The sequence below is a fragment of the Salmonella sp. SAL04214 genome (assembly GCF_046550615.1).
GTDB classification, from domain to species: domain Bacteria; phylum Pseudomonadota; class Gammaproteobacteria; order Enterobacterales; family Enterobacteriaceae; genus Salmonella; species Salmonella enterica.
On record NZ_JBGDXT010000011.1, the window covers coordinates 114,288 to 169,863 of the forward strand.

The window sequence follows — 55,576 nt, forward strand, 5'->3', positions numbered from 1 at the left end:
CCGTCATACCGCCTCCCTGCGAGAAAAGTCGAGGCCGGGGCTTAATGTCGCAGGCAACGTCAGTTCGGGAGATTCCAGACTGGCCATCGGCCAGGCGCAATAATCGGCGGCATACCAGGCGCTGGGCCGATGGTTGCCAGACGCGCCGATACCACCAAACGGCGCAGTACTCGCTGCCCCGGTGAGCGGTTTATTCCAGTTAACGATCCCTGCCCGCGCCTCCAGCAAGAGCTGTTCGAACTGCGCGCGATCCGTCGACACCAGCCCACACGACAGACCAAAACGGGTATTATTCGCCAGACGAATCGCCTCATCGAAATGCGCATAACGCCAGACGCTCAGCAGCGGACCAAACACCTCTTCATCCGGCACATCCGTGACGCCGGTCAGCTCAATGATGCCAGGCGTCAGCAGAGAGGTTCCCTCTTTGACCTTCCGCGGCGCCAGTAGCGTGCGACCGCCTAATGCCTCTCGTTGACGCCAGGCCTCCATCACATGCTGTGCCGCCTGCGCTGAAATCAGTCCGCCGATAAACGGCTGCGGATCGTCGTCCCATCTGCCGGGCTGCAGACGTCCGGCGACGTCAACCAGCCGTGCCAGAAATGCATCTCCCTGCGCACCCTGTTTTACCAGAAGGCGTCGCGCGCAGGTACAGCGCTGTCCGGCGGTAATAAACGCCGATTGCAGCGTCAGATGTACCGCCGCATCCATATTTGTCGCATCCTCAATAATGAGCGGGTTGTTTCCGCCCATTTCAAGGGCCAGGATTTTTTCCGGCTGGCCGGATAGCTGGCGATGAAGCTGATATCCGGTACTGGCGCTGCCGGTAAACAGCAGCCCATCGAGATCGTCGAGCGAACTTAGCGCTTGTCCGGTCTCCCGGCCGCCCTGCACCAGATTAAGAACGCCTGCCGGTAGCCCGGCCCGTTCCCAGAGTTTTATTACCGTTTCCCCGGTCCATGGCGTTAGCTCGCTAGGTTTGAAAATCAGCGTATTGCCTGCCAGCAACGCGGGCACAATATGGCCATTCGGTAAATGGCCGGGAAAGTTATAAGGGCCGAATACCGCCAGCACACCGTGAGGACGATGGCGCAACGTCGCGGCGCCATCGACAAGTTCGCTTTTTTGTTCGCCTGTTCTGGCGTGGTAAGCCTTAATCGAGATGGCAATCTTATTGATCATCGCCGTCACTTCCGTTGCCGCCTCCCAGCGCGGTTTACCGGTTTCACGCGCGATGACCTCCGTGAGATCGGCTTTATGCGCCTCCAGCAGGGCGGCAAATTTCTCTACGATAGCCTGTCGTGCGGCAAAAGGCTGTCTGGCCCAACGAGGAAATGCCGCGCGCGCCGCCTGACAGGCCTCGGCGACCTGTGCCGCATTAGCGTCATTCCCCTGCCAAAGTATCTCCGCGCTCACCGGGTTCGTTTTGCGGCGGCGTTCGCCCTGACCGGTTATCCAGTCGCCGTTTATCCATAGCGTCATACGGTTTTCTCCTCAGCGCAAAGGCGTACCAGCCGAACGTGGTCGCCCGCGCGACATTTCAGCGCATCCAACTGCGCGGCGGTCAGTACAAGTCGTGAAGTCTGCGGATCGGCACGCACCAGCGCGGCCCGAAAGTGGTGATAGTTTTCATTGGCGACCAGACATGCCGGATAGTCGCCAGGCGCGGGTTGCCCTTCCGCGACTTCCACCAGTCGGCTTTTACGAATAGCCCGCACGCGGTCAATATCACACTCCAGCGTCGGCCCGCCGTCGAAGATGTCGATATAGTGGCGATAGCGAAAACCTTCCTTTTCCAGCACCGCGCGGGCTGGCGCCGTTTGCGGGTGGACTTCGCCAATTACGGCCTGTGCCTCTTCAGATAAGAAGTGGGTATAAATAGGATGTTTGGGCATCAGCTCGGCGATAAACGCTTTTTGCCCGGTACCGCATAAAAAATCCGCCCGGCTGAAATCCATAGAAAAAAAGCGTTTGCCGAGACTTTGCCAGAAGGGAGAATAACCGTGCTCGTCAATGACGCCGCGCATTTCCGCCACCACTTTCTCATTGAATTTATCGCGAAACGCGGCCATAAACATAAAGCGCGATTTTGACAACAAGTAGCCGTTACCCTCTTTACGCCATTCGGGATCGAGAAACAGCGTGCAAAGCTCACTGCTGCCAGTGTGATCATTACTCAGGAATAATGTTGGCAACGCGTTATATACATTCAGCTCTTTGGAGGCATGAACCAGCGTACCGACACGATAGTTATACCAGGGGTCATTAAGGCCGACCGCGACCTCAATGGCGCAGATCCCGCCGACCTCACCCGTTTCACTGTCCTCGAGAACGAATACATACCCTTGTTCGCCTTTTGGCAGCTCGCCGGACCAGGTTTTTAGCGCGCGTTCAATGCGGGCCGCCAGCGTCGCTTCATTTGCCGGTAGCGAGGTTAAGCCGCCGCCCGTTTTGCCTGCAAGCTGCATCAGCGCGGCGATATCCGCATGTTCGACAGGACGAATCACCCGCATGATGCGCCTCCCGTCTGAAGGCGTTCGCACGCCAGGGCAAAACGATCAAGCCCGGTGGCTATCTCCTCGTCGCTCACATTTAACGCTGGCGCAAAACGCACCACGTCGCCACCGGCAATGAGCACCATCACGCCTGCTTTTGCCGCTTCCTGGGCGATGAGTTTGGCTTTTCCGGCAAACTCCGTCTGTAGCACACAACCAAGCAGTAGCCCCAGACCGCGAATTTCACTGAACATGCCAAAACGTACATTAATGGTATTTAGGCGCTCAATAAACGCATCGTGGCGCTGTCTGACGCCGTTTTGCATCTCCGGCGTATTGATGATATCCAGTACTTTTCCGGCAACTGCCGTTGCCAGCGGATTACCGCCGTAGGTGGTGCCATGCGTGCCTGGCGTCATGACGCTGGCATAGTCTTGCGTAGTCAGCATCGCGCCGATCGGGAAGCCGCCGCCCAACGCTTTAGCGGTCGTCAGGATATCGGGCGTAACGCCATAATGCATATATGCATACAGTTCGCCGGTACGTCCGACGCCCGTCTGCACCTCATCAAAAATCAGTAACGCCTGATGCCGGTCGCACAATTCACGCAGCCCCTGCAAAAAAGCTTTCGTGGCGGGGATCACGCCGCCCTCGCCCTGCACAGGCTCTACGATCACGGCGCAGGTATTGTCATCAATGAGCGCGCTGGCGGAGTTCAGATCGTTATAGGCTGCATGACGAATATCCGGCGGCAGCGGCGCAAAGTCCTGTGAATAGGTGGGTTGACCGCCAGCGCTGACGGTAAAGAGCGTGCGACCATGGAACGCGTTTTTAAAGGCCACAATGCCGCTTTTATGATTGCCGACACGATCGTGGGCATATTTGCGCGCCAGTTTTAATGCTGCTTCATTTGCTTCAGCGCCTGAATTACAAAAGAAAACGCGTTCGGCGAAGGTAGCGTCGATCAGTTTTTTCGCCAGTCGCAGCGCCGGTTCATTGGTGTAACCGTTTCCGGTATGCCAGAAGCGATTCGCCTGTTCATTTAACGCCTCGCGCAGCGCCGGATGCGCATGTCCCAATGCGTTGACCGCGATCCCGCCAGCAAAATCAATGTACTCTTTCCCCTGCTGATCCCACAGGCGTGAGCCTTCTCCGCGTACAGGAATAAAAGGCGCGGGAACGTATACCGGCACCATCCATTCATCAAAGTTCTCGCGCGTAACTGACAGAGACATAGCGACCTCTTTTGGTAAAAATAAAGTTATTTATATGTTAATTAATATGAGTGTTTGCGCTGTAAATGTAGATTGCAGCATTCGTGCCAGCCAGCGTTAACATTGCATAAACAGAAGTGATAAACGGTAAATCAATGGGTTACAGCGTAGCGATATTCACTTTTACTGCATGAAAAGTGAATATTCCCGCATAATCGGTGGCTAAAAAGAGGAAAAAGCGAAATATTATTCAGTTGCCAAATATAATTCTGGAATTGTGATCTTATACGAAATTTACTGGAAATTACCGCCCCGTTCTGGCGCATCTGCACGCAAACTGTGCCATTTTCGCGCTATAGAAAACACCATACGCTTCCATTGGCCGAATCTGACGATGAGTGGCAGTCACCCGGTAAAATTTCTGCTACCATCCCAACACGATTCACCTTGCAAAGTGGCAGTGACTATGAAATTTGTCTCTTTTAATATCAACGGCCTGCGCGCCCGTCCCCATCAGCTTGAAGCGATTGTCGAAAAACACCAGCCCGATGTGATCGGTCTACAGGAGACAAAAGTCCACGACGAAATGTTCCCGCTCGAAGAGGTCGCGAAGCTGGGCTATAACGTTTTCTATCATGGACAAAAAGGCCATTACGGCGTCGCGCTGCTAACAAAAGCCACGCCCATTTCCGTCAGACGCGGTTTCCCGGATGATGGCGAAGAGGCGCAACGCCGCATTATCATGGCGGAAATCCCCTCGCCGCTGGGTAATATTACCGTCATTAACGGCTATTTCCCGCAGGGGGAAAGCCGGGATCATCCGTTGAAGTTCCCCGCGAAAGCGCAGTTTTACCAGAACTTGCAAAACTATCTTGAAACGGAACTCAAGTGCGATAATCCGGTATTAATTATGGGCGACATGAATATCAGTCCGACCGATCTGGATATTGGCATCGGCGAAGAGAACCGCAAACGCTGGCTGCGTACCGGTAAATGCTCCTTCCTGCCGGAGGAGCGTGAATGGATGTCACGGTTACTGAAGTGGGGATTAGTGGACACGTTCCGTCAGGCGAATCCGCAAACGATGGATAAATTTTCGTGGTTTGATTACCGCTCAAAAGGTTTCGTGGATAATCGCGGACTGCGCATCGATCTCTTGCTGGCAAGCGCTCCGCTGGCGGAACGTTGCGCAGAAACCGGTATAGACTACGACATTCGCAGTATGGAAAAACCCTCCGACCATGCGCCGGTCTGGGCGACGTTTCGTGTTTGATTCCGCTTTCTGATTAACCGTAAGGCCGGGATAGCGCGACGCTTCCCGGCAGGAATAACGACCTTAACGACAATGATAAAAAAACTCGATGTTGTTGCCGCCATCATTGAACGCGACGGCAAAATTCTGCTGGCCCAGCGCCCAGCTCATGCGGATCAAGCCGGTTTATGGGAGTTTGCCGGCGGTAAAGTCGAACCCGGCGAAACCCAGCCGCAGGCGCTTGTCCGCGAGCTACGCGAAGAGTTAGGGATTGACGCCACGCCCGGCGTCTATATCGCCAGCCATCAACGCGACGTGTCTGGCCGACGAATTCATTTGCACGCCTGGCATGTGCCTGCGTTTAACGGTCTGATACGTGCGCTGGAACATCAGGCATTAGCCTGGTGTACGCCGGAAGAGGCGCTGGAGTACCCCCTCGCCCCGGCGGATATTCCGCTATTGCAGGCGTTTATGGCTTTACGCGACGCCAGACTAACGGATTCGTGCTGATGGTTTTTTCGTCACGCTGGCACTGGAGCAAGACGCCTTCCACTTTTATTACCGCACCTTCGGAGTAATTCTGATCCTGGTAAACGCAGCACTGAATGCAGGGCTGGGACGACTGACCGCGCGTGCTGAAAACTTCCGGCGGGACATTCACCTGAATATCAGGACGACTGTTCTGGTTTGCCAGCCCGACCATTGGCATTATCGCCATCACGGCGACCACGAGGCTTCGGCGCATAGGATTTCCTTATTTTTCTAAGCATGTTCTCAGTATAACGGTAAGCCGCCGTGAAAACTTTAATCCTCTTTTGTCATCGCTTTTAGTTATGACCCTCGCCCCGTTATGAATTTACTTAGCAGCGTCATTTTTTTCTTGCTTACCGTCACATTGCTGATGGTATAGTCGAAAACTGCAAATACATATTCTGATAAAACGCAAATACAACCACATTAATATATAAGAGGTTTTTATATCTATGGATCAGACATGTTCTCTGGAATCGTTCCTCAACCATGTACAAAAGCGCGACCCGCATCAAACCGAGTTCGCGCAAGCCGTCCGTGAAGTCATGACCACCCTGTGGCCGTTTCTTGAACAAAACCCCCGTTACCGCCACATGTCTTTACTGGAACGTTTGGTTGAACCAGAGCGCGTAATTCAGTTTCGCGTAGTGTGGCTGGACGACAAAAACCAGGTGCAGGTAAATCGCGCCTGGCGCGTGCAGTTCAACTCTGCTATCGGCCCCTATAAAGGCGGTATGCGCTTTCATCCTTCGGTAAACCTTTCCATCCTTAAGTTCCTCGGCTTTGAGCAAACCTTTAAAAATGCCCTCACCACGTTGCCGATGGGCGGCGGTAAAGGCGGCAGTGATTTCGATCCGAAAGGGAAAAGCGAAGGCGAAGTGATGCGTTTCTGCCAGGCGCTGATGACTGAACTGTATCGCCATTTAGGGCCGGATACCGACGTACCTGCCGGGGATATCGGCGTGGGCGGGCGCGAAGTGGGCTTTATGGCGGGAATGATGCGCAAGCTTTCCAATAACAGCGCCTGCGTCTTCACCGGCAAAGGGCTTTCCTTCGGCGGAAGCCTGATTCGCCCGGAGGCGACGGGCTATGGCCTGGTCTACTTCACTGAAGCGATGCTTAAACGTCATGGTCTTGGTTTCGAAGGGATGCGCGTCGCCGTGTCCGGCTCCGGCAACGTAGCGCAATACGCCATTGAGAAAGCGATGGCCTTTGGCGCGCGCGTGGTTACCGCGTCGGATTCGAGCGGGACAGTGGTCGATGAAAGTGGCTTCACGCCAGAGAAGCTGGCGCGTCTGTGTGAAATTAAAGCCAGCCGTGACGGTCGCGTCGCTGACTACGCCCGTGAGTTTGGCTTAACCTATCTGGAAGGCCAGCAGCCCTGGAGCGTACCGGTGGATATCGCCCTGCCATGCGCGACGCAGAACGAACTGGACGTTGACGCCGCGCGCGTACTGATTGCCAATGGCGTAAAAGCCGTGGCGGAAGGGGCAAATATGCCAACCACGATTGAAGCGACCGATCTCTTCCTTGAGGCAGGCGTACTGTTTGCGCCGGGTAAAGCCGCCAACGCGGGCGGCGTGGCGACATCGGGGCTGGAAATGGCGCAGAACGCCGCGCGGTTGAGCTGGAAAGCCGAGAAAGTGGACGCCCGTCTGCATCACATTATGCTGGATATCCACCACGCCTGTGTCGAGTACGGCGGCGATAATAAGCATACCAACTACGTTCAGGGCGCCAACATCGCCGGTTTCGTGAAAGTCGCCGACGCCATGCTGGCGCAGGGCGTCATTTAATCCCGTCGTCAGGCCAGATGGCTTTACGCTTATTCGGTCTGACGGCCTGTCTCCTCAGCAGGCGGGCTTTTTTTGCCCGCTCGCTTACGCGGCGCGCTCTTTTTCTTGTCTCCACCGCCTGGCGCGACTATCCCTCTGAAGCGCTTCACCGGCGTGCGCTTAGCCTGCTCGATCAGCTGATATAACGTGCCGACCAGCGGTTGCATAAAATCCTGGTAACGGCACTGTTTTTCGCTGATTTGCGTCAAAACAGATTCCCAGTGAGCGGTCATATCTGGACGGGCCGCCATTTCCGGCAGCGAATGTATTAACGCTTTGCCAGCATCGGTAGAATGAATATAGCGCCCTTTTTTGGTCAGAAAGCTACGTTTGAACAGCAGCTCGATAATCCCGGCGCGCGTGGCTTCCGTCCCCAGCCCATCGGTCGCGCGCAGAATCTTTTTCAGATCTTTATCCTGCACGAAGCGGGCAATTCCGGTCATCGCGGAAAGCAATGTCGCATCGGTGAAATGACGCGGCGGCTGGGTTTGGCGCTCGACCACTTCCCCCTTTTCACACAGCAACTCATCACCTTTGGCGACAACCGGCAGCGGCGTACCGTCGTTTTCCTCGTCGCGCTCTTTACTGCCCAGTAACGTCCGCCAACCGGCCTCCGCCAGAAAACGCGCTTTGGCGACAAATTTCCCTTTGGCGATTTCCAGTTCAATAACGCATTTACGAAACACCGCGTCCGGGCAGAACTGCATCAGATACTGACGCGCAATCAGGGTGTACACTTTCGCTTCGTTTTCCGTCAGATGGACAGAAGAACTGCGCGCCGTCGGGATAATCGCGTGGTGCGCATCCACTTTTTTGTCATCCCAGCAGCGATTGCGCGTATCAGGATTAACCACAGACTGCGGCAGTAAATCCGGGGCGTGGACGCTAATCGCGTTCATGACCGCCTGCCGTCCGGCAAAGTGTTCTTCCGGCAGATAACGGCAGTCGGAACGCGGATAGGTAATCAGTTTGTGGGTTTCATATAGCTTCTGACAAATATCAAGCACGTTTTGCGCGCTCAGGCCAAAGCGTTTAGCGGCTTCAATCTGTAGCGTCGAGAGCGAAAACGGCAGCGGCGCGGATTCTGATTCCCGTTTATCATTATAACTGGTTACCAGCGCGGGCTGACCGTTGATTCGGTTCACTACATGCTCCGCCAGCGGACGATGAAGCAAGCGCCCCTCTTCATCCTGATAAGGTTCGCACGCCTCGCTCGGCTGCCAGATAGCGGTAAAACGCTCCTCGGCAGGCGTAACGATGTGCGCCTTCACTTCAAAGAAGTCTTTGGCGACGAAGTTCTCAATCTCTTCGTCTCGCCGCACCACCAGCCCCAGTACCGGCGTCTGCACGCGTCCCACGGATAACACGCCCTGATAGCCGGCATTCCGGCCCAGGATCGTGTAAGCGCGGGTCATATTAATGCCATACAGCCAGTCCGCTCGCGCTCGCGCCAGCGCGGAGACGCACAGCGGCACGAAGTCGCTGTTCGCCCGCAGCCTGTCAATAGCACGCTCGACCGCCTGCGGGTTAAGGTCGTTTATCAGACAACGCCGCACCTGCTGGCGCTTTTCGGCAGGAAGCTGGAGATAATCCAGCACTTCATCAACCAGAAGCTGCCCTTCGCGATCCGGGTCGCCAGCGTGAATAATTTCACCGGCTTGATGCAAAAAGCGCTTAATCACATTGAGCTGTTTGGTGACGGAAGGACGAGGCTGAAGCTGCCATTTTTCCGGCACGATAGGCAGGTCAGCCAGATTCCAGCGCGCATAACGGCTGTCATACGCATCCGGCTGCGCCTGTTCCAGCAAATGACCAATACACCAGGTGACGACCTGCCCGTTTCCGCACTCAATAAAACCATCGCCTTTACGGTGCGGTTTTGGCAGCACATCCGCAATGGCGCGCCCCAGACTCGGTTTTTCGGCAATAAACAACCGCATCAGGTTAACGAATCTCAACCATAGCGCGACCGCCGCGGGCCTCGACCAATTCGCCAATCGCGGTCAGATCGATACCAAATTCCGCCGCGGTGGCTTTAACATCGTCTTCGGCGTCCGGCGTTACCGCCAACAACAGACCGCCTGACGTTTGCGGATCGCACAGCAGGCTACGAACTTCACGCGACATGTCGCCCATCAAATGACCATAGCTGGCGAAGTTGCGCTCTGTGCCGCCCGGTACGGCGCCCAGAGCAATATACTCTTCCACGCCCGGCAGTTTAGGGATGTCCTGATAGCAAAGCAGCGCCTGCACGCCTGCGCCCTGGCACATCTCGCTCAGGTGCCCCAGCAGGCCAAAACCGGTAACGTCTGTCATAGCTTTTACGCCGTCGATATTGGCAAACGCCGCGCCAGCAATGTTCATCCGACACATGACTTCCGTCGCCAGCCCCTGATGTTCAGGCTTAAGCAGCGATTTTTTCTCGGCGGTGGTCAACACGCCAATCCCCAACGGTTTGGTCAGAAAGAGCTTGCATCCCGCCTGCGCGGTACTGTTTTTCTTCACCCGTTCGGTCGGCACTACGCCTGTGACCGCGAGACCAAAGATCGGCTCCGGGGCGTCAATCGAGTGTCCGCCCGCCAGCGCGATACCGGCCTGACGGCAGGCAAAGCGCCCCCCCTCGGTCACTTCACGCGCAATATCGGGCGACAGGGTATTAATCGGCCAGCCAAGGATCGCGATCGCCATAATCGGTTTGCCGCCCATCGCAAAAATATCGCTGATGGCGTTTGTTGCCGCAATGCGGCCAAAATCAAACGGGTTGTCGACTATCGGCATAAAGAAGTCGGTGGTGCTGATAATACTGGTGCCATTACCCAGATCGTAAACCGCCGCATCATCGCGGGTTTCATTACCCACCAGCAGGTTCGGGTCGACGAACTTCGCCTGCTCGCTATGCAGGATAGTCTCCAGCACTTTAGGGGAAATTTTACAACCGCAACCAGCGCCGTGGCTGTATTGCGTTAAACGAATGGCTTGCTCGCTCATGGACATCTCCTGTCATTGCATTCGCGCTATGGTAGCGCTCATTCCCTGATGTGGTAAGTATCACTGTCTGAATTACCGCGCCTTTGCTCAGAATCCAGACAGTTTTATCCCTCAGCGTCAGAAATAACGCACAAACGGCGTGGGGTCGGGGGTACTGATCGTCGTTGACGCTTTGAGCTGTGGCGTGCCGAGATAGAGAAAACCAACAATTTTATCCTGAGGGCGACACTCAAAGGCTTCCCGCACGATAGCGCTCTCCGTTAATGCGCCGCTACGCCAGATACCATTAAACCCTTGCGCAATCGCCGCCATTTGCATCGCCATCACCGCGCATCCGGCAGACATCTCCTGTTCCCACACCGGAACCTTATGGTTTTCTTCGCATTTCGCCACCACGGTAATGATCAGCGGCGCGCGAAACGGCGCATTACGCGCTTTTTCGATCGCTTTCTCATCGCCCCCGGCAGCGACAGCGCCTTGTTCAAGCACGGCGCTGAAGCGGTCGCGCCCCTCTCCTTCAATCACAAAAAAACGCCACGGCTGTAGAGATTTATGATCGGGAACACGCATTCCCGCCCGCAGAATGTTCTGTAATTGCTCGCCGACAGGCGCCGGTTCTGCGAGACGAGAGGCGCTACGACGGTTGACCAGCAGTTCTAGTGCATCCATTTGATTAACTCCAGCAATGATATTTATTCACAAAATTAACACGGGAGCGGATTTTGTTACAGCGCAGGCAGTGATTCCTGCTGACAACTGCCTGATGGGTCATTACGATAGCCACATCTTAATGCTTTATCCTCACCAAGGTATAAGCGTTGTTACTCAGATAGGGAGAATACATGCGAACCCTGTGGCGATTTATTGCCGGATTTTTTAAATGGACGTGGCGAGTGTTGAACTTCGTCCGTGAAATGGTACTCAACCTGTTCTTTATTTTTCTGGTCCTGGTGGGCGTTGGGATCTGGATGCAGATCGGTAACGGCAGCAACAGTGAGCAAACCGCGCGCGGCGCTCTGCTGCTGGATATTTCCGGCGTCATTGTGGATAAACCCTCCACCAATCACCGTCTGGGCGCGCTGGGACGCCAGTTATTTGGCGCCAGCTCCGACCGTCTGCAGGAAAACTCCCTGTTTGACATCGTCAACGCTATTCGTCAGGCGAAAGATGACCGTAACATCACGGGTATCGTTCTGGATCTGAAAAACTTCACCGGCGCCGATCAGCCGTCAATGCGCTATATCGGTAAAGCGCTGCGCGAATTCCGCGATAGCGGCAAACCGGTTTTCGCCGTGGGTGAAAACTACAGCCAGGGTCAGTATTACCTCGCCAGTTTCGCCAATAAAATTTGGCTTTCCCCACAGGGTCAGGTAGATCTTCACGGCTTCGCTACGAATGGCCTGTACTACAAAACGCTGCTGGATAAACTGAAAGTCTCTACCCACGTTTTCCGGGTCGGCACCTATAAATCCGCCGTCGAACCGTTTATCCGCGACGATATGTCGCCCGCCGCCCGCGAGGCCGACAGCCGCTGGATAGGCGAACTGTGGCAGAACTACCTGCATACCGTTTCCGCCAATCGCCAGATTTCGCCGCAACAACTCTTCCCCGGCGCGCAGGCTATTATCGACGGGTTAACCAGCGTGGGCGGCGACACCGCCAAATATGCGCTCGACCATAAACTGGTGGACGCCCTCGCCTCCAGCGCAGATGTTGAAAAAGCGCTGACGAAGCAGTTTGGCTGGAGTAAAACCGAAAATAACTATCGCGCGATCAGCTATTACGATTATTCGCTGAAAACGCCTGCGGATACCGGCGGTACTATTGCGGTTATTTTCGCCAATGGCGCGATTATGGATGGCGAAGAAACGCCAGGGAATGTCGGCGGCGACACTACGGCATCGCAGATCCGCGACGCACGTCTTGATCCTAAAGTGAAAGCGATTGTGCTGCGCGTCAATAGCCCAGGCGGTAGCGTCAACGCCTCCGAAGTTATCCGCGCCGAACTGGCGGCGGCAAGAGCGGCTGGCAAACCGGTGGTGGTCTCAATGGGCGGTATGGCGGCCTCCGGCGGTTACTGGATCTCTACGCCGGCAAACTATATCGTGGCCAGCCCCAGCACGCTGACGGGTTCAATTGGCATCTTCGGCGTCATCAATACGGTAGAAAACAGCCTGTCGTCGATTGGCGTACACAGCGACGGCGTTTCCACCTCGCCGCTGGCGGATATTTCGATGACCAAAGCACTGTCACCGGAAGTGCAGCAGATGATGCAACTCAGTATTGAGTACGGCTACAAACGCTTTATCACGCTGGTGGCAGACGCGCGTAAACGTACGCCGGAGCAGATTGATAAAATCGCACAAGGTCATGTCTGGACCGGAGAAGACGCGAAAGCCAATGGTCTGGTGGACAGTCTCGGCGACTTCGACGACGCCGTCGCCAAAGCGGCGGAGCTGGCGAAACTGAAACAGTGGCATCTTGATTACTATCAGGACGAACCGACGGTCCTTGATATGGTCATGGACAGTATGACCGGATCTGTACGCGCCATGCTGCCGGAGGCCATTCAGGCGATGCTCCCGGCGCCGCTCGTTTCCGCCGCCAACACGGTGAAGGCCGAGGGGGATAAACTGGCGGCATTTAACGATCCGCAAAACCGTTATGCGTTCTGTTTGACTTGCGCGAACGTTCGCTAATGCTTCATCAATAGCCATACCGGATGGCGGCGTCTGCTCATAGCCGCCATCCGATAATCATTAATACGTCCTTCGCGACACGACTGAACATTATCATGCAAAAGAAATCAATTTACGTTGCCTATACCGGCGGTACTATTGGTATGCAGCGCTCAGATAAAGGGTATATCCCGGTGTCCGGGCACCTTCAGCGCCAGCTGGCGCTGATGCCGGAATTCCACCGCCCGGAGATGCCGGATTTTACCATCCATGAATATGCCCCGCTGATGGATTCATCAGATATGACGCCGGAAGACTGGCAGCATATCGCTGCAGATATCAAAGCGCACTACGATGAGTATGACGGTTTTGTTATTCTGCACGGCACCGACACGATGGCGTTTACCGCATCGGCGCTCTCTTTCATGCTGGAAAATCTGGGTAAACCGGTTATTGTGACAGGGTCACAAATTCCGCTGGCTGAGCTGCGCTCCGACGGGCAAATTAATTTGCTGAATGCGCTTTATGTCGCCGCCAACTACCCTATTAATGAAGTAACGCTGTTTTTTAATAATCGTCTGTTCCGCGGCAATCGCACGACCAAAGCCCATGCGGATGGGTTTGACGCTTTTGCCTCTCCCAATCTGCCGCCCTTGCTGGAAGCAGGAATTCACATTCGCCGTTTAAATACGCCTCCCGCGCCCTACGGTTCTGGTGAATTAATCGTTCACCCTATTACGCCGCAGCCGATAGGCGTAGTGACGATTTATCCGGGGATTTCCGCCGAGGTAGTACGTAACTTTCTGCGTCAGCCGGTAAAAGCGCTGATTCTGCGCTCTTATGGCGTAGGCAACGCGCCGCAAAATAAAGCGTTTTTACAGGAGCTGAAAGAGGCCAGTTCGCGCGGCATCGTGGTGGTTAACCTGACGCAATGCATGTCAGGGCGAGTCAATATGGGCGGGTACGCTACCGGTAATGCGCTGGCGCACGCTGGCGTGATTGGCGGTGCCGATATGACCGTCGAAGCCACCTTAACCAAACTGCATTATTTGTTAAGCCAGGGTCTGGACACTCAGGCGATTCGTAGCGCGATGGCGCAAAACTTGCGTGGTGAATTGACGCCGGATGATTAAAAAATCCCGACGACAAGGAGAAGATAATGACAAACCGGGCCTTATTACTGGTCGACTTGCAAAATGACTTTTGCGCCGGCGGCGCGCTGGCTGTAGCGGAAGGCGACAGCACCATCGACATCGCCAACGCTCTTATTGACTGGTGCCAGCCCCGGCAGATTCCGGTGCTGGCCAGCCAGGACTGGCATCCCGCGCAGCATGGCAGCTTCGCCAGCCAGCATCAGGCGGAACCCTATAGTCAGGGAAAGCTGGACGGGCTGCCGCAAACGCTCTGGCCGGATCACTGCGTTCAACATACCGACGGCGCGGCGTTACATCCCCTGCTTAACCAACATGCGATTGACGCCTGCATCTATAAAGGTGAAAACCCGCTGATTGATAGCTACAGTGCGTTTTTTGACAACGAACATCGGCAGAAAACTACCCTTGATACCTGGCTTCGCGAGCATGACGTTACCGAGCTTATCGTGATGGGGTTGGCGACCGATTACTGCGTAAAATTTACGGTGCTGGATGCGCTAGAGTTGGGCTATGCCGTTAACGTTATCACCGATGGCTGTCGCGGCGTGAATATTCACCCGCAGGATAGCGCACACGCGTTTATGGAGATGGCGGCAGCAGGCGCGACGCTGTATACGCTGGCAGACTGGGAAGAGACGCAGGGCCAGGCTGTCGCCAGGTAGCGGAGCAGGTATCGTATCCGGTCAATACATCACGCAACGGTGAGACCATTGCATAGATCTTTGGGCCGGATACGTCACGTCAGCGTCGCTACCAGGCAAAGCTCAACGCAGGCTGGAGAGCGCTTCTAACGAAACAGATTAAAAAGCGCGGGCTGGCCGGCGCAATGTTCCGGGAATAGGCCGCCGATGACAATAATCAGTTAGCGACACAGTTGGCGGACTCGCTGGACATTAAGCGTAATGGGTAAAAATATGGTGGGCCTGTGCCTGGCAGCAATGAGCAGGCCCGGTAAGCACAACGCATTGGCAATGAAACCACCGAATGGCGACTACCTCTTATCCGGCTCCCCGTTACTGCATTTTCAATGTCGCAATCGGCTTTGACGTAATACCGAAATCCGCTTTGAGCTGCTGCTTGCTTTTCATCACCATCTGACCGTGAGTATCGATCGTCATATGTTGCGCTTCGGTATTGTGCCGCGCCTGCCATAGCATCACCAGTTGCAGGCTGTTTTCTTTCTGTTCCGGCGTCAACGCCACGCCATCCGGCCATTTACCCAGCTCAACGGCGGTGGATAAACGTTGATACACTTCCGGCGTCATGCTGTTAATGATCTCATCAAGATTCATGATGTGTCCGCTCCTGTGGAATAATTTGCTGAATCGTTTTTTCAGCCTTTCAGTTGATCGCCGTTTTTCTCGTCAGAAAAGGCCAGCGAGGCCGAGTTAACGCAATAGCGCTCACCGGTTGGCTGCGGCCCGTCCGGGAAAACGTGTCCGAGATGCGCATCGCAGTTACCGCAACGAATTTCGACACGCTGCATGCCATGAGAAAAATCGTCTATGTAACGAATCGCCTCTTCGCTGACAGGCTGGTAAAAGCTAGGCCAGCCGCAGCCTGAATCGTATTTGGTGTGGGAGTGAAAAAGCGGCGTATCACAGACCAGGCAGTGATAAACCCCATCGCGTTTATTATGTAGCAGGCGTCCGGTAAATGGCGGTTCTGTGCCACGATCCTGCGTCACATAGAATTGCATTTCGGACAATTTTTTCTTGAGTTCTTCTGCTGAAGGTTGGTTAGCCATTTGCTCACATCTCACTTTAAACGTGCTCACATTGCCTGACCGATTCTAACAAAACATTAACACCTCAGTACCAACTTTTGTTCTAAACTTGATCATTGCGAAATGGCGGCTCACGAATCGTGACTGATGTCACATTATTATCTCGGTTGCCCTTTAAAATTCGGGGCGGCGCCCCCATGTGGTTTCAAGCCGAAAGGAAGAGTGAGGCGAATCAGCCGCGCAAAGGTTGTGCAGAGGATTGATTTGTCGCAATGATTGACACGATTCCGCTTGACGCTGCGTAAGGTTTTTGTAATTTTACAGGCAACCTTTTATTCACTAACAAATAGCTGGTGGAATATATGACTATCAAAGTAGGTATCAACGGTTTTGGCCGTATCGGTCGCATTGTTTTCCGTGCTGCTCAGAAACGTTCTGACATCGAGATCGTTGCAATCAACGACCTGTTAGACGCAGAGTACATGGCATACATGCTGAAATATGACTCCACTCACGGCCGTTTCGACGGTACTGTTGAAGTGAAAGACGGTCATCTGATCGTTAACGGTAAAAAAATCCGTGTTACCGCTGAACGCGATCCGGCTAACCTGAAATGGGACGAAGTTGGTGTTGACGTAGTGGCTGAAGCTACCGGTATCTTCCTGACTGACGAAACCGCGCGTAAACACATCACCGCTGGCGCGAAAAAAGTGGTTCTGACGGGTCCGTCTAAAGACAACACCCCAATGTTTGTTAAAGGCGCTAACTTTGACAAATACGAAGGCCAGGACATCGTTTCCAACGCTTCCTGCACCACCAACTGCCTGGCGCCGCTGGCTAAAGTTATCAACGACAACTTCGGCATCATCGAAGGTCTGATGACTACTGTTCACGCGACTACCGCAACCCAGAAAACCGTTGACGGTCCGTCTCACAAAGACTGGCGCGGCGGCCGCGGCGCATCTCAGAACATCATCCCGTCCTCTACTGGCGCTGCTAAAGCGGTAGGTAAAGTACTGCCAGAACTGAATGGCAAACTGACTGGTATGGCGTTCCGCGTTCCGACTCCGAACGTATCCGTTGTTGACCTGACCGTTCGTCTGGAAAAAGCGGCTACCTACGAGCAGATCAAAGCTGCTGTTAAAGCTGCTGCCGAAGGCGAAATGAAAGGCGTTCTGGGTTACACCGAAGACGACGTTGTATCTACCGATTTCAACGGCGAAGTATGCACTTCCGTGTTCGATGCTAAAGCAGGCATCGCGCTGAACGACAACTTCGTGAAACTGGTCTCCTGGTACGATAACGAAACCGGTTACTCCAACAAAGTACTGGACCTGATTGCTCACATCTCCAAATAAGTTGAGATGACACAGTCATTGGTAAGAGCGACTCAGGTCGCTCTTTTTTTTGCTTAAAGATATACCCGTCATACTTCAAGTTGCAGGTGTGTTGGCTATGCTTTCTCACCCGAATCACTGACGGAAGTCGAACTTATCGGGATGAATCAGGGATGTCCATGTCCCTGGCCGGAGATGACCTACGGTTGTTCAAGTTCGTTCCCGATGAATTTGTCGTTCACTTGCCGCGTTACTCGGCCTGCGGCCTCGCCTCTACGGGCCAGCGCAAGCACTGGTCAATGCACAAGCGCCTTGTCATGCAACTCGAATTATTTAGGGTTAAGAGGATTGCGTAATGATTAATAAAATTTTTGCCCTCCCGGTTATCGAACAGCTTACCCCTGTCCTTTCCCGTCGTCAGCTTGATGACCTGGATCTGATCGTCGTTGACCATCCGCAGGTTAAAGCCTCTTTTGCATTACAGGGCGCGCACCTTCTCTCCTGGAAACCCGTTGGCGAGGAAGAGGTATTGTGGCTCAGTAATAATACGCCTTTCAAAACCGGCGTGGCGCTACGCGGCGGCGTACCGATCTGCTGGCCCTGGTTTGGACCTGCGGCTCAACAGGGTCTGCCGTCACACGGCTTTGCGCGTAATCTTCCGTGGGCGCTAAAAGCGCATAATGAAGATGATAATGGCGTAATGCTGACATTTGAGCTGCAAAGCAGTGAGGCCACCCGGAAATACTGGCCGCACGATTTCACGCTGCTGGCACGTTTTAAAGTGGGTAAAACCTGTGAAATTGAACTGGAAGCGCATGGCGAATTTGCAACCACATCCGCGCTCCACAGCTATTTTAACGTTGGCGACATCGCCAACGTTAAGGTCAGCGGACTCGGCGATCGGTTTATTGATAAAGTTAACGACGCTAAAGAAGATGTCCTGGCCGACGGTATACAAACCTTTCCGGACCGTACCGATCGCGTTTACCTCAATCCTGAAGCATGTAGCGTGATCCACGATGCGACATTAAACCGCACGATTGATGTGGTCCACCACCATCACCTTAACGTCGTAGGCTGGAACCCTGGCCCGGCGTTGTCCGTCAGCATGGGCGACATGCCGGATGACGGCTATAAAACGTTTGTCTGCGTTGAAACGGTTTACGCTACTGCGCCGCAACAAGCCACAGAAGAAAAACCCTCTCGTCTGGCGCAGACTATCTGCGTCGCTAAACGCTAAAAGTGAATGGATAACGGCGTTGCTATAGGATCTGAAAGGCGTCAGCCGCCATCAGGCATGACCTGCCGGATGGCGGCGCTTACACATTTTATCCGGCGTCACACCATATCCAACGCGGTTTTCCCTTTTGGCGCAGGCCAGGCGTTGTCCAGTAAGGCAAGTTCGTTTGCTGACAAGGCGATCTCAAGCGCCGCCGCATTTTGCTTCACGTGTTCTGTACTTCCGGCTTTCGGGATCGCCATCACGCCCGGATGCGCAATCACCCACGTCAGTAAGATTTGCGCCGCCGTTGCGTTATGCGCTTGCGCAATTTCATTCACCACCGGATGATTCAGTAAACCGCTACGTAACCGGCCAGCCTGCGCCAGCGGGCTATAGGCCATCACTGGCATTCGCTGTTGTTGACACCACGGCAATAAATCATACTCAATACCGCGTGACGCCAGATGATAGAGCACCTGATTTGTCGCGCATTGCTGTCCCCCGGGGATGCGCCACAGCGCCTGCATATCGTCATAATCAAGATTAGAGACTCCCCAACGGCGAATTTTCCCCTGCGCGATTAGCCGCTCCATACCTTCAACGGTCTCTTCGAATGAAAAGCTTCCGGCCCAGTGCAATAGATAGAGATCGAGATAATCTGTTTTCAGACGACGCAGGCTTTCTTCACAGGCGGCAACTATCTTCTGACCGCCAGCGTTCCACGGGTACACTTTTGACACCAGAAATGCCTCATCGCGTCGCCCTGCTAACGCCTCGCCCACGACCTTTTCCGCCCCGCCGTCGGCATACATTTCCGCCGTATCAATAAGGCGTAACCCCAAATCCAGCCCCGCGCGCAGCGCCGAAACCTCGCGCTGACGTTGATCCGCGCGCTCGCCCATATACCATGTTCCCTGTCCGATGGCAGGAAGCGTCACCTGCCCGTAAAACGTTACGTTTTTCACTGATTTCATTTCCTTTTCAAGGTCACTCGACGGTAAAACAATACAGGACTCTTAGACCCTACGGTAATGTCCGGCATCATACCGCGCAAGGGGGCGATTTTCTTGTCACTGACGAACGTCATCCGCAATCATGTCGACGATGCGAGTAATATGCGCGGCGGGTCGCTGATTCAGTAATAATTGACGCATCACATTCATATAGGGCGTCACATGTTGAAAGAACTCCAGATATCCTTTACAGAGATAATTTTGCCGTTCGCCGCCGTCCATACAAATTCGATGTTTCGGACAACCGCCGTGACAGGCAAAGCGCCACGTACAGTTCTGGCAGCGTGAGGAAAGGTTTGCTTTAGCCGCGCCAAACTGCTGCTGAAAAGGAGAGGCCGCCATTTCTTCTAAAGAGTGTTGCTGCAGATTGCCCAGTTTATAGGCGGGAAAAACAAAATGGTCGCAGCTAAACACGTCGCCATTCTGCTCCACCAGCAAACTTTGTCCGCAGGTCGACTGCATCGTACAAAGCGTGGCGGGCTCCCCCATCCAGACGCCAAGTAAGTTGTCAAAAAGCTGTACGAATATGCGTCCGACATCGTGACGTATCCATTGATCAAAAACATCGCACATAAAGGCGCCCCACCCTTCAGGCGTAACGGAAAAGGGCATCAGCGAAGGCGAATCCTCATTGTCAGATAACGTCAAAGAACGCTGCGCTTTTTGCGCGAGCGGCTCAACAATGGGAATAAATTGCAGGTGTTTACTTTCCAGCTCCTGCGTCAAAAAATGATAAATAGCGTTGCCATGACGGCATGACGCATCATTCACGACAGTGAGCGTGTTGAAATCGACATCATTTGCCTGCAGAAGGCGGATAGCATTAACGACTCGGGAAAAAGACGCCCGCCCTGACGGCGTTTTCCGGTAATTATCATGAACGACTTGCGGCCCATCAATCGATATACCAATCAGGAACTGGTGCTGCGCAAAGAAAGCCGCCCACTCTTCATTGATTAATACGCCATTGGTTTGCAGACTGTTGTAAATAGTTTTGCCGTTGGCATAACGTTGCTGCAAGCACACCACTTTTTGATAAAAAGAAAGACCGCATAGCGTCGGCTCTCCCCCCTGCCAACAAAACGAGACCTCTGATGATGGCGTATCATCAATTACCCGGCGGATATACGTCTCCAGCACATCGTCAGACATGACGCGCTGGCCCCGGGGTTTATCAAGATAGAAACAGTACTTGCAGGATAAGTTACACAGACTGCCGCTGGGCTTGGCTACGGTATTGAATACTATGCTCATTCGTCTTACTCGCTGTGAAGAATGGGTATAGCATAAGCGGGACGTGACAGGGCGATATCAGCCAGCATTGCAACAATTATTACGCTAATTGTTAGCGCAGTTGTAATCACCTGGATTTTTCATATAAAAGGCTAGTTTTTTAAATTGATGTAACAAAGTATAAATCACGTAAGGTTGTGCCATTCCCGGTCAACAGCGCATTTATGCAAGCCGCCATGTTCGCGTTTCAGTTAGCACAAAGCCTGCATAACGCAGGCTTTGTCATGGTTTTTCCGGCAAATTCAATCAATCAGAATCTATAGGTCACGCCAGTAGAAAGGATACCGGTCCAGGATTTATCCACCATCGGGCTGTCGGTAATTTCATCCGACAGGCGGGTGTAGCGCGCAGTACCATATACGCTCCAGTTACCGGCGAAATTATAGTTAGCGCTAAGTTCAAGATACGGGTTCCAGCTATCGTTCGGGTTATAGCCGCGCAGGCCGCTACGCGAAGATTCTTTGCGTGATACGCCGTAATAGTAATCGTTCTGGTTCTCGCTATTCCATTCAACCCCGATACCAGGCGTTAAGGTCAGCCCGCCATTGGTATACCGATACAGCCAGGCCAGATCCCAGACAATACCGTTACTGTTATCCAACGTATCCCCTGCCAGTGAGGTACGCAGGAATCCATACTGGGTGTGGTGCGCGTAAGAAACGCCCGCCATCATAGTACTTTTACGCCTGTCCAGACGACGCAACTGATGGTCATCGCTGTCGCCCGGTTTGAAGTACATCGGGGACCAGTATGCCATGATTGACAACTTATCGGCATTGTCATTCCACAAGTAGTACCCGCCGCCCAGACCACGGAACCAGAAGTTTTCGCTTTCATAAGCGATGACCGGTATCGGATAAACATCGCTATCGTAATCTTTATAAGGGTGTTCAACCACACCAACGCCTGCGCCCAACGTCAGGTTGCTTTCAGCGTGCGCGACGCTGGCGGATGTTGCAATAAACACGCCAAGAGCCAGAAGTTTAAGTTTGGTCACAATCCATAATTCCTTATTCAAATGTTCTGCGGCAAAAGTGTAACCGCCAATACCTGTAAGCCCAACTATTTTACACAATGTAACCGTTTAATATCACCATCACCGATTATTTTCAGATGATCGGCTGATGATCGTTATGTGACCGGGAACGCTTTTTCTGATATCCACCAGCCTTTTCTACCTGATGAGTTATTGATATGTCATCGAAATCCACTGACGCGTACAGGCAAGTTTTGCAAATGCCATCTACGCTTAATGTTAAGAAGGTGTATCACCGGACACGTTGATCTTCTGACCAATAAAATGGCATGAGAGTTGCTTTTTTTTCCTTAGCAGAGACGGCGTTCAGTCTACCTCTTCCGGGAGCCTCTACTATTCATATGAACGGCTCTTAACATGTGCGAAAAAACGAAAGGATGGCATATCATGAATATATTCGATCACTATCGCCAGCGTTACGAAGCTGCCAAGGACGAAGAGTTCACACTGCAGGATTTTCTTACCATTTGTCGGCAAGATCGCAGTGCTTATGCCAACGCGGCAGAGCGGCTATTAATGGCTATCGGCGAGCCTAATATGGTCGACACTGCCCAGGAACCCCGACTTTCCCGACTCTTCTCCAACCGGGTTATTGCTCGCTATCCTGCGTTTGAAGAGTTTTACGGCATGGAAGACGCGATTGAACAGATTGTCTCTTATCTGAAACATGCGGCGCAAGGGCTGGAAGAGAAGAAGCAAATTCTCTATTTGCTGGGACCTGTGGGGGGTGGCAAATCATCGCTCGCTGAACGGCTGAAATCGCTAATGCAGCGCGTGCCAATTTATGTTTTAAGCGCCAACGGCGAGCGTAGTCCGGTCAACGATCATCCGTTATGCCTGTTTAATCCGCAGGAAGACGCGCAGATTCTGGAAAAAGAGTACGGTATTCCGCGCCGCTATCTCGGTACGATTATGTCCCCGTGGGCGGCCAAACGCCTGCATGAGTTTGGCGGCGATATTACTAAATTCCGGGTGGTGAAAGTCTGGCCCTCCATTCTGGAGCAGATTGCCATCGCCAAAACGGAACCCGGCGATGAAAACAACCAGGATATTTCGGCGCTGGTCGGTAAGGTGGATATTCGTAAACTCGAACATCACGCCCAGAACGATCCGGATGCGTATGGTTACTCTGGCGCGCTGTGCCGCGCTAACCAGGGGATCATGGAGTTCGTCGAGATGTTTAAAGCGCCTATTAAGGTGCTGCACCCCTTGCTGACCGCAACTCAGGAAGGTAACTACAATGGTACGGAAGGTATTTCCGCCCTGCCCTTTAATGGCATCATACTTGCCCACTCAAACGAATCTGAATGGGTGACTTTCCGTAACAATAAAAATAACGAAGCGTTCCTCGACCGTGTCTATATTGTGAAGGTGCCTTATTGCCTGCGAATCTCCGAAGAGATCAAAATCTACGAGAAACTGCTTAATCATAGCGAGCTGGCTCATGCGCCCTGCGCGCCGGGCACGTTGGAAACGCTTTCGCGCTTCTCGATTCTTTCCCGCCTGAAAGAGCCGGAAAATTCCAGTATTTACTCGAAAATGCGCGTTTATGACGGCGAAAGCCTGAAAGATACCGACCCTAAAGCCAAATCGTACCAGGAGTATCGCGACTATGCGGGCGTGGACGAAGGGATGAACGGTCTCTCCACCCGATTCGCCTTTAAGATCCTCTCCCGCGTATTCAACTTCGACCATGCGGAAGTGGCGGCAAACCCGGTACATCTGTTCTACGTTCTGGAACAACAAATCGAGCGTGAACAGTTCCCGCAGGAGCAGGCTGAGCGTTATCTGGAGTTCCTGAAAGGCTACCTGATCCCGAAATACGCCGAATTTATCGGCAAGGAGATCCAGACGGCCTATCTCGAATCTTACTCTGAGTACGGGCAAAACATTTTTGATCGTTACGTGACTTATGCGGATTTCTGGATTCAGGATCAGGAGTATCGCGACCCGGATACCGGCCAACTGTTCGATCGCGAGTCGCTGAACGCCGAACTGGAAAAAATTGAAAAACCAGCGGGTATCAGTAACCCGAAAGATTTCCGTAATGAGATAGTAAACTTTGTCCTGCGCGCCAGAGCCAACAATAGCGGCCGTAATCCAAACTGGACCAGTTACGAGAAGCTGCGCACGGTGATTGAGAAAAAAATGTTCTCTAATACTGAAGAGCTGTTGCCGGTCATTTCTTTTAACGCCAAAACGTCGACTGACGAGCAGAAAAAGCATGACGACTTTGTCGATCGGATGATGGAAAAAGGGTATACCCGTAAGCAGGTTCGTTTGCTGTGCGAGTGGTACCTGCGCGTGCGTAAATCGTCGTGATGTTAATGCCCGGTGGCGCTTGCGCTTACCGGGCCTACAAAGTAATGTTCTGTAGACTGGCTAAGCGTTAGCGCTATCCGGCACTGACAGAACAGGCGCTCAGTTGGCAGTACGGGGGGCATATGACCTGGTTCATAGACCGACGTCTTAACGGCAAAAATAAAAGCACGGTGAATCGCCAGCGCTTTTTGCGTCGTTATAAAGCACAAATTAAGCAGTCGATTTCCGAAGCGATTAATAAACGCTCTGTGACCGATGTCGACAGCGGAGAGTCCGTCTCTATTCCAACCGATGATATTAGCGAACCGATGTTTCATCAGGGGCGCGGCGGTCTGCGCCATCGCGTCCATCCGGGTAACGATCACTTTATCCAGAATGATCGCATTGAGCGTCCGCAAGGCGGTGGCGGCGGCGGTTCCGGCAGCGGTCAAGGTCAGGCCAGCCAGGACGGCGAAGGCCAGGATGAGTTTGTTTTTCAGATTTCAAAAGATGAGTATCTGGATCTGCTCTTTGAAGATTTAGCGCTGCCTAATCTGAAGAAAAACCAGCATCGCCAGCTTAACGAGTATAAAACTCACCGCGCCGGTTTCACCTCAAACGGCGTACCGGCCAATATCAGCGTGGTACGTTCGCTACAAAACTCTCTGGCGCGCCGTACAGCAATGACGGCAGGAAAACGCCGCGAACTGCACGCGCTGGAAACGGAACTGGAGACCATCAGCCATAGCGAACCAGCGCAACTGCTTGAAGAGGAGCGGTTACGTCGGGAGATTGCCGAACTACGGGCTAAAATCGAGCGAGTGCCGTTTATCGACACCTTTGATTTACGCTATAAAAATTATGAAAAACGGCCTGAGCCCTCCAGCCAGGCGGTGATGTTCTGTCTGATGGACGTCTCGGGTTCGATGGACCAGGCAACCAAAGATATGGCCAAGCGTTTTTACATTCTGCTTTATCTGTTTTTGAGCCGAACGTATAAGAACGTAGAAGTGGTTTATATCCGCCACCATACCCAGGCGAAGGAAGTGGACGAACATGAGTTCTTTTATTCGCAAGAGACCGGGGGGACGATTGTCTCCAGCGCGCTTAAACTCATGGATGAAGTGGTTAAAGAGCGCTACGACCCGGGGCAGTGGAACATCTATGCGGCGCAAGCGTCAGACGGTGATAACTGGGCCGACGATTCACCGCTGTGTCATGAGATTCTGGCGAAAAAGCTGCTGCCGGTAGTGCGCTATTACAGCTATATCGAGATTACCCGCCGCGCCCACCAGACCTTATGGCGCGAGTATGAACATCTGCAGGCGACGTTCGATAACTTCGCCATGCAGCATATTCGCGATCAGGAGGATATTTATCCGGTATTCCGCGAATTGTTTCAGAAACAGAGCGCCAATCAAAGCGCATAAATAAATCCGCCCGTTCATATGTCGGGCGGGTTTTAATAAACCTGGTGTTCGGTTTTTATGACTGAAGCAATTACCCGCGAATAGTCTGAATGAAGGTATTCCGGCATATCGGGTAATTTAACCCATTAATAGAATTCCATCATGTTAATAACACCAAGGCCAAGACCAAGGCCCCAAATGTCCTGGTTGCCCCACTCCAGGAGGAACAATGTGACAGGCAGGGACTTTATCAAAAACATGATCCAAAACATGTGAAAAAGGATCATCCGCCATCGCCGACGACGTAAAACCTGCTGCCAGTAATGCAAAAAATAAAATCACAGCCATCTCTTTAAATCGTTTCATAGAGCCTCAGAACGGAAGTAAATTATTATCCTTACCACTTCACACTCCTTTCATCATCATAATAAAGGTTATTTTCTTTTTGTCACAAATAGATCAGTATTGTTGGTTAAAAATTTAGTTTTTATCACAATAGTCACACCTGAAAATATAAACACAGCGTATTAATTGGTTTATTAAATCGAGAATGATTTTTATTTCATAACATCAACACGTTTTATTTTTAAACAGTCTATTAGAGGAATTCTCATCGCTATGGTAAACTAACGCATCCGACTTTCAGGGCTGTAGTTCATCATGAATTTGCATCATAAAGCGCTCAGGCACTTTATCTCGGCAAGCGTCATCGTTTTGACATCGTCCTTCCTGATTTACGAACTTATTGCCAGCGACAGGGCAATGAATGCCTATATGCGTTATATCATGGAGAGAGCCGATTCGTCGTTTTTGTACGATAAGTACCAGAATCAAAGCATCGCCGCACATTTGATGCGAACTTTTGAAGCGCCGGGAGACCCCGTCACCGCAGAAAAACGCCGCGCGTTTTGCGACGCCTTTGAGGCTATTAACGGTACGCACGGTGTCAACCTGACCCGGCATAATTATCCGGCGCTACATGGTACCCTGCAAACCGCCGCTACACAGTGTACCGATAATCTTGATGACGCCCTTTTACTGCCTGCGTTTGATCAGGCGGTAAGCATCAACCGTTCGCAGGACGACCACAGTCACGGGCTGGGCACACTGGAGCTTAAATTCCGTTATTACGTTGATTTAAATAAACATTATGTCTATTTCTATGATTTAATCAACTCACGGCGCTTCGCCATGCATCGTTGGACTTTTTTACAAAAAGGCACAATGGGTATTAACAGAAAAGATATAGATAAACTTTTTACCGGCCGTACGGTTATTTCAAGTATTTACATGGATGATATTACCCAGGAAAACGTCATGAGCTTTTTAACGCCAGTCTATCTGGCGGGAACGTTAAAAGGTATCGTGATGGTGGATGTTAACCAGGATAATTTAAAAAATATTTTTTATACCCAGGACCGTCCGCTGGTTTGGCGTTATCTTAACGTAACACTAAAGGATATGGACTCTGGAAAAGAAATTATTATTAATCAAAGCAAAAACAATCTGTTTCAATATGTGAATTATAGCCATGATATCCCGGGTGGACTGCGCGTTTCGTTGTCCCTTGATTTAACCTATTTCCTTGTCTCGTCCTGGAAAGCGCTGGCCTTTTACTTACTGGCAACGGCGCTCCTGCTTAATATGGTACGGATGCACTTTCGGCTTTATCGTAACGTCACACGCGAAAATATTAGCGATGCCATGACCGGGCTTTACAACCGTAAAATATTAACACCGGAGCTGGAACAGCGACTGCAACGCCTGGTCAATGCCGGGACGCCGGTGACATTTGTCGCTATTGATTGCGATAGGTTAAAACTGATCAACGATACCCAGGGGCACCAGGAAGGCGACCGAATTATAACCCTGTTGGCGAAAGCGATTAAAACATCGATTCGTAAAAGCGATTACGCCATTCGCCTCGGCGGCGATGAGTTCTGTATTATTCTTGTTGATTACGCGGCGGATTTGGCTATCCATCTGCCGGAGCGTATTATTCGTAACCTGCAAATTATCGCACCGGATAAGACAGTCCATTTTTCTGCCGGGATTTATAATATGCAGCCCAATGATACGATTAATGATGCCTACCAGGCTTCCGATGCGCAGCTCTATCTGAACAAACAACAAAAACAACATCGTTCATCATAGTGCTTCGCAGTAAATGTTCATATTGCACCAGGAGTGAGAAATGGCCGAAATGACTGAAGTCGCGAAGGGTGTCGCTACACACCAACGTTTAGTGGCTTTATTAACGCAGGAGAACGCGCGCTATCGTGTGGTTAGCCATGAAGCGGTAGGAAAATGTGAAGCGGTATCTGAAATACGCGGTACTGCGCTGGGCCAGGGCGCAAAAGCGCTGGTCTGTAAAGTCAAAGGCAACGGCGTCAACCAGCACGTTCTTGCTATTCTGGCGGCCGATCAGCAAGCCGACCTCTCTCAGCTTGCTTCACATCTGGGCGGCTTACGCGCTTCCCTTGCCAGCCCGGCGGAAGTCGATATGCTGACCGGCTGCGTTTTTGGCGCGATCCCGCCTTTCAGTTTTCACCCCAATCTGAAACTGGTCGCCGATCCGCTCCTGTTTGAGCGTTTCGATGAAATTGCCTTTAATGCCGGCCTGCTGGAAAAATCAGTCATTATGAATACACAGGACTATCTGCGCATCGCCCGACCAGAACTGGCAGTCTTCCGCCGCTTTCAGTCATCGCCAACGGCTTAGTCCCCTTCCCCTTCAAGGAGCAATACAGACACAACGATAATGATAAAAATGGCGAAAAACGACGCCGTAATCATCAGCGCTTCAAGAAACGGTGGATCGTACATAATTGTATCCTCAGGAAGACAACAATGACGGTTCACCGGTTAGCAATACGCGGCGTTGATGACAATTTAATGATAACGTCGTTTTTCACGTAGAGATTGTCTTTCAGGCAGTTGCCTGAAATCCGCATCAATCGTTAAAAAGGCCTGTGCGCTTTGCCGTTTGGGCGTAAAGTAGTCAGGCTTACTTTTTGGCAAGGAAACCATAATGTTTGATGTCACTCTGCTGATCCTGCTCGGACTGGCAGCTCTGGGATTTATCAGCCACAACACCACTGTCGCCGTCTCAATTCTGGTGCTGATTATTGTCCGCGTAACCCCGTTGAATACCTTTTTTCCCTGGATTGAAAAACAGGGGCTCACCGTCGGGATTATCATTCTGACCATCGGCGTAATGGCTCCCATCGCCAGCGGAACCCTACCGCCCTCCACATTGATCCACTCTTTTGTGAACTGGAAATCGCTGGTCGCGATTGCCGTCGGCGTTTTCGTCTCCTGGCTGGGCGGCCGCGGCATTACGCTGATGGGAAACCAACCGCAGCTCGTCGCCGGGCTGCTGGTCGGTACGGTACTTGGCGTCGCGCTGTTTCGCGGCGTGCCGGTCGGCCCACTGATTGCGGCGGGGCTGGTCTCCTTAATTGTGGGGAAGCAGTAACTCGCCCGTCAGATACTGGCCTGGCGTCTGCCCCAGGCCTTTTTTAAACATGGTAATGAATGCCGTGGTGGAATCATAACCCAGCATTTGCGCCGTCTGCTGTACATTACGTCCCGCGATCAGCGCTTGTAGCGCCAGAATTAATTGCAACTGATGACGCCAGCGACGAAAGCTTAGTCCCGTCTCTTTGACGACCAGCCGGGCAAGGTTACGCTCGCTCATCGCGAATACGCTGGCCCACTGCCCTAATGTATTCCATCGCGCGGGCTCCTGCGCCATTGTCTCAACCATTTGGCGGATTTTCGGATGCCCCGATACCGGTAATTGCAATTGTTCCTGCGGCTGCTGCGGCAGTTCATCAAACAACACCTGAATAAGGCGCTGCGTTGGCATTTGCGCTCTTTCGGGATCGGTTCTGCGCGCCAGCGACAAAATCAACTCCCGGCATAACGGCGAAATTTTCAGCGTGCAGCAACGCTCCGGCATGACGACCGCTGCAGGTTCAATAAATAAAAAGCACAGCTCCGCCCCTGCGGTCACATGGTTACTGTGCGGCAGCGAGCCGGGGAGCCAGACGGCATACTGGGGCGGAACCATCCACATCGCATTTTCCACCTCGCAGGTAATCGCGCCGTGCAGAGCGAGAATCAACTGTCCCTTGCGATGCTGATGGCGAGGGCTAAACAGTTCATCATCCCTGGCGCGAATACAAAAGGCCACAGCGGCATCGTGGTGAAGGTCGGGATCGTAACCGTCCAGTCTCAGGCCAATCATTATATTGTCCGATTTTAGCGATAAATTGTCATTTTAGCTTGATTCATCCAAACAGTAAAAACTGTTAAGGTATCGCCTCGCCTGACGAGATGAGAAAACGATGACGACAGCCCTTTCACCACGCGGCAAACAGGGCGCTTTACTGATTGCCGGTATTTTGATGATAGCCACTACGCTGCGCGTAACATTTACCGGCGCTGCGCCGTTGCTGGAGACAATCCGTTCGGATTACGGTCTTTCCACCGCCCAGACGGGCCTGCTAACAACCTTGCCGCTTCTGGCGTTTGCACTGGTTTCGCCGCTGGCGGCCGGTATTGCCCGCCGGTTTGGGATGGAACGCAGTCTGTTTGCCGCAATGCTGCTGATTTGCGCGGGTATTGCTCTCCGCTCCCTGCCCTCCGCTGCATTGTTGTTTGCCGGAACTGCCATTATTGGGTGCGGGATAGCGCTGGGTAATGTGCTGCTCCCAGGATTGATTAAGCGCGATTTTTCACAACATGTCGCCAGGCTGACGGGCGCGTATTCATTGACGATGGGTGCCGCCGCCGCGTTGGGGTCCGCGCTGGTGGTTCCGCTGGCGTTGCACGGTTTTGGCTGGCGCGGCGCGCTGTTAATGCTGATGCTGTTTCCGCTGTTGGCGTTTCTTATCTGGTTGCCGCAGTGGCGCACTACCCGCTCAGCTAACCTGAGTAGCTCCCGGGCATTACATGAACGCGGTATCTGGCGTTCGCCTTTAGCCTGGCAAGTTACGTTGTTTCTGGGACTTAACTCACTGATTTATTATGTGATCATCGGCTGGTTACCAACAATACTCATCAGCCACGGTTACAGCGAAGCACAGGCAGGATCGCTACATGGCCTGCTGCAACTGGCGACCGCGGCGCCTGGGTTAGCCATTCCGCTTATTTTGCATCGCTTTAACGATCAACGCTGGATTGCCGCGCTGGTCTCACTATTGTGCGCAGTGGGCGCGGCGGGGCTTTGGTTTGTGCCGGGCCAGGCTGTCATCTGGACGCTACTGTTCGGCTTCGGTTCAGGCGCGACGATGATCCTCGGCCTGACGTTTATCGGCCTGCGCGCCAGTTCGGCGCATCAGGCGGCGGCGCTTTCCGGCATGGCGCAGTCGGTCGGGTATTTACTGGCGGCATGTGGGCCGCCCGTCATGGGAAAACTTCATGATGCCAGCGGTAGCTGGTATCTACCGCTGTCAGGCGTGACGGTTCTGGCTATCATCATGGCGATTTTCGGCCTCTACGCCGGACGCGATCGAGAGATAGCGTCATAAATAAACCTGATACCCACTTGAATGCCTGATGACGCTTCGTTTATCAGGCCTGATCCATTAAAATCATTACCGCTATCCGACAAAAGTACCGTAAGCGACACCATCACAGGAGGGAAAAATGCGAATCCAGTGTAAGCGCGTCTATTTCCCGGCGGAAAAAGACGATGGTTATCGGGTATTGGTTGACAGGCTATGGCCGCGCGGCATTAAAAAAGCAGCGCTGGTCTATGATGAATGGAATAAGGCCATTACGCCCTCCACCGAATTGCGCAAAGCCTTTCATAGCGAACTGATTGATTTTAACCACTTCGCGCAGCAATACCGGGCAGAACTTGCGCAACAGCATCAAGAAGGCAAACGGCTGGCGGATATTGCCCGACACCAGCCGCTAACGTTGCTATACGCCGCTAAAGATACTCGCCAGAACCATGCCATTGTGCTGGCAGAGTGGCTACGAGAGCTGTGATTGTCGTGCCGCCGCCTGGCCTGGTTGTCTGTCCGGGGACAACGGCATCAAATGTTCTGCCCGCACCCAGGCAAAACCGTGCTGGCCATCGGCGGAGGCTACATCGCCCGTGACCAGCCACAGCGCCCGAGGCGCTTCTTTCGGCAGTAAGGTGACGTGTCCATTTACCGGGTTAATGAATTCATCTCCGGGTTGACACAGGCAAAATAGCTCAACCGATTTACCAATATTCTGCCGTCCGGCGGGTGTTTTAGCGCCAATAACTATTGCCAACGCGCCCGGCTTTAACTGAAACATATTTTCTTGCGCCGCATGAAACTCATTATCAGATTGTTCTTAATCATATCCCGTCGGACCGCAGGTTGTCACTTTTTCGTATCAGGGTGCTCTCTGCGCCATAATGTCCACTCATCAATGATTTCGCCATTGGGCAATTTGCAATCGGAACGCACGCCTTGTGGGGTCTGCACCGGCATCAGCGTACCGCCCTGTTGCTCACAGTAGACGGCTGCCGGATTAGGCATCCCAATGCGCGGCGGCCGGGGGGCGTTGGGTTGCGACGATGAACAAGCGCTCAGCAGCAATACGCCTGGCAACGCAATCCACGTAAATTTCATAACGACTCCTTAAAGCGATATTTTGTCCAGGATAACCTGGCGGGTACGCTATTTCCATACTTTCTGTCAGCGCTTTAGTGGGTGTTTATCCCGGGTTAAGTCAGTAATAGCCACGCCCTGTCACAAAGCAACCGACCTTTTGTCGCTGAGAAAACCCTGCTATTCTGGCGCCCCCTGAACAGTGAAGGTAATAGCATGAGAGTGGGTATCCTCTTCCCTGTCGTCATTTTCATTACGGCAATATTATTTTTGGCATGGTTTTTTATTGGCGGTTACGCCGCGCCAGGAGCATAACCATGAGGAAAACAACGATGGTGTTGATGGGCATCGCGCTAATTGCGGCGACGGGTACCGAACTGGGCTGGTGGTAAATTCATTTTGAATAATAAAGGCTACCTGTCGTAGCCTTTATTATCTCTGAAAGTTCTGCGTTTAGCTTTTGATTTTTCTGTAGATTAACAGCACGACAATCGCGCCGATCACTGCGACTGCAAAGCTGCCGAAGTTGAAACCATCCACTTTGCCAAAGCCAAAGAACGTACTGATCCATCCTCCGACTACCGCACCAACGATCCCCAGAATGATCGTCATAAAGAATCCGCCGCCATCTTTACCTGGCATGATCCACTTAGCCAAAATACCCGCAATAAGTCCAAAAATAATCCATGAAAGAATGCCCATTTTTTCCTCACTTATGTCTTAACGTTAGCGGTTTATTTGCCGTTAAAAAGAATAGCACATCGTCAGGAAAGTGAAGTTTGTGATATCCATCACCTTTTAGCGTCGTGGATAAAAGCGCATAAATATCAGGGTTGCAATCATTAATGATAACGATTATCTTTATCAATACCGAGTGGTTGAGTTTATAACCCACCTGTTCGGTACGACATTGCTCACATTGCTTCCAGTATTATTTGCCCGCCTCACCGAGTGCGGGCTTTTTTTGCTAACCGCTATCTATCCCATGTCGAATTCATGGTCTTTTTTCAGCCGCGCTATTTTGCGTGATACGGGGTCATCTCCAGCGCCGTACATTCATCCTGCTTGTCCTGCTGCATAAACCCCACGGTCACCATAAACAAACCGATCATAAATGGCACTTCATAAAGCTCTTCAATCAAATCCGTGTAACGAGCGTTATGCAGGAATATCGGCGACAACCACCGATGATGCTCGACAGTGTCGGAAATCAGATATGAACATGCCGTCACGGCAAACAGCCACAATGGCAGAGGAACGTCCCGCAGACGACGAACAATCTCCTTACGTAGCCCGGCAGAAAACAGGACTGGCAAGACTAACGCAGCAATTAATATCACTGAAATCGTTCTGAACAGAATACGCGGCTCGTCAGGGAAATAGTCACGCCCCCAACTGGTGCTTCTACCCAATAGCACCACCCACCAGACAACAGCCCACAGCCAAAACTGCTTTGCCCCTTCGGGACGGGAAAGTGGCCGTATATACCAGGCGGTAAATAGCGCCCCAAACAGTAACCATAACGCTTGTCCGTTTTCAATCCATCGGACCACCACGCCGTTAAGCAAAGGCAATTGCCAGTCCGCCGTAAACGGGATGACCACAGCGGCAAGCGCAAGAGTAAGTGCTGACGAAGTTAATCGGGTATCGAGTTTCATGATCATAAGACTCTTCTGGTTTTTAATACCCAATCATAAGTTTTATGAATATGCTCTCATTAGCAAACAATGCGATATTCTTAATGTTTTCTTAATGTTTCTTTTCAACCCATGTCTGATGTAAATAAACAGCGCTTTTCAATACGCAAAAACCGCATCACGCTGGCGACGCGCGATGCGGCTTCTGATTTAAAAAATCACTTTATATCAAATAGATACTACAAGATCCTTACCAACCGCAAACGTCGTGTTCGTTTTCGGTATCGTAGGAACGCACGGTATTGACCAAATCCTTCACAACTTCTGCCGCAACTTCAGGTACCAGCAACGTCATCGGTGCTTCCGTTTCATAGTCCACAGAGACGCCATTGCTATTATTCGTGACCGTGACGGTATAAGTAGCTTTTCCCATTATTATTCTCTCCCGGCATGAATGACTTTTCGTGAGGTCGCCCCTTCCATCAGTACTTCCGGCGCGACAAAAAAGTCGATGTTAAAATAGGTATCATCCGTCATGACCTCAATATTGTGCCACTTTTCCGGAGGAAACACGCCAAACTCGCCGGCATTGATCACCATGATCTCTTCCGGCTCAGAGCAATGTTCATCAGCGTATCCGAGATATTTGACCGCCCCCTGCATCACCGAGAGACGAGGATAAACGCCGGGTCGCGTTCCCTTATCAAGGTGGCGTTCGAAAATTCCGGCAGGCGCCGTCTCTTTGTTCCAGAAGGGCGTGGAACGTGTATGGATATGATTTTGTGGAATTTGCCGCATTTGCTTCCCTCTTCCCGCAGGTTACTCAGCGATAATCTCATCGCTGTCGTAAAAAGGTTACGCTCCAAAAACAGCATTTTAAATACCATTTATTGGTTACTATTTTGCTGTTTTCCACGCAATAAAACCGAAAGGAGAGCAATGACCCGCCGTTCACGACGGGTCCAGGGGGTTAAGACTGGAGCGTTGCCAGCCGGGCGGCAAATCCGACGAAAAGAAGGCCAATCAACGAATTGCCCACTTTTGCCAGTTTCTTTTTGGTACCAATATAGTGGGTTACAAAAGCGCCAGAAAGAATTAAAAAGCTCAGATAGCAAAAACTGACGATTTCAAGGGTGGTGGCCAAAATAAAAAATGACACCCCAGTATGCGGCGCAGTAACGTCAATAAATTGCACAAAAAAGGAAACATAAAAAAGTATGGCTTTAGGATTCGTCAGGCTAAGAATTAAAGCACGCTTAAAAATAGCGCCAAAAGGAACTACCGTTTCCGTCGCCGCACGCCCTTTTGAGGTCAGCGTAGCGTAAAGGATTTTTGCGCCAAGGTAGAGCAGATAAAACGCACCGAGATAGCGAACAATGTTAAACAGAACCGGCGTTGTTTTGATCAGCGTCGCCACGCCCGCATACGCCAGAAACATTAATATCGCATCGCCGATAAACACGCCGCATGCGGCAAGATATCCTCCTTTAACCCCGCGTCCCACGCTGTTTTTAAGCACAAAAAGCGTATTCGGCCCCGGTACCAGAACGATAAAAATCGCCCCAACCAGGTACGTCCAATAATTCAGAACACCATACTCCGCGAACACATTAACCTCTTCCTGAAAACATTTACGCTTAACTGCGAAACAGTATGCTAACGAATGCACCGGAAGATGGGAAGCGAAACCACGTCTCTCCAGCCGCTATTCCGCCACGCTTATATCCCCATCCCCCAAAAACGTTCTTGTATCGCGCCCCCCGCAGGCAATCACCAGGTATTGGCCCACGTTTCCTCATGGGGAATTAACGCGCGCGTCGTACCAAAGATAGGGCTGCCAACACATCACTGATATCGCTCTCATTCAGATTCGGCGCATTAAACTTCGCTCTCAGCCACACCATATCCTCGTGGCTGAAAGCGCCGACCATCAAGCGCTGGCTGATAATGATCAACATTTGATTATCAAGTTGTCGAATACGTTGCCGGGTGACCGACAAGGTTTGTATCGGAAAGGAGGGTTCTGAGCCGGTTCGCCACTGCGCTAAATAGCGGTACTGTATCGCTTTACTGGCATCCATTAGCGAACGAATAAAAGGGGTTATCGAATGCGGGTCCAGACCGTTATTTTTCGCTTCTTCTTCAGCCTCGGCAAAAACATTTTGTTCACGCGTGAAATCCTCTATCGGCAGATGGTGCTTCATTTTATAAGCAGCCACATCTTTCATTAATAACATGCGTTCATTGAGCGCGGTTAAGAGCGCACCAAGCGATACCGACGTTACCGAATCGGCAAAAGTGGTGCTGCACATCAATAAAGAACAAAGAAAAATGGCGATATGACGAATCATTAATCAACCTCCTTTTACGGAGGCCTGACAGTAATTTACCTTTATTAAGATAACATTAAGTAATTATTACAGACGGGTATTAATGCTTATTCGTTGAAACTGGAGTGATAAAAAGAACAGGCCGTTGATTCTACGGAATCTTCACCTTCACTTAAAGTGTATAAAATATACAACAAATCACACAAATGTGATGCACATCACGTTTTTATGATTTTTTATTACGGTTTTATGATATAGGTCTAATTTTAATAGGTCACTAATTTCTCTCCCCCGCTCAGGGAGATCGGCTTCAATTTACATCGAATATGGTGAAATATGACTACCATTACACTAGTCAACGAACAAAATAGTACTGGCAATCCTTTTTCTGCACATATGTTATGTGAACAGCGAGCTATTCAGGAAATTACTTACGAACTATTGCAATCGCAGCAGCATGTCTCAAATAAGGATATCATCGCCAAACTTATTGAAAAACTGGAAACAGAAAAAGACGTAGTGCAGCTTGATATTTATCGTAATGCCTTAGAAGCCGTTTTGTTTCAGACACCTGACGACATCTAATATATACCCAAAATAATTCGAGTTGCTTAAAGGCGGCAAGGGAGTGAGTCCCCAGGAGCATAGATAACTATATGACTGGGGTGAACGACAGATCTGCCGGGAGCAGATTTGAACGTCGCGTGCGACGGCCCGTCAGGGCGAGGCCCATGGATGGGCCGAGTAATCCGTAGCCAACACATAAGCAACTTGAAGTATGAAGGGTATAAACAAGGGAGGGGGTTACTCCTCCCCTGTTCGTTAATAATGCAGATGCCTCAACGTGCGGTGCCTGATTTTTCGTAGCCGTTTGCATGGATTTGCGGTGCAACATGCTGCATGCTTTCTGGCATCTCATGCTGCCGATATACGGCTGGCAGTAATGTTAAGCATGAGCCATTTTTCACATGAAGACTAAATTTACCCGATTCTTTTAAAGCCTGAATAAGATTTTCCTGCGCGGGAGTTAATGTCTCATCATGCCACAGAACAATATGCTCGAAAGACGTTGATAAAAGATCGGGCATCGGCGCCTGCCAGGGGATGACTTCAACTCGCATACCTTCACTACAATATTTAATCGTTTCCAGCCATAGCTCAATGGGGTCGTTCAGCGAAAACGCAGCAATAAGCATTGTGCCTGCTGGCGCCTTTCGTACGCTACTTAGCTGGAACGTGGCGTATTCAATAATCGCAGTATCCAGTAATGCCTTTTCAAATCGGCGTGCATCATCATCGCCTGCGGACAACCACAGCCGTAAAGGACGCAGTATTGACTCAATGACGATACACGGCGGAATTTCCCGACCATAACGCCAGAGTAATTTTCGCAATTTGGCGGGTTCGAATTTTCTACACTGCGCTAAAATCTCTTCCTGGTAGAATAACCATCCCGAGCGGCAATGCGTTTCTTCACCATAGAGGGCAGGTTTAATCTCTTTTAATGAGAAGCCTTTGCTTAACGCGTCGATAATATGCTGTATTCTGATAGCATCTTCTATGCAATAAAAACGATTGCCAGCTTCATCTTTGGTAGGTTGAAGCAGGCCATAGCGTTCCCAGGACCTGATATTTGCTGTTGTGACACCACACTGCGCCGCCATTGCGCTAATACTAAAAGTAGCCATGCCTGTCTGGCCTCATGATGATGTAAGAAAGCATAGTGAACCTAAACGCCATCAGAAGCAAATCATTATTAAGCAATGACCTTACTATTTACACGTGAAATTACATTATCGACATTATTTATTGTCAGCCAGTGCGTAAAGGCTTTAGAGACGGACAGTATTTGATAATCCAGAACTGTTCTACAACCTAATTTAGTCAGAACATGGTAGCGTACTGAGTAAATAGTTTTTAAATGTACATTCAGCTCACAGCTTATTTGTCGGATATCCATTCCTTTAACAAGCATCGCCAAAACATTTCTTTCATTCGCCGTTAATCTGACTTTCTCTGACCTGGGGAAAAATTGACCAGCAGCGGCCAAAATCAGTAATTCACGCCACTCAGCAATAGAGGCATCGACCTTTATTCGATATATGGCATGATGTTCATCAATAAAGTTATATTCATTATGGGTAACAATTCCAATGAGTACCGTTTTAAATGTGGAAGTAATATACTGCTGTACGGTGTAGTAATCGTCGATATCAAAAATAATATAATTTACGTTACCAGCTATTATTGCGACGTCCTTAAATAAGGACTCCAGACCATAATTAAGAAACAGGTTTTCGCTCAATAGTCTTGTATCTGTCTTTAAAACAGATGATGCGGAACCAGTCATATCCACCTCAACAAAACGAGAGCCATGTGGAAATATCCATTCGATGGCCCGCATAAGATCATCTGCTTACTTCAGCGATGAGAACCTATTAAGTAGTAGTTGAGGAACGCCGTTTGCGCAACCTGACAGACGTCCTGGGGCATCTTATGTGAACTGCGTGGGGATGTTCGCTTTGGCAAAATCCACAAAGCGTACGACCGCAGGCAGCAAAATATGCCAGTCCTGTTGCTCCAGACCTAAATATTCACGCTGCGCCGCACGCAACGTAGCAGCATACTCTTCTGGCAACTGAGGTAACAGCCAGTCAGCCGCCGCATCCTTAGAGGTAAATCTCCCGGTAGAAAGGGTGTACCAGATACGCGCCAGGGTTAAAACGATATGATACTCATCTCCCTGCACATCTGCCGTGGATTGCCAAAGGTCGAGGGGATAACGCAAGGCCTTCAGCAACTGCGCCGCAGGGGCTGGCGTGAACAGCCGTTCCGCGCGTTCGCCCTTTAGCGGTATACTGGTTTCCAGAATTTGGGTTATCAGTAACACCATGTCCCAGTCCTGTTGCGCTGGTTCATAAATCCCCTGACAAATGTCCTCTCTTAGCCACTCGCCAAATTGCATTTCCCGGGCAGGTGGAAAACACCAGGGAACCAGCTGCGAATAAAGCACGACAGTGACCTCCAGAGCGCGTTTTTCTGCCGACGCCCCCGGCGGCGATGAAAGCGCCAGCAATTCCTGCATCAGCGTTGCGCGTTGGGCCTCCGTCAGCGGCTGGCATATTGTCACCAGTAGATCAATGTCGCTGTTTGGCTTCAGACCGCCCGCGACAGCGGAACCATATAAATGAATAGCACGCAACGTATCGCCTGTGACACGAGTAATCAGGCGACACGCCGCATCCGTTTGGCATTGAATCGAGGGCGGTATAGACAGCGTCATCGTTGCTCCGGGGCGCAGGTATTTTTTATATTGGTTGCCAGAAATATGGCATAACGGCAGAAAAAAGCTCACTATTCATAGCGAGCTTTTAACATTGCATCAGACTTAATGATGTAGCATTTCGTCAACGACCTCATTCGCCTTTAACTGATAAGGATAATAGGTAGGCCAGTTTTCCATCTCTTGCAATAATGCCTGCTGCGAGGTATTTCCCATAAAGATATGGAAGTGCGCCGATTTGCGCGGGGCAATGATATGATCGCTAAACTGAACATATTTAGGCGCTTTGCTATTCGCATCTTTACATTCGAACAGGTAGCGCACCCCTTTTTTACCCGATGCGTAAGTCAGAATTTTATAGCCGGCATAATTGTATTTACAGGATGCAACGTTATTGTCGCGATGGAATTCTATAACGCCATTTTCAATACCGATAGTCTCAACATTCGTCGCGTATCCTTTGCGATAATACGCTTTAATATCCTCAAACGTTTTCTCCGGGTCTTTCTTCGCCTTTTGTCTGAAGACAGGGTCCAGCTCGCCGCTGACCAGATAAGGATAGACGGATTGCCACATACCATCCCAGTCGGTGAGCGCGCGATCGCGTACATTAGCGTCATCAAACACGCCCGCTGCCGCTTTTTGCTCAACCTCCGTCATCGGCGCGCCATGAGCATGATGACCATGCGCGAAGGCAGGACTATTTACCAACAGCATTCCCAGAAGCATTGTCAGTTTTTTTAAATGAATCACCAAAACGTTACCCTCATCTTTCTTAGAAAGATGATTGTTATATTATAACATTGCATTTATTTCAACAGAAACTCAGCGGCCACCGCGCAGGTGGCCTTTTTTGATATCAACTGGTCCGCCATCGAGGAATTGAACCCCGAACCTTAGAGGTAGAAGCTCTATGCTCTATCCGGTTGAGCTAATGGCGGAAGAAAAATTACGCGGCCATTTTAAGGCAGGCGTCTGCGCATTGGCTGCATGCCCGCGCGCAATTCTGGCAATGATCGTGATCGTGCCTTGCACACTCTTCGGCGCAGGCTTTGCAGATATCCGCGCACAGGCGGCATAATTTTTGTGAGTACTCGCTTTCCAATGCCATAAATTGCGCCCCCAGGCGACAAATGGCCGCACATTGCATATCTAACTGGATGCAGTGCTTCATCATTTCGACGTTATCTTCACGCAGACAAGAAGAGGCGCAGATATCACACGCCGCCGCGCATTCATAACACTGCTCAATACACTCACGATGTTCTTGTTGCATAAATGACTCCTTATTTTATTAAGAGGAGTAGATAAGTCTGCACAGAAACGCCGGGATAGCCAAACGGCTACCCCTCTTTTTCATACTTTTTGAACAAAAGTGCTGAATAAAACAGCAATCGTAAAGCCGGAAATCGGCCTCCGTGATGTGACGTCTATACTGTAATGTTCATCTGCTTTTCATCGGAGGTAAAATGGAGTATTTAGCACGACTAAATATCGTTGCGATGCTGATGTCAACGACGTTCTGGATCAATCTGGCGGTCGTTTTTTTCGTCACCCTCATTACTTACTGGCTCATCAACTGGCTACTTAATGTGGTCTATAAAGCGCTACAACGCCCGGATAAAAAGGATGATGCTCATGGGCGGCTGCGGCCTATTGTTTTCGAGATGCTGAAAAAGACCAGTAAGATGCTCATCTTTTTTGCCGCATTTCTCTTTAGCCTGCGCTTTGTCGCCCTGCCCGACCGGTTATTCTCTACCCTCTCTCACGCCTGGTTTTTAGTGGTTGCGATTCAAATGGCGATTTGGCTTGATCAGGGCGTACAGTCATGGATGCGTCATTTACTGTATGCCCCAGGCTCCAATAAAAACCCGGTGACGTTAGTCATTCTTGGTATGATTTTGCGCGTGCTCGTCTGGTCTATGATGCTGCTCTCCATCCTGGCGAACGTCGGCGTGGATATTACCGCACTGGTAGCCAGCCTCGGCGTGGGCGGTATTGCTATTGCCCTGGCGGTACAAACCGTTCTGAGCGATGTCTTCGCTTCGCTGTCGATTGGTTTCGATAAGCCCTTCGAGATTGGCGATTTCGTCGTCTTTAATGATGTAGCCGGTACGATTGAACATATCGGTTTGAAAACCACTCGCATCCGTAGCCTCAGCGGCGAACAGATCGTTTGTGCGAACGCGCAGTTGTTGCAGCAAACCATACACAACTATAAGCGGATGCAAACGCGTCGTATCGTGTTTACTTTTGGCGTCGCCACTGCGACACCGCCGGAAAAGTTACGCCTCATCGGCGATATGGTGAAAAAGATTATTACCGATGTCGGCGAAACACAATTCGACCGCGCCCATCTACTGGCCTTTGGTCAGGATCGGCTGACCTATGAGGTGGTGCATATCGTCAATACCGCGGATTACAATAAATACATGGATATTCAGCAAGAGATAAATATCCGTATTATTGAAAAACTCATTGAGAATGATATCGAACTGGCGCTGCCAAGTCTGGTTGTCAGAGCCCCTGTACAGGTTGAAGAGACCAGAGACTACAGTAATACCGCTGATGCAAAAAACGCAGATAAACACGTCATGTAGTAAAATCTCTGCCGACAATACCGGGAACCCATGGGCTCCCGGTGCGTTAACGGCGACACGGCAATGCGGAGAAACGACTTGCGGCTATTCCACCTGTAAATGGCGGGTACAGACTTGATCAAGTAGCGCAGACTGATGACTAATCACCAACATCCCTAATGAACGGCTGCGGCACACCTCAAGCACGTATACCCATATCGCTTTTTGAATAGACGGATCGAGTTGCGCCGTCATTTCGTCGGCAATCAGAAAACGCGTTCGCGGGTCAAGCGCGCGCAGTATCGCAATACGCGCCAACTCCCCGCCTGAGAGCTGCATTGGCCGACGCGTCAGCCACTCGGGCTGCACATGCAAACGCCTCATCGTTTCCGGGTCAGGCTGCCAGGCATCACGCACCGCGTCTCCGGCGCTTCGCCAGGGATTAAACGTCAGTTCAGGATGCTGGGGAACAAGCTGTACCGGGCAATACTGATGCAGGGGTAACGGGCTGCCGTCCAGCAGAACGTCGCCCGCCGTCGGCTTTTGCCATCCGGCCAGGACGCGCCCCAACGTTGTTTTCCCCGTTCCGCTTGGCGCATGAATTCCTACCTGTTCACCGGCAGAAATCGTAAACGTCAGGTTCTGCCATAAGACTTTCCCGCCCTGACGAATAACGAGGTCGCGGCAGCTTAGCATTCTATTCCCTCTCCGGTCGGCATAAATAACGGGCTTAGTTCAGGCAATGCTTGCCATTGCCGTTTTAACGGCTCACTCATCTCTTCCGGCTGTAATCGTTCACAGCGAATATTGTCCGTGATATAACCCTGATGCAGCGCCACAATGCGATCGGCATACCGCGCCGCCAGCAGCAGGTCATGAGTCACCCACAGCACGCCGCATCCCCGCTCGCAGAGACCTCGCAAGTGCTCAAGCAACTGGTTTGCCAGTGCGGTATCAAGCCAGGCGGTGATCTCATCCGCGAGGATATAACGTGCCTGGCTGAGCGAGGCGTGGCACGCCAGAATTCGTTTAGCCATCCCGCCGGAGAGCTGGCGGGGAAAGCGTTCCAGGACTGTCGGTTCGAGATCGCTTTGCTGCAATAGCTGTACCATCTGCGTCTCATCCCAGGCGCGTCCGGTCAGATGACATGCTCTGCTCAAATGTTTTCTGATATTCAGCATGGGATTAAGCGCCTGTACCCCCTGCGGCACGTAGCTAAACGTATTGCCCCTAAGCTGCCTGATGGTATGTCTGTCCAGCCGGTTGCCATCAAGCGTAATTTCCCCCCGAAAGCGTAAATTTTCCGGCAGCAGATCGAGCAGACATTGCAGCAGCAGACTTTTGCCCTCCCCGCTGCCGCCAACCAATGCCACCATTTCTCCGGGCGCGATATCAAAAGAGACATTCTGTAATAACGGCGACCAGCGTCTCGCGCCATACCAGCGATAACGCGCACTTTCCAGCGTAACCTGTTGTAAACTCAGCATACGTCACTCCTTAGCCACAGCCGCTGAGTGGCGCGCGCAAACTGATCGAAGAGCATCACCAGCGTGAATAACATTAGGCCGGGAAACAGCACCAGCCACCAGTTACCATGGCTAATAAACCGTAACGCATCCGCCAGCAACAGCCCCAGCGAAGGCTCATGCGGCGCCAGCCCAAACCCCAGAAAACTTAATGCCGCGCTGTGCAATACCGCATGAGGAAACATCAATAACGTTCCCGTCAACCATTGCGGCAATAGCGCCGGAAAATAGTGATATCGCCAGCAATAAAGGTGTCCATGCCCCAGACGATAGGTCAATGTCAGGTAGTCACTCTGCGCTACCCGCTCCGCGTCGGCGCGCAGAATCAGCGCCAGACGGGGCCAGTGCGTTAACGCCACGGCCGCAATGACGCCGCTTTTACCGCCGCCGAGCGTAAAACAGATAAGGATCAGCAAAAGTAAATGCGGCATGGCGAGCATAGCATCGGTTATCAGCCGCATCAGGAGGTCCAGCCGGGGATGAATGCGCGCCGCTGCCGCCATCACTAGCGCGATAACGCCGCTGCACAGCGCGGCGCCAACGCCAATTTGTAAACTGGTGAAGGCCCCCTGAAAGCAACGAAGCCATACATCACGCCCCAGATTATCGGTGCCAAACCAGTGCTGGATATCAGGCGACAGATGCCGGGCAAGCAGATTAACCTCTGGCGGCTGGCTCAACGTGGCATAACCGTATCCGGCAATAAACAGCAGACAGGTAACGGAGAGGATCAGACGAAACAACGTCGGGGCAGGATTATAGAGCATCGGGACGCTCCAGCGATCGATTAAGCACCACCACAAGCCAGGCTGAAATCGTATTTCCGGCAAACACTAATAGCGTACAGAATAAAACGATCCCCATGAGTAGCGGGACATCGCCACGCAGGCCGGCATCGATAGTGGCCTGTCCCAGCCCCGGATACGCAAAGACTTTTTCTGCCAGTAACGCTCCCCCCATCAGTTCGCCCAGAGAAGCAAACTGTAAGCAGAGCGCTGGGGTAATCGCATGACGTAACACCTGGTGACGTAACAGCGACCATCCTTTATCCCCCTGAGCGCGCGCAAAACGAATAAATTCGCTCTTCATTACGCTGGCTATTTTTTCTCGCGTATGCAGCGCAATTTGCCCCATGCCCAACAGACTTAACGCACATACCGGCAACACAAGATGGCGTAAACGTTCCGATAAAAGAGCTGTTCCTGCATTATTTCCGGGGTCCCAGGCGCAACAAACAGGTAATACCGGCCAGCGGACGGCAAACAGCGCCAGCAACAGCATTGCTATCCAGAAGGTGGGCAACGATGACAATAAGTAGCTGATACGGCAAATCATCTTATCCGGCCAGCGGTGGAGAAAACGTCCGGCCAGAAAACCCAATGTCACGCCCAGCACACCAGACAATAGCCAGGCGCCTGCCAGCAGCGCGAATGACGTCGCAAAACGTTCCCGGATCACGCTGGCGACAGGCATGTTGAACAGCATGGAATACCCCATGTCACCCTGGAGCAAACGCCAAAACCAGTGACCGAAACGCTCCCACAGCGGCTGGTCAAGCCCCCAGCGCGCCGCAATCCGCGCATATTGTTCTGGCGGAACATGGAGCAGATCGTTGCCAATATAAGCGCGGATAGGATCAACGGGCGAAAAGCTAAGCAAAATGAAGGTGCCGGCAGCCACCAGCATCAACAGAATAATCAGCCGCAAAAAATGACTGAAGAACAATTTCATCACCGACAGGTCCAGGTCCAGTCATCAAGATTGTTTAACACCGACCAGCTACCGTGGATTTCTGGCGCGCCTTTTCCCAGATCAATACAGGGGTTGGCCAGATAGGTATGCTGAATATTAAGCAGCCATGCCCATGCCGCATCGCCCTGGACGCCCGCGCCCTGCTTCCCATCCCACTCAACCTGCTGCCAGAAAGGGATCGCCTTTTGCCAGTCAGGCGCATCTATAGCCTGTTTCAGATGTGCTTCTACCGCAGGGTTGCTGTAATAGCCCGGGTTATAATATTCCACACCAGCGGCTTTCCCGCTGTAGTGATGGAAGAGTTCCATCGGGTCCAGACTTCCCCAGCCAAACAGCGTAGGGTTAGCGTGCATATGGCGCTCTACGGTTTCCCAGCTTCCCGATTGCAACGAGACGACAATGCCTAAAGGCTGCAACATGGCGCGCACCGCCTCGGCCAGATCCCGTCGGGTGCTGTCGCCACTGGCATACCATAAGGTCAGACGCGCTTCTTTACCTGCTTTTTCACGCACGCCCGCACGGTTTATCTTCCAGCCAGCCTCTTCCAGGATGGCGCGCGCTTTTGCAATATCGCCATCGCTGAATACCACTGAAGGATTTTGCCACGGCAATCCCTGCACCGCGCTATAGGCGGGTATCGCATGGCCTTCCATCACCTGTTCCGCCAGTTGTTTACGATTAATGGCATAGTTAATTGCGCGTCTGATAGCGACATCAGCGGTCACATCGTTGCCGACAGGATAACCGTTAGCATCCTTTTTACCGGCTGGCACCATCGGGAAGACAATGCCCCGGTTTTCAACGCTATCGCGTACCCAGAGTTTAAGATTATCCTGCTGCGGGGCCACCGCCATAGAAGGGGCAATGCGCACCAGTCCCAACTGTCCGCTGCGCGCGGCGGCATAAGCATTATCTTCATCCAGAAAGACAAAAACCAGCCGGTTAAAGTCATTCTTTTTACCCGCATACCAGGGATTAGCTTCAACGATCAGTTGCTGACCCGGCTGAAAGCTGACCAGTCGGTACGGACCGGCGCCTATCGGTTCGCGGGCGAACGTTTTTTCATCATAACGGCTGGCCGGAACAATCCCTAACGACCCGAGTACATTCACAAAGGTACTCTGCGGATGGCTCAGCGTCATCTCAATTCGGCGCGCATCCAGCGCTCGCGCATGACTAAAGTTGCCCATGTCAATTTTACCGCCGCTCTTCGCCGCTTTATTGTATGTAAAAACGACATCTTCGGCAGTTAATGGCGAGCCATCGGAGAATTTCAGATCGGGTTTTAAGGTCAGTATCCAGGTTTTACCATCGGGGCTGGTATCCACTTTTTCCGTCAGTAAATTACCCCAACTCATATCGGCGTTTTGCTTGAGCAACGGCGCATGAAGCAATAAGTAACTGCCGTGGCTCCAGCCCAGCATAGGATCAAAGCCTTCCGTTGGCTCAGGGCCAATGGCCAGCTTTAAGGTATGGCCATCTGCCGTGTCCGACGCAGCGAAAAGCGGCGAGGTGAATGCCAGAGTCAGCGCGCACGTCACGAGCGCCAGTTTGCCTTTAATCATCAATTTATCCCAGATTATACGTTGTTTTTGTTCCTCCCGGCGCAGCATAAACGTCGGGAGACCTCCTGAGGACGGCATTATGGCGAGCATTTGTAATGAAAAAATTGATGCAGAACAGAAAGTATGACGATCTTTTAAAAACATCATACGCACAAGCGCCGGGAGCGCCAACGTGGGCTAAAGGCCGCTTTTGACGGGGATAAAACGCAAGAGAAATGATGCCAGGAATAGCGGGTTAATTAACGCCATCTTATTCTCTTATTTCCTTTCTATTCTGTATTACGTCTTCCCATCCGACGCTGTTCATTTTCTCAACGTTATTAGTCAGTGCTGAAACGTAAGAAGGTATCGTAATTAGCGCCTCCTGGCTTTAAACCTAAACCAATATTAAACGAACCGGACGTTAATGAAACTTACCAGCAGAACGCCAGTCATATGGCAACCCGATGAAATGACATGCTATGGAGTCCAACCGAAAAATGTTAACGCCGCCAGGGCTCGTGATGATTTTTTTAGCCGTACTGTTCTCATTGCTGACAGGATGCGCAAGTTATAAAAACACGGCATGGGGAATATATCCGGCTTCAACGGATATTTGTCCATCAGGTACGACATCAACAGGAGGGTGCAAAGAGTAATATCGCATATTTAATATACACCACTTTTTAAATGACTGTCCGGACATTTTCGGACGGTAAGTTTTCTATTAATTTATAATGGACTAATCCCATGACAAATAAAAAACACATTTTTTCAATTATCTTTATTGGTTCTCTTTTAACGGGGTGTGCTACAGGACCATCACCGACAGGGATTGGCTTATATACGGATGTTAAAGGGCCAATTACTGCCACGAGTCTCCCGGCAACCAAAACCGGTAAAGCGTGTGCGCAAACGGTATTGGGTATTGTAAATACCGGCGACGCATCTATTGATTCAGCGAAAAAAGCGGGCGATATTTCTTTAGTGTCGAGTGTTGATTATGAAACTACAGGCTCATATCCGTTTTATGGTAAAACCTGTGTTGTCGTAAGAGGACAATAACAGCAGTAAGCCGGCGATGCCGCCGGCTTTTTATCCCATTTTACGTGCCGCTATCTCTGTCTGTTCCTTGCGACTCAGCCCCCGCTTTAAGGTTCTGTTAAGATTTTACGCATACCCTACAAGCAGTTGTTAATAAAGGATAATAATAATGGCACATTTCTCAAGACTGCAAATAACGCTTCACTGGTTAACACTGCTCCTGACAGGCATCGCATATGCGGCTATTGAGTTACGGGGGTGGGCGCCAAAAGGCTCCAGCGTTTACCTGTTTATGAAAGATATGCACTATGACATGGGCGTTCTGGTCTGGGCGCTGATGTTTTTACGGTTATATCTTAAACACAAATACCCGGATCCGGTCATTACGCCTCCCCCTCCTCACTGGCAGCACGTAGCCGCTAAATTAATGCATATCGCGCTTTATCTCACTTTTCTCGCCTTACCGCTGCTGGGCGTCGCGATGATGGCGTCAGGCGGGAAAAGCTGGAGCTTTTTTGGTTTTACTGTACCGGTATTTTTGACGCCAGATAGCACCCTAAAATCGGATATAAAGCGTATTCATGAAATGCTGGCCAATATCGGCTATTTCCTGATTGCCATGCATGCAGCAGCGGCGTTGTTTCACCATTACATACAAAAAGACGATACATTTTCAAGGATGTTACCCGGTAAATCATGACTATTTCGGCCATCCCGACGTGAGAGAGCATGCCGGGCAAGGCATTATTATTCCAGCGCTATCGGTTTCGACTGATAGCGCCTTATACCGTTTGTAATCGACAATATACGATATTTTTCCGGTTCCACGTGTAGGTGATATGTACGACGCTCCCCTCGCTAATAATAGCGGGATAAGAATACTCACCGTGGTCACTTTCCAGGTCCAGTAGCGGTAGCCATGATTCGCCATTATCCTGGGAAGCAATCAGTGAAAGCGGATAGCGCTTTCCCCAGTTGCCGTTGACCGGATTTAACGCAAGAATCAGCGTACCGTCCTGCATACTAACCAGATCGATACCACTATTATTATTCGGTAAAGATGTCGCGCGGGCAACAGACCAGGTAGCGCCATAGTCGATTGAATCACTGCGAAAAATTGCCCCGCGTGTGCTTCGTAACAACATATGGATATGCCCCGGAGAAGACTCCCACAGCGTAGGCTGAATAACGCCATCCCAGCGCAGGAGGTTTTCCAGACAACATTCCCACAACACCCCCTTTTTTATACCATCCCACAACGCTACGTTTGTCCCGGAAATAGCGTTATCAGGCTCCAGCGGAACAAAAGAGATATTCCAGTGTTTTCCTTCGTCAGAGGATCGATCCACAAATGCCCTCCACCGTTCAGGACTTTCAATCGACCCTGGCGCAATCCAGGCGCCATTTGATGCCAGCAGGAGTTTATTTTTTACGGGACCGCGCGGCAAAATATCATCGTTGACCAACGGAGCTGGCGTACTCCAGGTAAATCCTCGATCGCTGGAGGTGATAAACCAGGTTTTCCACACGTGTACGTCGCTGCCTACTTTATAAAATAACCACAATTTATCCGACGGGTAAAATAACACCGGATTCCAGTGCGCTTCCCCCTCGCGTGCCGCCACTCGCTGCGGTGTTGTCCAGATATTATGTTCATAGCGAGATAGCCAGATGGCTGTATCTTCGCTTCCTTCGCGCAACCCCGCGAACCATGCGGCCACTAGCGTACCGCACGGTAAGCGAACAAGCGTAGAGGCATGGCACTGAAAGGACTCGGTTCCGCTTTCCGGTAAAATGACCTGCCGATTGACGAGCGCTAATTTCATACCTGCCTCGATTAAATAAGGTAAAAAGCATCAGCTTTTTTACGTATGAAAGTAGTGTTAGCAGAAATAGCATCAACGCGGTGAAAACGATGAACCGCTATACGAATTTATGTTCAGATATCGCGCCCATAACAGGCAGAATGTCGAGAGTGGACAAAAATTGGACTGACCTCGCGGATAATTCCAACTTACCGCCGTCCAATGGCGACGAGGTCAGTGGCACGGGATAATATAGAGGTCAGGGCTATAATATTTAGCGATCTGTGCCTACAAGCATGACGGGATACTTTTCGCTACAGGCAATGAAGGCCCGTCTAAGCGGGCCTTCATTAACGCGATTATGATTTGTGTTCAATCGCCTTTGGTTTGCTTTCTATGGCAATTTTTTTCGGTTTCTCGCTTTCAGGGATCTCCTGGTAAATCTCGACCAACAAGAGGCCCTGTTCCAGTTTTGCATTATTCACCTTAGCATGTTCAGGCAAAGAAAAACTCAACTGGAAATCCGTCTTACGGATACCACGATAAATCCAGTGCGTCTGATCCTCTACCGTCTCTTCAGTGTGTTTACCCGTAATATTCAGGTTGCCGCCAACCGTTTCAATTTCAAGCTCTTCCTCTTTCCAGCCAGGAACGCTCACGGTAAGCAGATAGTTATTCGCATCGCGCTTTTGCAGATCGTAAGCTGGCGTCGCAGCGACTGGCGTATCTCCTGTTAATTGACTGAAAAGTCTATCAATACGGTTGAAACGGTCAGAGAAAAGAGAATCAGCAAACACGGGAAGTGCTGACAAGGTTCTGAGTGCCATCATTAACCTCCTGAATCACTATTCAAAAGTTCAACATCAAGGCAAGCATTGCTTGTCCACTGACTACATAGGGACGGAAAAAACATTTTCAAGCCTATAAAAGCCTTTTTTTAGTCACGAATTTAAGTGGTTAACGAAAAGTCTCATCCCGTTCATTGCCATTTCCGCTGTCCCTTCATCTTTACAATTTTTCTTCATCATCGCAATTGATAATGATTATCAATTGCATTAGTGTATACAGGTTGGTTATGGCAGTGACCAACGCCCTTCTCCATTATCAAACCCAGCGCCGCCTTCGGGCGGCCTTTTGGGAGGAAATATGGTCGCCAAAAATAAAATTCACGGTCGTCGTATTCGTCAGTCTCTGCAACAGTTACATCATCGTTGTCTTTTTCAGCAACTGGCGGTAAGCCCACCAGGAGCAAAATATGTTTCAGTCACCGCTGAAACAAAAAACTGGCTTATTCATCTTGTGACTTCAGAGGGTCGTTAGCACGCGATAGTGACTGTACATGTTGTCGCTAAAATTTTAATGAAATGACATTTATACACCTACAATTTGCGCCCGGCTACTCCGGGCGCCATACCTGAAGATATGACTCCCGTTGCCAACTCACAGGAATTTTAGCTATCGTCTCCGACGTAGAAAAATTCGATATCTTTATTAAACCATTTATCAATGTTGTGCCACATCAGACAACCGGTCAGAAAACTTGCGATCAATATCCCTCCTATAAGCCACTTTTTCACATATACTCCTGAATAACCCCTGTTGATGCCATTATCTGATCGATAATAAAAAGACCATCATTTAAAGAAATAGTTTCACTGACAGATACCATATGAAACGAGACAGTGAACAGTACCGTTTTCTTCGGTTTTTATGCCATAGTATTGAGCAGTGGTGACAATCATTTTCTATCGCACCATAATGATTTGCAGCCTATAGTTTATGATTTTAAGATTTGTCTACTCATCACATATGTCAGTAATAGATAAATTATAATACGCTTTTCTGGCGCACTTTTCGTCAGTAAACAGGAATACTACAGCATTCATCGTATTGATGCCGCTTTATCTCCCGTACTCCAGGGAATTAACGACAATTTTATGCACAAAGGATACTAATGATGAAACGTAAATTGATCCCATTTACCCTCTTTCTCGCTGCGCTTAGCGCCAGTACCACCTCTATAGCAGCTTCGCAGGAGATTTCTAAATCTATATACACCTGTAATGATAACCAGGTTATGGAGGTGATTTACGTCAACACCGAGGCTGGAAACGCCTATGCGATTATCAGTCAGGTAAACGAGATGATCCCGATGCGGTTAATGAAAATGGCCTCCGGAGCAAATTACGAAGCCATAGACAAAAATTATACTTATAAACTTTATACCAAAGGCAAAACGGCTGAACTGGTGGAAAGTGATGATAAACCTGTTCTCAGTAACTGTTCCTTAGCTAACTAACCTTAAGAAATGCCTGAAGACTCATCAGGCATTTCCACTTCAACCTTCCTGTAACGTAACGTTAAAGAATATGTGAATCACTACCGTAGTATAATGGCTAATTAGTAACCACTTTTGAACATGGTTAATCCTATTTTTAAAGAAAAGTTCGAACTGTCTGAATTGTCGTTGTTGAGCGTTTAAATGTTTTGCTTTATTAAGTGGCCCAGGTAGAATTCGCAGCGGCTGGTAACCATTCATATTCGCACTATTGAACGATCACCGGCCAACCGCGCCAGGGTCTTGCATACGCTCTGGCGCGGTTAAATCCCCAGACCATAAACGAAATCACTGGTTTCTACTATTGATCGTATCTTTCACGTTAACCTGCATTATGCTTGCCCACCTGATGTAAAAAGACACCGCTCTGAACCATAGGGTGTGAATTTCATTTTATAAAAAATTGCGGTGCCGGGTGCCTCCCGGTGAACCATACCACAGTCAATATGGTTCGCGAGGAACATTAACTATTTGACTGGACGCCCCGCCGCAAAGGGGGATTCACCGCATAAGAAAAATCTACAACTCACAAGTAATAAAAGACAATAACATTTTTGTGCATTTTTTATAAATGACTATCTTGTCACGTAATAAATGAAATTATTCTGTAACAGGGTTGCGAGACAATACTTATTCAAAACTGAAGTGGTCAGTGGGAGTCGAACCCACATCATCAGCCTGACACTGAGGTAATAACATTATACGATAACCACATTGGACCGCCACCGAGGCCTCGAACCTCGCACCATCAACTTAGGAGGTTGATGCTCTATCCAGCTGAGCTAGTGGCGGCTGGGGACTTCTGCCAGGCGCAAAAAAGGTGCTCTCCTGGATAAAATACATACCTTGCTACTTTTCAGTAGTCGTTCAACGGCAGGTACAATATGCGAAGGCGGTCACAAAATCTTGATGACATTGTGATTAATTCCAGGAAAATTTTTCAGAGTGAATCTTGTGAGATCTGGCGTTATTTACACCAGATTTTCCTTCCTGCTTATCACCTACCTGAGCAACCTTGATTGCTTACCACAATCCTTTATCTGTGCTTATGCTGGTGAGATGTTATGTACAGCGTCACTATGACGAAGAGAGTATGACGAAGAGAGAAAAGACAGGCAGGTACGTGTCACTGGTAAAGAAGCCCTGTTTTATTGACTGGCGGTGCGGAAGGCGAACCTTCCGCATAGCTTATGCTTTTCAGAAACGGTATCCAACCCCGACGTTGAAGCCGTTTATTTTTGTAGAGGAGATGTTGCTTCCTTCATACCCAACATCGACGACGATATTCTCCAGCGGATTCATCTGTACACCCGCGCCCCAGGCAAATCCCGTTTTCCTTGAGGAAATTTTGTTAGAAAAAGAATCGCCATCCTGAGTGGAATGTTCTTTAAATGTCGCCTTTACCGTGCCGACACCCGCCAGCGCGTATAACGAAAAATTGTCAGACAATCGATAGGCTGGCCCAACCATTAAAGAACCGTACTTCACCTCAAACTTGTCATGGTAATGAATACCTTCAGGCTCAACAGACCCGGAAGCCTGTCTGTCTCCATATAAGTAACTTAGCGAGGAAATAAAACTTACCGGAGAGTCATCCTCATAACGGTATTTCACATTTACCCCTCGGATATTTTTGAAATCCTGAACTTTACTTTGTGCATACCCCACGGAAAAGGCGTTAGTATCGGCCTGTGCAACATTTACAACCAAAACGCTTGTAGTAATAACTAAAGTGGATAAAATAATATTTTTCATAACAACTCCTTAATACTACTTATTATTTACGGTGTGTTTAAACACCTGCAGTACCGATCCGGCATTCAGTTATCGCCACTATGCCGAATCGACAAAACCACGAATAATTCACCGCTATCGCTCCTGATGTGTTTACTTCCTGAAAGATATTTTCACTACCGAAGCACTCTATCGCTCATTTAGGTAACCGGTTCTACAATGTCATCTAACTTTTATAGATTTGAATGCTAATTTTTCTCACGCATATATATTTAACAGAAACCATAAAGTATTTAGCCACTATAGAACAACAAACTCGCCATACAACCATTTAATATTTAAAGCAAAAACCTCACAACCACATTAAGAAACCTGACGCCGATCGGCTAAAAACATGTCATTAAGCAAACTCGCCATATAACCAGAACATATCGCATTGTGCTTCACAGTCCTCACGTGACGCTCCAGCCGCAATACCGTTATATGCCATCGCTGGCACCGTAATCATATTCACCATGATGCTTAGCACGATTTATTCCCGCTCCGATTTAATCTTTTAATATGTCTATCAGTTACAACATTTCTTGTTATAAGAATAGAATCAACACCACAATTCCAACATAAATATCACCTGTGTTGAGAGAGAATTTACATTCCAGAAAAATAATAACGGACGCAAATATTAAACACTCGATAAAAAAGTCTATTTCGCTATAAAACCCATTATTATTAAGAGTGGTTAACTCTTCGTTGAATAAAAAATGTCAATGACGCTCCATAATTCAGGAGATGAACTTCACAAGTCATTACATATAACAGGAGGTGCTATGAAACATCATGCTTTTATGCTTTGGACATTACTTATTTTTTCATTCCATGTTTTGGCCAGTTCAGACCATTGTTCTGGTTTACAACAGGCATCATGGGAAATTTTTATCTACGATTTTGGTAGTAAAACCCCGCAACCACCTACAAATACCGATAAAAAGCAAGCCAGGCAGATTAGTTCACCTTCCTGCCCGACGACAAAACCCATGATGTCCGCACCAACCAACGACGCCAGGAAAGGGAATACTTTCTCCAGAACATAATGTTATTTATCTACAATGGTGCCGAACGACTACTTTTAGCCATCCGGAAATCTTGATTGCCATCAAATATAGCTGGCATTATTTTTCCTGACGTGTATAGTGCGCCTCGTTATCCCCATTAAGGAATTTGTTTGTCTCGTAAAATGACAGGAATTGTCAAAACCTTTGATTGTAAGAGCGGTAAAGGTCTCATCACCCCCTCCGATGGACGCAAAGATGTTCAGGTCCACATTTCAGCATGTCGCCAACACGAAACAGAAGCGCTTATCCCCGGTATACGCGTTGAGTTTTGTCGTATTAATGGCCTCCGCGGACCTACCGCCGCCAACGTTTATCTTTCATAATTCGTCACTCGGCATTTTTTCAGAAAAATTTAGCGAGCCCGTATACCTCCGCAGTCTGCTATGAGGCTTTGCCTGAAAGGCTGCAGAATGTTTTCAGTGGCGAAGATCTAAAGGATTTATTTTGCTAATGACTCCTGTGAGCTCTTTTATCATATATCGGGTGTCCCCCCTTCTCACTTTGTTTAACGTGAAGAAATGTACAGCCGTTTTTCACTGTGATAGCATCTAATATTGCAAAAGTATTTAACGCTATATACCCATCGTCACAGGAGTGGCTGGCTGCGCGCATTTAACCGAAGTATTTATGTGATTCTATCGGAATTATCTCTATTGCCGCTCAAAGCTACGTCATATTCAGTGGGTATAAATCGCCAATATAGTTGTAACGCTATTTATTTTTAGGGTAATAATTGAATGACTTTGCTTTCAGGAAAAACCACACTGGTTCTCTGCCTCTCCTCTATTTTATGTGGATGTACGACGAAC

The 55,576-nt window shown here is 50.3% G+C and carries 62 protein-coding genes, 2 tRNA genes and 1 pseudogene (2 of these 65 only partly in view); 25 read left to right on the plus strand and 40 right to left on the minus strand.

The annotated features are described in order from the left end of the window. The 4 genes in view from astB to ACLJQD_RS18095 are tightly spaced (each overlapping or abutting the next) and all read right to left on the minus strand, a layout consistent with a single transcriptional unit that may run on beyond the window. On the minus strand, positions 1-7 hold the start of the coding sequence (gene astB, locus ACLJQD_RS18080) for an N-succinylarginine dihydrolase (protein WP_000123949.1). 1,337 nt of this gene lie to the left of the window's left edge; only the first 7 of its 1,344 coding nucleotides appear in the window; the start codon lies at positions 5-7; the stop codon falls past the left edge of the window. Continuing rightward, positions 4-1,482: a succinylglutamate-semialdehyde dehydrogenase gene (astD, locus tag ACLJQD_RS18085; protein ID WP_017440992.1), complete on the minus strand. Its 1,479-nt coding sequence runs from the start codon at positions 1,480-1,482 to the stop codon at positions 4-6. The genes astB and astD overlap by 4 nt, the downstream gene beginning before the upstream one ends. Further along, complete coding sequence (gene astA, locus ACLJQD_RS18090; protein WP_001263889.1) at positions 1,479-2,513, minus strand: arginine N-succinyltransferase; 1,035 nt, start codon at positions 2,511-2,513, stop codon at positions 1,479-1,481. Before astA ends, astD begins: the two co-directional genes overlap by 4 nt. Beyond that, on the minus strand, positions 2,504-3,730 hold the full coding sequence (locus ACLJQD_RS18095) for an aspartate aminotransferase family protein (protein ID WP_000059506.1): 1,227 nt from the start codon (positions 3,728-3,730) through the stop codon (positions 2,504-2,506). Before ACLJQD_RS18095 ends, astA begins: the two co-directional genes overlap by 10 nt. 445 nt (positions 3,731-4,175) lie before the next feature. Here ACLJQD_RS18095 and xthA point away from each other — a divergent pair, with 445 nt between their 5' ends. Continuing rightward, complete coding sequence (gene xthA / locus ACLJQD_RS18100) at positions 4,176-4,982, plus strand: exodeoxyribonuclease III (protein ID WP_000673954.1); 807 nt, start codon at positions 4,176-4,178, stop codon at positions 4,980-4,982. Positions 4,983-5,054: 72 nt separating this feature from the next. Continuing rightward, positions 5,055-5,471 carry a pyrimidine (deoxy)nucleoside triphosphate diphosphatase gene (locus tag ACLJQD_RS18105; RefSeq protein ID WP_000592137.1) on the plus strand — a complete coding sequence of 139 codons (417 nt, stop codon included), beginning with the start codon at positions 5,055-5,057 and terminating at the stop codon, positions 5,469-5,471. Here ACLJQD_RS18105 and ACLJQD_RS18110 read toward each other — a convergent pair. Then, entirely contained in the window at positions 5,431-5,706 is a 276-nt protein-coding gene (locus tag ACLJQD_RS18110; RefSeq protein WP_001254682.1) for a YnjH family protein, read from the minus strand. The genes ACLJQD_RS18105 and ACLJQD_RS18110 overlap by 41 nt on opposite strands. Before the next feature lie 238 nt (positions 5,707-5,944). Between ACLJQD_RS18110 and gdhA the strand changes: the two genes are divergently transcribed. Continuing rightward, positions 5,945-7,288 (plus strand): NADP-specific glutamate dehydrogenase, encoded by a 1,344-nt coding sequence (gene gdhA, locus ACLJQD_RS18115; protein ID WP_000372865.1) that lies wholly within the window; start codon positions 5,945-5,947, stop codon positions 7,286-7,288. A 29-nt stretch (positions 7,289-7,317) separates the two neighbouring features. Here gdhA and topB read toward each other — a convergent pair whose 3' ends face one another. The 3 genes from topB to ACLJQD_RS18130 form a co-directional block, all read right to left on the minus strand. Beyond that, positions 7,318-9,267: a DNA topoisomerase III gene (gene topB, locus ACLJQD_RS18120; RefSeq protein ID WP_017440991.1), complete on the minus strand. Its 1,950-nt coding sequence runs from the start codon at positions 9,265-9,267 to the stop codon at positions 7,318-7,320. Positions 9,268-9,271: 4 nt separating this feature from the next. Next, complete coding sequence (selD, locus tag ACLJQD_RS18125; RefSeq protein ID WP_001294888.1) at positions 9,272-10,315, minus strand: selenide, water dikinase SelD; 1,044 nt, start codon at positions 10,313-10,315, stop codon at positions 9,272-9,274. Positions 10,316-10,432: 117 nt separating this feature from the next. Further along, positions 10,433-10,984, minus strand: a complete 552-nt coding sequence (locus tag ACLJQD_RS18130) for an NAD(P)H nitroreductase (RefSeq protein WP_000339313.1) — start codon at positions 10,982-10,984, stop codon at positions 10,433-10,435. Positions 10,985-11,157: 173 nt separating this feature from the next. Here ACLJQD_RS18130 and sppA point away from each other — a divergent pair, with 173 nt between their 5' ends. The 3 genes from sppA to pncA all read left to right on the plus strand — a co-directional run bounded on the left by sppA (position 11,158) and on the right by pncA (position 14,809). Then, a complete protein-coding gene (sppA, locus tag ACLJQD_RS18135; RefSeq protein ID WP_001259874.1) occupies positions 11,158-13,014 on the plus strand; it encodes a signal peptide peptidase SppA in 1,857 nt (618 codons plus the stop codon). A 95-nt stretch (positions 13,015-13,109) separates the two neighbouring features. After that, positions 13,110-14,126 carry an asparaginase gene (ansA, locus tag ACLJQD_RS18140; RefSeq protein ID WP_001170134.1) on the plus strand — a complete coding sequence of 339 codons (1,017 nt, stop codon included), beginning with the start codon at positions 13,110-13,112 and terminating at the stop codon, positions 14,124-14,126. A gap of 26 nt (positions 14,127-14,152) precedes the next feature. After that, entirely contained in the window at positions 14,153-14,809 is a 657-nt protein-coding gene (gene pncA, locus ACLJQD_RS18145) for a bifunctional nicotinamidase/pyrazinamidase (RefSeq protein WP_000184707.1), read from the plus strand. 351 nt (positions 14,810-15,160) lie between these two features. On the opposite strand, the gene ACLJQD_RS18150 is transcribed toward pncA, so the two are convergent. Both ACLJQD_RS18150 and msrB read right to left on the minus strand, forming a co-directional pair. Continuing rightward, the gene (locus ACLJQD_RS18150; protein WP_001046864.1) at positions 15,161-15,439 is read right to left on the minus strand and encodes a YeaC family protein; all 279 of its coding nucleotides are present in this window, start codon (positions 15,437-15,439) and stop codon (positions 15,161-15,163) included. A gap of 41 nt (positions 15,440-15,480) precedes the next feature. Further along, positions 15,481-15,894: a peptide-methionine (R)-S-oxide reductase MsrB gene (gene msrB / locus ACLJQD_RS18155; RefSeq protein WP_001519539.1), complete on the minus strand. Its 414-nt coding sequence runs from the start codon at positions 15,892-15,894 to the stop codon at positions 15,481-15,483. Positions 15,895-16,235: 341 nt separating this feature from the next. On the opposite strand from msrB, the gene gapA reads away from it, so the two are divergent. Both gapA and ACLJQD_RS18165 read left to right on the plus strand, forming a co-directional pair. Next, positions 16,236-17,231, plus strand: coding sequence for a glyceraldehyde-3-phosphate dehydrogenase (gene gapA, locus ACLJQD_RS18160; RefSeq protein WP_000153505.1), 996 nt, complete (start codon positions 16,236-16,238; stop codon positions 17,229-17,231). A 334-nt stretch (positions 17,232-17,565) separates the two neighbouring features. Then, positions 17,566-18,450 (plus strand): D-hexose-6-phosphate mutarotase, encoded by an 885-nt coding sequence (locus tag ACLJQD_RS18165; RefSeq protein WP_000608657.1) that lies wholly within the window; start codon positions 17,566-17,568, stop codon positions 18,448-18,450. 98 nt (positions 18,451-18,548) lie between these two features. Here ACLJQD_RS18165 and ACLJQD_RS18170 read toward each other — a convergent pair whose 3' ends face one another. The 3 genes from ACLJQD_RS18170 to ACLJQD_RS18180 form a co-directional block, all read right to left on the minus strand. Continuing rightward, positions 18,549-19,406 (minus strand): aldo/keto reductase, encoded by an 858-nt coding sequence (locus ACLJQD_RS18170; RefSeq protein WP_000843755.1) that lies wholly within the window; start codon positions 19,404-19,406, stop codon positions 18,549-18,551. A 96-nt stretch (positions 19,407-19,502) separates the two neighbouring features. Next, the gene (locus ACLJQD_RS18175) at positions 19,503-20,699 is read right to left on the minus strand and encodes an anaerobic sulfatase maturase (protein WP_017440989.1); all 1,197 of its coding nucleotides are present in this window, start codon (positions 20,697-20,699) and stop codon (positions 19,503-19,505) included. 289 nt (positions 20,700-20,988) lie between these two features. Then, positions 20,989-21,735 carry a MipA/OmpV family protein gene (locus tag ACLJQD_RS18180; RefSeq protein ID WP_000163762.1) on the minus strand — a complete coding sequence of 249 codons (747 nt, stop codon included), beginning with the start codon at positions 21,733-21,735 and terminating at the stop codon, positions 20,989-20,991. A 426-nt stretch (positions 21,736-22,161) separates the two neighbouring features. Between ACLJQD_RS18180 and yeaG the strand changes: the two genes are divergently transcribed. Together yeaG and ACLJQD_RS18190 are read left to right on the plus strand one after the other, a co-directional pair. Then, positions 22,162-24,096 (plus strand): protein kinase YeaG, encoded by a 1,935-nt coding sequence (gene yeaG, locus ACLJQD_RS18185; RefSeq protein ID WP_001518010.1) that lies wholly within the window; start codon positions 22,162-22,164, stop codon positions 24,094-24,096. A gap of 122 nt (positions 24,097-24,218) precedes the next feature. Further along, a complete protein-coding gene (locus ACLJQD_RS18190) occupies positions 24,219-25,505 on the plus strand; it encodes a YeaH/YhbH family protein (RefSeq protein ID WP_000219714.1) in 1,287 nt (428 codons plus the stop codon). A 144-nt stretch (positions 25,506-25,649) separates the two neighbouring features. Here the strand turns inward: ACLJQD_RS18190 and ACLJQD_RS18195 are convergent, their stop codons facing one another. Then, on the minus strand, positions 25,650-25,850 hold the full coding sequence (locus ACLJQD_RS18195; RefSeq protein ID WP_016705258.1) for a hypothetical protein: 201 nt from the start codon (positions 25,848-25,850) through the stop codon (positions 25,650-25,652). A gap of 294 nt (positions 25,851-26,144) precedes the next feature. Here ACLJQD_RS18195 and dgcJ point away from each other — a divergent pair, with 294 nt between their 5' ends. Then, the gene (gene dgcJ, locus ACLJQD_RS18200) at positions 26,145-27,638 is read left to right on the plus strand and encodes a diguanylate cyclase DgcJ (protein ID WP_017440988.1); all 1,494 of its coding nucleotides are present in this window, start codon (positions 26,145-26,147) and stop codon (positions 27,636-27,638) included. A 49-nt stretch (positions 27,639-27,687) separates the two neighbouring features. Further along, positions 27,688-28,206, plus strand: a complete 519-nt coding sequence (locus ACLJQD_RS18205) for a YbaK/prolyl-tRNA synthetase associated domain-containing protein (protein WP_023893413.1) — start codon at positions 27,688-27,690, stop codon at positions 28,204-28,206. Here ACLJQD_RS18205 and yoaI read toward each other — a convergent pair. Then, the gene (gene yoaI, locus ACLJQD_RS18210) at positions 28,203-28,310 is read right to left on the minus strand and encodes a small membrane protein YoaI (protein ID WP_000272239.1); all 108 of its coding nucleotides are present in this window, start codon (positions 28,308-28,310) and stop codon (positions 28,203-28,205) included. The two genes, ACLJQD_RS18205 and yoaI, sit on opposite strands and share 4 nt — an antisense overlap. 205 nt (positions 28,311-28,515) lie before the next feature. Here yoaI and ACLJQD_RS18215 point away from each other — a divergent pair, with 205 nt between their 5' ends. Then, positions 28,516-28,962, plus strand: a complete 447-nt coding sequence (locus ACLJQD_RS18215) for a DUF441 domain-containing protein (protein ID WP_000460698.1) — start codon at positions 28,516-28,518, stop codon at positions 28,960-28,962. On the opposite strand, the gene ACLJQD_RS18220 is transcribed toward ACLJQD_RS18215, so the two are convergent. After that, positions 28,942-29,736 (minus strand): AraC family transcriptional regulator, encoded by a 795-nt coding sequence (locus ACLJQD_RS18220; RefSeq protein ID WP_000579793.1) that lies wholly within the window; start codon positions 29,734-29,736, stop codon positions 28,942-28,944. The two genes, ACLJQD_RS18215 and ACLJQD_RS18220, sit on opposite strands and share 21 nt — an antisense overlap. 100 nt (positions 29,737-29,836) lie before the next feature. On the opposite strand from ACLJQD_RS18220, the gene ACLJQD_RS18225 reads away from it, so the two are divergent. Further along, entirely contained in the window at positions 29,837-31,021 is a 1,185-nt protein-coding gene (locus ACLJQD_RS18225; RefSeq protein WP_000205342.1) for a CynX/NimT family MFS transporter, read from the plus strand. Between the two features lie 118 nt (positions 31,022-31,139). Next, the gene (locus ACLJQD_RS18230; RefSeq protein WP_001222527.1) at positions 31,140-31,487 is read left to right on the plus strand and encodes a DUF488 domain-containing protein; all 348 of its coding nucleotides are present in this window, start codon (positions 31,140-31,142) and stop codon (positions 31,485-31,487) included. Here ACLJQD_RS18230 and ACLJQD_RS18235 read toward each other — a convergent pair. Together ACLJQD_RS18235 and ACLJQD_RS18240 are read right to left on the minus strand one after the other, a co-directional pair. Then, the gene (locus ACLJQD_RS18235; protein ID WP_000487126.1) at positions 31,473-31,784 is read right to left on the minus strand and encodes a hypothetical protein; all 312 of its coding nucleotides are present in this window, start codon (positions 31,782-31,784) and stop codon (positions 31,473-31,475) included. The genes ACLJQD_RS18230 and ACLJQD_RS18235 overlap by 15 nt on opposite strands. Positions 31,785-31,852: 68 nt before the next feature. After that, entirely contained in the window at positions 31,853-32,104 is a 252-nt protein-coding gene (locus tag ACLJQD_RS18240) for a DUF333 domain-containing protein (protein ID WP_000673492.1), read from the minus strand. A 195-nt stretch (positions 32,105-32,299) separates the two neighbouring features. Here ACLJQD_RS18240 and ACLJQD_RS18245 point away from each other — a divergent pair, with 195 nt between their 5' ends. Beyond that, positions 32,300-32,398: a YoaK family small membrane protein gene (locus ACLJQD_RS18245; RefSeq protein WP_001589065.1), complete on the plus strand. Its 99-nt coding sequence runs from the start codon at positions 32,300-32,302 to the stop codon at positions 32,396-32,398. A gap of 138 nt (positions 32,399-32,536) precedes the next feature. Here ACLJQD_RS18245 and ACLJQD_RS18250 read toward each other — a convergent pair whose 3' ends face one another. The 6 genes from ACLJQD_RS18250 to ACLJQD_RS18275 all read right to left on the minus strand — a co-directional run bounded on the left by ACLJQD_RS18250 (position 32,537) and on the right by ACLJQD_RS18275 (position 36,071). Beyond that, positions 32,537-32,785 carry a GlsB/YeaQ/YmgE family stress response membrane protein gene (locus ACLJQD_RS18250; protein ID WP_000512149.1) on the minus strand — a complete coding sequence of 83 codons (249 nt, stop codon included), beginning with the start codon at positions 32,783-32,785 and terminating at the stop codon, positions 32,537-32,539. A gap of 314 nt (positions 32,786-33,099) precedes the next feature. Beyond that, positions 33,100-33,741, minus strand: a complete 642-nt coding sequence (locus ACLJQD_RS18255) for a nitric oxide reductase (RefSeq protein ID WP_023242782.1) — start codon at positions 33,739-33,741, stop codon at positions 33,100-33,102. Between the two features lie 229 nt (positions 33,742-33,970). Next, entirely contained in the window at positions 33,971-34,153 is a 183-nt protein-coding gene (locus ACLJQD_RS18260; protein ID WP_000513733.1) for a DUF1869 domain-containing protein, read from the minus strand. A 2-nt stretch (positions 34,154-34,155) separates the two neighbouring features. Then, positions 34,156-34,518: a DUF1971 domain-containing protein YeaR gene (gene yeaR, locus ACLJQD_RS18265; protein ID WP_001248993.1), complete on the minus strand. Its 363-nt coding sequence runs from the start codon at positions 34,516-34,518 to the stop codon at positions 34,156-34,158. Between the two features lie 172 nt (positions 34,519-34,690). Beyond that, positions 34,691-35,329, minus strand: coding sequence for a leucine efflux protein LeuE (gene leuE, locus ACLJQD_RS18270; protein WP_000457190.1), 639 nt, complete (start codon positions 35,327-35,329; stop codon positions 34,691-34,693). Between the two features lie 196 nt (positions 35,330-35,525). Then, positions 35,526-36,071 carry a chorismate mutase gene (locus tag ACLJQD_RS18275; RefSeq protein ID WP_000617988.1) on the minus strand — a complete coding sequence of 182 codons (546 nt, stop codon included), beginning with the start codon at positions 36,069-36,071 and terminating at the stop codon, positions 35,526-35,528. Positions 36,072-36,182: 111 nt separating this feature from the next. On the opposite strand from ACLJQD_RS18275, the pseudogene ACLJQD_RS18280 reads away from it, so the two are divergent. Both ACLJQD_RS18280 and ACLJQD_RS18285 read left to right on the plus strand, forming a co-directional pair. Continuing rightward, positions 36,183-36,308 (plus strand): annotated as a pseudogene (locus ACLJQD_RS18280) (hypothetical protein); the annotation flags it as partial. Positions 36,309-36,386: 78 nt separating this feature from the next. Beyond that, entirely contained in the window at positions 36,387-36,635 is a 249-nt protein-coding gene (locus ACLJQD_RS18285) for a biofilm/acid-resistance regulator YmgB/AriR (protein ID WP_000208086.1), read from the plus strand. Between the two features lie 254 nt (positions 36,636-36,889). Here the strand turns inward: ACLJQD_RS18285 and ACLJQD_RS18290 are convergent, their stop codons facing one another. The 6 genes from ACLJQD_RS18290 to ACLJQD_RS18315 form a co-directional block, all read right to left on the minus strand. Continuing rightward, complete coding sequence (locus ACLJQD_RS18290; protein WP_000190260.1) at positions 36,890-37,738, minus strand: MerR family transcriptional regulator; 849 nt, start codon at positions 37,736-37,738, stop codon at positions 36,890-36,892. Positions 37,739-37,806: 68 nt separating this feature from the next. Then, positions 37,807-38,400: a helix-turn-helix domain-containing protein gene (locus tag ACLJQD_RS18295; RefSeq protein ID WP_001562706.1), complete on the minus strand. Its 594-nt coding sequence runs from the start codon at positions 38,398-38,400 to the stop codon at positions 37,807-37,809. Positions 38,401-38,544: 144 nt separating this feature from the next. Continuing rightward, positions 38,545-39,333: a cryptic aminoglycoside nucleotidyltransferase ANT(3'')/ANT(9) gene (gene aadA / locus ACLJQD_RS18300; RefSeq protein WP_017440986.1), complete on the minus strand. Its 789-nt coding sequence runs from the start codon at positions 39,331-39,333 to the stop codon at positions 38,545-38,547. Positions 39,334-39,438: 105 nt separating this feature from the next. Beyond that, the gene (gene zinT / locus ACLJQD_RS18305) at positions 39,439-40,086 is read right to left on the minus strand and encodes a metal-binding protein ZinT (RefSeq protein WP_001537483.1); all 648 of its coding nucleotides are present in this window, start codon (positions 40,084-40,086) and stop codon (positions 39,439-39,441) included. A gap of 111 nt (positions 40,087-40,197) precedes the next feature. Then, positions 40,198-40,274 (minus strand) — tRNA-Arg (locus ACLJQD_RS18310). Between the two features lie 8 nt (positions 40,275-40,282). After that, a complete protein-coding gene (locus ACLJQD_RS18315; RefSeq protein WP_017440985.1) occupies positions 40,283-40,609 on the minus strand; it encodes a four-helix bundle copper-binding protein in 327 nt (108 codons plus the stop codon). Between the two features lie 193 nt (positions 40,610-40,802). Between ACLJQD_RS18315 and ACLJQD_RS18320 the strand changes: the two genes are divergently transcribed. After that, positions 40,803-41,933 carry a mechanosensitive ion channel family protein gene (locus ACLJQD_RS18320; protein WP_017440984.1) on the plus strand — a complete coding sequence of 377 codons (1,131 nt, stop codon included), beginning with the start codon at positions 40,803-40,805 and terminating at the stop codon, positions 41,931-41,933. A gap of 84 nt (positions 41,934-42,017) precedes the next feature. Here ACLJQD_RS18320 and ACLJQD_RS18325 read toward each other — a convergent pair whose 3' ends face one another. Genes ACLJQD_RS18325 through ACLJQD_RS18345 form a run of 5 tightly spaced genes read right to left on the minus strand, consistent with a single transcriptional unit; the run spans position 42,018 to position 46,803 of the window. Then, positions 42,018-42,608, minus strand: coding sequence for an ATP-binding cassette domain-containing protein (locus ACLJQD_RS18325; protein WP_017440983.1), 591 nt, complete (start codon positions 42,606-42,608; stop codon positions 42,018-42,020). Further along, positions 42,602-43,399, minus strand: a complete 798-nt coding sequence (locus tag ACLJQD_RS18330) for an ATP-binding cassette domain-containing protein (protein ID WP_017440982.1) — start codon at positions 43,397-43,399, stop codon at positions 42,602-42,604. Before ACLJQD_RS18330 ends, ACLJQD_RS18325 begins: the two co-directional genes overlap by 7 nt. After that, positions 43,393-44,205 (minus strand): ABC transporter permease, encoded by an 813-nt coding sequence (locus ACLJQD_RS18335; protein WP_017440981.1) that lies wholly within the window; start codon positions 44,203-44,205, stop codon positions 43,393-43,395. Before ACLJQD_RS18335 ends, ACLJQD_RS18330 begins: the two co-directional genes overlap by 7 nt. Next, positions 44,195-45,169, minus strand: a complete 975-nt coding sequence (locus ACLJQD_RS18340) for an ABC transporter permease (protein WP_001805128.1) — start codon at positions 45,167-45,169, stop codon at positions 44,195-44,197. The genes ACLJQD_RS18335 and ACLJQD_RS18340 overlap by 11 nt, the downstream gene beginning before the upstream one ends. Continuing rightward, the gene (locus tag ACLJQD_RS18345) at positions 45,169-46,803 is read right to left on the minus strand and encodes an ABC transporter substrate-binding protein (protein WP_017440980.1); all 1,635 of its coding nucleotides are present in this window, start codon (positions 46,801-46,803) and stop codon (positions 45,169-45,171) included. Before ACLJQD_RS18345 ends, ACLJQD_RS18340 begins: the two co-directional genes overlap by 1 nt. Positions 46,804-47,484: 681 nt before the next feature. On the opposite strand from ACLJQD_RS18345, the gene ACLJQD_RS18350 reads away from it, so the two are divergent. After that, positions 47,485-47,799 (plus strand): TRL-like family protein, encoded by a 315-nt coding sequence (locus ACLJQD_RS18350; RefSeq protein ID WP_000182479.1) that lies wholly within the window; start codon positions 47,485-47,487, stop codon positions 47,797-47,799. 148 nt (positions 47,800-47,947) lie between these two features. Beyond that, positions 47,948-48,478, plus strand: coding sequence for a cytochrome b (locus ACLJQD_RS18355; protein WP_000929974.1), 531 nt, complete (start codon positions 47,948-47,950; stop codon positions 48,476-48,478). Between the two features lie 82 nt (positions 48,479-48,560). Here the strand turns inward: ACLJQD_RS18355 and ACLJQD_RS18360 are convergent, their stop codons facing one another. The 3 genes from ACLJQD_RS18360 to ACLJQD_RS18370 all read right to left on the minus strand — a co-directional run bounded on the left by ACLJQD_RS18360 (position 48,561) and on the right by ACLJQD_RS18370 (position 50,835). Further along, positions 48,561-49,604, minus strand: a complete 1,044-nt coding sequence (locus tag ACLJQD_RS18360; RefSeq protein WP_017440979.1) for a sialidase family protein — start codon at positions 49,602-49,604, stop codon at positions 48,561-48,563. 338 nt (positions 49,605-49,942) lie between these two features. Next, positions 49,943-50,410 (minus strand): Hsp20 family protein, encoded by a 468-nt coding sequence (locus ACLJQD_RS18365; protein WP_017440978.1) that lies wholly within the window; start codon positions 50,408-50,410, stop codon positions 49,943-49,945. A gap of 197 nt (positions 50,411-50,607) precedes the next feature. Beyond that, on the minus strand, positions 50,608-50,835 hold the full coding sequence (locus ACLJQD_RS18370; protein WP_077684031.1) for a hypothetical protein: 228 nt from the start codon (positions 50,833-50,835) through the stop codon (positions 50,608-50,610). 702 nt (positions 50,836-51,537) lie between these two features. Here ACLJQD_RS18370 and ACLJQD_RS18375 point away from each other — a divergent pair. Beyond that, on the plus strand, positions 51,538-51,882 hold the full coding sequence (locus ACLJQD_RS18375) for a c-type lysozyme inhibitor (RefSeq protein ID WP_017440977.1): 345 nt from the start codon (positions 51,538-51,540) through the stop codon (positions 51,880-51,882). A 754-nt stretch (positions 51,883-52,636) separates the two neighbouring features. Here ACLJQD_RS18375 and ACLJQD_RS18380 read toward each other — a convergent pair. Both ACLJQD_RS18380 and pagC read right to left on the minus strand, forming a co-directional pair. Next, positions 52,637-52,713, minus strand: a tRNA-Arg gene (locus ACLJQD_RS18380). A gap of 405 nt (positions 52,714-53,118) precedes the next feature. After that, complete coding sequence (gene pagC / locus ACLJQD_RS18385; protein ID WP_000789471.1) at positions 53,119-53,676, minus strand: virulence membrane protein PagC; 558 nt, start codon at positions 53,674-53,676, stop codon at positions 53,119-53,121. Positions 53,677-54,482: 806 nt separating this feature from the next. On the opposite strand from pagC, the gene pagD reads away from it, so the two are divergent. The 3 genes from pagD to ACLJQD_RS18400 all read left to right on the plus strand — a co-directional run. Then, positions 54,483-54,746, plus strand: coding sequence for a virulence protein PagD (gene pagD, locus ACLJQD_RS18390; RefSeq protein ID WP_024137295.1), 264 nt, complete (start codon positions 54,483-54,485; stop codon positions 54,744-54,746). 131 nt (positions 54,747-54,877) lie between these two features. Then, a complete protein-coding gene (cspF, locus tag ACLJQD_RS18395) occupies positions 54,878-55,090 on the plus strand; it encodes a cold shock-like protein CspF (protein ID WP_001537306.1) in 213 nt (70 codons plus the stop codon). A gap of 414 nt (positions 55,091-55,504) precedes the next feature. After that, on the plus strand, positions 55,505-55,576 hold the 5' portion of the coding sequence (locus tag ACLJQD_RS18400) for an RICIN domain-containing protein (protein ID WP_023195340.1). The gene runs 450 nt beyond the window's last position; only the first 72 of its 522 coding nucleotides appear in the window; the start codon lies at positions 55,505-55,507; the stop codon falls past the right edge of the window.

Coding starts and splice junctions, on each gene's coding strand:
- astD (WP_017440992.1), bottom strand. CDS start 1,482: ATGACGCTATGGATAAACGGCGACTGGATAACCGGTCAGGGCGAACGC.
- astA (WP_001263889.1), bottom strand. CDS start 2,513: ATGCGGGTGATTCGTCCTGTCGAACATGCGGATATCGCCGCGCTGATG.
- ACLJQD_RS18095 (WP_000059506.1), bottom strand. CDS start 3,730: ATGTCTCTGTCAGTTACGCGCGAGAACTTTGATGAATGGATGGTGCCG.
- xthA (WP_000673954.1), top strand. CDS start 4,176: ATGAAATTTGTCTCTTTTAATATCAACGGCCTGCGCGCCCGTCCCCAT.
- ACLJQD_RS18105 (WP_000592137.1), top strand. CDS start 5,055: ATGATAAAAAAACTCGATGTTGTTGCCGCCATCATTGAACGCGACGGC.
- ACLJQD_RS18110 (WP_001254682.1), bottom strand. CDS start 5,706: ATGCGCCGAAGCCTCGTGGTCGCCGTGATGGCGATAATGCCAATGGTC.
- gdhA (WP_000372865.1), top strand. CDS start 5,945: ATGGATCAGACATGTTCTCTGGAATCGTTCCTCAACCATGTACAAAAG.
- topB (WP_017440991.1), bottom strand. CDS start 9,267: ATGCGGTTGTTTATTGCCGAAAAACCGAGTCTGGGGCGCGCCATTGCG.
- selD (WP_001294888.1), bottom strand. CDS start 10,315: ATGAGCGAGCAAGCCATTCGTTTAACGCAATACAGCCACGGCGCTGGT.
- ACLJQD_RS18130 (WP_000339313.1), bottom strand. CDS start 10,984: ATGGATGCACTAGAACTGCTGGTCAACCGTCGTAGCGCCTCTCGTCTC.
- sppA (WP_001259874.1), top strand. CDS start 11,158: ATGCGAACCCTGTGGCGATTTATTGCCGGATTTTTTAAATGGACGTGG.
- ansA (WP_001170134.1), top strand. CDS start 13,110: ATGCAAAAGAAATCAATTTACGTTGCCTATACCGGCGGTACTATTGGT.
- pncA (WP_000184707.1), top strand. CDS start 14,153: ATGACAAACCGGGCCTTATTACTGGTCGACTTGCAAAATGACTTTTGC.
- ACLJQD_RS18150 (WP_001046864.1), bottom strand. CDS start 15,439: ATGAATCTTGATGAGATCATTAACAGCATGACGCCGGAAGTGTATCAA.
- msrB (WP_001519539.1), bottom strand. CDS start 15,894: ATGGCTAACCAACCTTCAGCAGAAGAACTCAAGAAAAAATTGTCCGAA.
- gapA (WP_000153505.1), top strand. CDS start 16,236: ATGACTATCAAAGTAGGTATCAACGGTTTTGGCCGTATCGGTCGCATT.
- ACLJQD_RS18165 (WP_000608657.1), top strand. CDS start 17,566: ATGATTAATAAAATTTTTGCCCTCCCGGTTATCGAACAGCTTACCCCT.
- ACLJQD_RS18170 (WP_000843755.1), bottom strand. CDS start 19,406: ATGAAATCAGTGAAAAACGTAACGTTTTACGGGCAGGTGACGCTTCCT.
- ACLJQD_RS18175 (WP_017440989.1), bottom strand. CDS start 20,699: ATGAGCATAGTATTCAATACCGTAGCCAAGCCCAGCGGCAGTCTGTGT.
- yeaG (WP_001518010.1), top strand. CDS start 22,162: ATGAATATATTCGATCACTATCGCCAGCGTTACGAAGCTGCCAAGGAC.
- ACLJQD_RS18190 (WP_000219714.1), top strand. CDS start 24,219: ATGACCTGGTTCATAGACCGACGTCTTAACGGCAAAAATAAAAGCACG.
- ACLJQD_RS18195 (WP_016705258.1), bottom strand. CDS start 25,850: ATGAAACGATTTAAAGAGATGGCTGTGATTTTATTTTTTGCATTACTG.
- dgcJ (WP_017440988.1), top strand. CDS start 26,145: ATGAATTTGCATCATAAAGCGCTCAGGCACTTTATCTCGGCAAGCGTC.
- ACLJQD_RS18205 (WP_023893413.1), top strand. CDS start 27,688: ATGACTGAAGTCGCGAAGGGTGTCGCTACACACCAACGTTTAGTGGCT.
- yoaI (WP_000272239.1), bottom strand. CDS start 28,310: ATGTACGATCCACCGTTTCTTGAAGCGCTGATGATTACGGCGTCGTTT.
- ACLJQD_RS18215 (WP_000460698.1), top strand. CDS start 28,516: ATGTTTGATGTCACTCTGCTGATCCTGCTCGGACTGGCAGCTCTGGGA.
- ACLJQD_RS18220 (WP_000579793.1), bottom strand. CDS start 29,736: ATGATTGGCCTGAGACTGGACGGTTACGATCCCGACCTTCACCACGAT.
- ACLJQD_RS18225 (WP_000205342.1), top strand. CDS start 29,837: ATGACGACAGCCCTTTCACCACGCGGCAAACAGGGCGCTTTACTGATT.
- ACLJQD_RS18230 (WP_001222527.1), top strand. CDS start 31,140: ATGCGAATCCAGTGTAAGCGCGTCTATTTCCCGGCGGAAAAAGACGAT.
- ACLJQD_RS18235 (WP_000487126.1), bottom strand. CDS start 31,784: ATGTTTCAGTTAAAGCCGGGCGCGTTGGCAATAGTTATTGGCGCTAAA.
- ACLJQD_RS18240 (WP_000673492.1), bottom strand. CDS start 32,104: ATGAAATTTACGTGGATTGCGTTGCCAGGCGTATTGCTGCTGAGCGCT.
- ACLJQD_RS18245 (WP_001589065.1), top strand. CDS start 32,300: ATGAGAGTGGGTATCCTCTTCCCTGTCGTCATTTTCATTACGGCAATA.
- ACLJQD_RS18250 (WP_000512149.1), bottom strand. CDS start 32,785: ATGGGCATTCTTTCATGGATTATTTTTGGACTTATTGCGGGTATTTTG.
- ACLJQD_RS18255 (WP_023242782.1), bottom strand. CDS start 33,741: ATGAAACTCGATACCCGATTAACTTCGTCAGCACTTACTCTTGCGCTT.
- ACLJQD_RS18260 (WP_000513733.1), bottom strand. CDS start 34,153: ATGGGAAAAGCTACTTATACCGTCACGGTCACGAATAATAGCAATGGC.
- yeaR (WP_001248993.1), bottom strand. CDS start 34,518: ATGCGGCAAATTCCACAAAATCATATCCATACACGTTCCACGCCCTTC.
- ACLJQD_RS18275 (WP_000617988.1), bottom strand. CDS start 36,071: ATGATTCGTCATATCGCCATTTTTCTTTGTTCTTTATTGATGTGCAGC.
- ACLJQD_RS18285 (WP_000208086.1), top strand. CDS start 36,387: ATGACTACCATTACACTAGTCAACGAACAAAATAGTACTGGCAATCCT.
- ACLJQD_RS18290 (WP_000190260.1), bottom strand. CDS start 37,738: ATGGCTACTTTTAGTATTAGCGCAATGGCGGCGCAGTGTGGTGTCACA.
- ACLJQD_RS18295 (WP_001562706.1), bottom strand. CDS start 38,400: ATGACTGGTTCCGCATCATCTGTTTTAAAGACAGATACAAGACTATTG.
- aadA (WP_017440986.1), bottom strand. CDS start 39,333: ATGACGCTGTCTATACCGCCCTCGATTCAATGCCAAACGGATGCGGCG.
- ACLJQD_RS18315 (WP_017440985.1), bottom strand. CDS start 40,609: ATGCAACAAGAACATCGTGAGTGTATTGAGCAGTGTTATGAATGCGCG.
- ACLJQD_RS18320 (WP_017440984.1), top strand. CDS start 40,803: ATGGAGTATTTAGCACGACTAAATATCGTTGCGATGCTGATGTCAACG.
- ACLJQD_RS18325 (WP_017440983.1), bottom strand. CDS start 42,608: ATGCTAAGCTGCCGCGACCTCGTTATTCGTCAGGGCGGGAAAGTCTTA.
- ACLJQD_RS18330 (WP_017440982.1), bottom strand. CDS start 43,399: ATGCTGAGTTTACAACAGGTTACGCTGGAAAGTGCGCGTTATCGCTGG.
- ACLJQD_RS18335 (WP_017440981.1), bottom strand. CDS start 44,205: ATGCTCTATAATCCTGCCCCGACGTTGTTTCGTCTGATCCTCTCCGTT.
- ACLJQD_RS18340 (WP_001805128.1), bottom strand. CDS start 45,169: ATGAAATTGTTCTTCAGTCATTTTTTGCGGCTGATTATTCTGTTGATG.
- ACLJQD_RS18345 (WP_017440980.1), bottom strand. CDS start 46,803: ATGCTGCGCCGGGAGGAACAAAAACAACGTATAATCTGGGATAAATTG.
- ACLJQD_RS18350 (WP_000182479.1), top strand. CDS start 47,485: ATGACAAATAAAAAACACATTTTTTCAATTATCTTTATTGGTTCTCTT.
- ACLJQD_RS18355 (WP_000929974.1), top strand. CDS start 47,948: ATGGCACATTTCTCAAGACTGCAAATAACGCTTCACTGGTTAACACTG.
- ACLJQD_RS18360 (WP_017440979.1), bottom strand. CDS start 49,604: ATGAAATTAGCGCTCGTCAATCGGCAGGTCATTTTACCGGAAAGCGGA.
- ACLJQD_RS18365 (WP_017440978.1), bottom strand. CDS start 50,410: ATGGCACTCAGAACCTTGTCAGCACTTCCCGTGTTTGCTGATTCTCTT.
- ACLJQD_RS18375 (WP_017440977.1), top strand. CDS start 51,538: ATGATGAAACGTAAATTGATCCCATTTACCCTCTTTCTCGCTGCGCTT.
- pagC (WP_000789471.1), bottom strand. CDS start 53,676: ATGAAAAATATTATTTTATCCACTTTAGTTATTACTACAAGCGTTTTG.
- pagD (WP_024137295.1), top strand. CDS start 54,483: ATGAAACATCATGCTTTTATGCTTTGGACATTACTTATTTTTTCATTC.